We start from the raw sequence: 57,671 nt of genomic DNA on the forward strand, positions 1-57,671 counted from the left end.
ATTGAATATTCGCTTTTAATAATGGAATAACAGACAATAAAAAAACGAACTATGAGAAAATATATATTAATACTGCTTGTAGTCATAGGCGTGTCGTGTACCGACGATTTCTTGAACAAGACTCCTATGACAGAACTTTCTCCTGAATTCTTTTGGCAGACTGAAACTGATTTACAGTTAGGCTTGAACTATTTGTACCGTGGTATTAACCCGGGTCTGACGGGTGATGTGCGAACCATTGATACCTATGCCGAAAGTCAAAATGCGGTGAGTGCAGGTAACAATTCGGCTCCCAACTCTGATGGCACTTATGATAATTCGTACACCTACATTCGAATTGCCAACGACTTTCTCGAGAATTATGAAAATGCAACTGTATCTGAGTCGGTTAAAAAGAGATACAAGGGAGAGGCACTGTTTTTTCGTGCATTTTATCACTTTACACTTTGCAAACGCTTTGGTGATATCATCATTGCGCGAAACACATTGGACTTTGATTCCGACGAGCTTTATGGTTCCAGAGATTCCAGAGACGCTGTAATCGACTTCATTATGGGAGACCTTGAAGAAGCTTCTGACTACCTTCCGAAGAAAAGTGATATTGCGGGCGAGGCTTACGGTAGGATTACCAAAGGCGCCAACGATGCTTTTGCCAGCCGCGTTGCGTTGTATTTCGGTACACTGAAAAAGTACTCAGGCGAAACAGGGGCTGACGCACTGCTTCAAAAGGCAAAAAGCTTTGCCGATAAAGTGATTACAAGCCAGGAATATTCCTTGTTTGAATTGCCTTCGTACGAAAATTTTTCTGACTTATTCTATGAAGAGAATGAGGCGAACGACGAAACCATACTTGCTTATCAATACAGCCGGGATCATGGTTCTTACAACATTTGGGTAAGAGCCTTGATCACAGATAACTATTCGAGCCCGCTTAAAAATCTGGCTGATGCATTTTTAATGAACAATGGTCTTCCCATTACGCATAATGCCTCGGGATTCTCAGGTTATGTTACTAAGAATTCTGAATTCGAAAACCGGGATCCGCGTATGTTTGGCACATTCTACCGACCTGGCATTGACAAAGATAATTCGGGAGCAATCTTTGAAATAAATTCGCTCGGAACTTTTTCGACAACAGGTTATTGTCCGCGAAAATATACTTATTTGGATGCAGTGGGCGATTTAAGCGGAGAAAGACGTTACGGAGATGTAATGGTGATCAGATACGCTGAGGTGCTGCTTAATTATGCTGAAGCAAGCTTTGAGCTGGGCGCAACCGGTGGCGAACTGGACCAGGTACTTAATAAGTCGATCAATGTGTTGAGAGACCGCGTTGGAATGCCGCATTTAACAACAGCTTTTGTGACAAATAACTCGTTGGATATGTTGACCGAGATCAGAAGGGAACGACAAGTTGAACTGGCCAATGAAAGTTTCAGATACGACGATCTGATTCGCTGGAGAACTGCAGTTGCTGAATTGAATCAGGATGTACTGGGGGCTACAACCAAAGTTTACAGTGCGTTCACCGGAAAGAAGAAAACAATCGACGGAGTTGATTTTGTTTGGCTGGAAGAAGCATCGACAAGAAACTTTACCGATAAGAATTACTTGTTTCCATTGCCTATTGTACAATGGCAGTTGAACGAAAATCTTTTACCAAATAATCCGGGTTGGTAAAAAAAGAGATAAAGTCAGGCCATTGCTTTAATGGCCTGATTCTTTTACCCGACTGATATAACTGAATAAAATATTTTCGTATAAAGACCGGGCAGAAAATAGCAGACCACCGGATTTTTGTAACGCAAACAGCAACAAAGTGCTGTTGAATGCAGAATCCGGGATGTAAGTCGAATTTTGCCTGCTCTTGTCTCTACATAGATTTTAGTTGATTAGAAAAATGGAGGGGCATTTGGCCCCTCTCTTATTACATGGTACTTTCGCTGCTTGTGGAATGTTTAAAAGCTCAGGATATGGCAGGGATAGAAGGGAAGATGGAAGAGTGTATCAGGAGTCATTGAATACGATTTACAAACTAAAAAAACTAAAGTAAAAACAGGATGGACAAAAGACTAAAGAAAATATATATCCTTATTGGACTAACCTTGTTTTGCGGGCATTTTGCCCATGCTCAGTGGTCGGTAAAAGGAGAAACAACCGATAAAAAAGCCCGCTGGAACCATATTCAAATGTTTTCAGAAGAGGAATGGGATGCCAGTAATTTTGCTACCGACGAGGAAATGCAGTGGTTTAACGATGCCCGTTACGGCATGTTTATCCATTTCGGATTATCTACCTACATAGGCAAAGACCTGAGCTGGGGGATGTGTTACACGCGGAAAGCACCCGATAAAGGCCATGGCCCGATTCCCGATTCGGTGTGGGTGAAATACCCGGAGCATTTTGTTTTCGAAGACTTTGACGCCAAAGAGTGGGTGGACATTGCCAAATGTGCCGGCATGAAATACATAGTAACCATTGCCAAACACCACGATGGTTTTCACATGTGGGATACTCAATATTCTGATTTTAAAGTAACGAACACCCCGTTCGGTCGCGATTATTTAAAAGAAATTGCCGATGCCTGTCATGAAGCGGGAATGAAGTTTGGAATTTACTATTCGCAACGCGACTGGTACCACCCCGACTATGCACCTGTTGACACTGCCCTGATCGATCAGGTTGACGAAGCCCCTTATTTCAGACCAAAACCCGGTGTGAAAGAGGTGAAGCCGGGAGCAAGCCATCAAAAATACATCGATTACCAGTTTAACGTAGTGCGTGAGCTTTGTACCAACTACGGTAAAGTAGATATTTTCTGGTTTGATGCGAGCTGGTGGGGAGGCATGTTCACTGCCGATATGTGGGAGTCGGAAAAACTTACACGAATGATTCGAGAACTTCAGCCGGGAATCATCATCAACAACCGAGCTTCCCTTCCCGGGGATTTTGACACTCCGGAACAGAAAATCGGGATGTATCAGTCGCGCCCCTGGGAAAGTTGTGTAACACTTTGCAGCACATGGTCGTGGTCAGATACGCCTGTAAAATCGAAAAAGGAAATCGTAAATATGCTGACTGCTACGGCGTGTGGAAATGGAAACATGCTGCTTAGCTGGGGGCCGAAATGGGAAGGCCAATACGATCCGCTTCAGGTCAGTCGTCTGGAAGAAATGGGCCAATGGCTGAAACGTTACGGACAAACGATTTACAATACCAAAGGCGGCCCCTGGTACCCTGAAAAATGGGGCGGTAGCACTTATCGTGGTAAAACAGCGTTTGTGCATATTACCGGCAAAGTGGGAGATACGCTTACGTTACCGGCTGTTCAGAACGAAATTGTGGCTGCAAAGACCCTCACTGGAGGAGAGGTCACCTTTAGCCAAAACAAAAAGCAGGTTCTTATTGATCTGGAAAAGGTAAACAGGAATGAAGAATCGGTTATCATTGAATTGACATTCAAAAATGAGATTGAGGGAATGGTGGCTGAAAAGCGGTCGAAATCACTATTTGACGACCCGATGTATGGCAAACAACTCACTGAAAATGTAAAACTGAAATTGAGTTCTGAATCACCTTTCGACAATCCAAAACATCACAATTTACTTTTGGGAAATACATTGTTTAACAGTCCTTTCGCTTTTCATACCCAAGCAGAAAAAGAACCGTATGCAATTATCGATTTGGGCAAATTGTATGCAGTAACCGGTGTTGATCTGTACAACGAAAAACGTTACAACGGAAATCCGGTCACTTTTGAAGTACTGGTTTCTGAAGATGGGAACAATTGGCAATCGGTTGAAAAACAAGAAAAAGCATTTGACCAGTGGGAAGTTACCGTGGCACAGTTCAATGCCGGAATTCAGCTTCCCGGAGTGAAGGCCCGATATGTGAAAGTGCTGCTAAAAGCTGACGCCGAAGCTGCACTTCATTTAAAAAGATTGCACATTTACGCACAATAAAAACTGACATCAATGCATAAAACATTCATTGTCCTTTTCCTTGTCACGCTGTTAAAACTGGCAAATGCACAGGAAACTTTGCCTCTACCTACTCTTGCGCAGTTGCAATGGCAAAATGCTGAACTGGCGGCGCTGGTTTGTTGGGACCTGCATGTTTTCGACGGTGAGTTTTATGTACAAAAAGAAGCACGTATCACTCCTGTAAAAGATTACAACAGCTTTCATCCGCAACAGTACGACCTGGATCAATGGATCATGTCACTGAAGAATGCCGGATTTAAAATCGCCATTTTTACGGTTAGTCACGAAACCGGTTTCTTTTTCCATCAGAGCGATGCCACACCGTATTGTATGAAAGCCCTGAAATGGCAAGATGGTAAGGGCGATATTCTCCGCGATTTTAAGGAAGCCTGCGAACGTCATGGGATTTTGCCGGGCGTATACATTGGCACACGATGGAATGCTTTTTACGGTATCCATGATTTTAAAGTGCAGGGTGAAGATGAATTTGCTGAAAATCGTCAAAAGCATTACAACCGGATGATTGAACGCATTGTGAAAGAGATTTTCACCAATTACGGTGATTGGGCAATGGTTTGGTTTGATGGTGGTGCTCATGGACCGGAACAAGGCGGTCCTGATGTGCTTTCCGTTTTTGAAAAGTATCAACCGAATTGTTTGTTTTACCACAACCTGCAACGCGCCGATATGCGTTGGGGGGGAAGCGAGACCGGAACAGTTCCGTATCCTAGCTGGGGCACTTTCCCATATCCCTCTACAGGAGCCGGCGAATCGGCTAAAAAAGAAATTGGCGCCAACAACTTCCAATTGCTAAAAACCGGTGATCCTGACGGGAAATATTATATTCCTGCGATGAGCGATGCCCCGCTACGTGGAAACGGTGGACACGATTGGTTTTGGGAACCCAATCGCGAACAGATTATTTATCCGCTCGACAAGCTGGTTAATATGTATTACAATTCGGTGGGGCACAATACCACGCTGATTCTTGGGGTGACACCAAATTCTGACGGATTAATGCCTGCATCTGATGTAAAACGCCTCAAAGAATTTGGCGATGAAATAAAAAGCAGATTTTCAAATCCAATAGCCACTGTTTCAGGTGTCGGGAGAAAATTGACCTTGAAGCTTCCTGAATACACGAAGGTAAACCAGGTGGTGTTAATGGAAGATATTTCCAGGGGTGAACGAATCCGTAAATTTGTATTGGAAGGAAGAACACGACAAGGTTGGCAAACTGTTTTTGAAGGGTCATGCATCGGACATAAATTCATACATCGTTTTGAGGATGTGGAAGTTTCGGCACTCAGGCTAAAAATCACCGAATCGAAGGGAGAAGCAACGATTCTTGAATTTTCATCATTTTATGTTGAAGATATAAATTGATTCAGATTAAAAATAAAGCTTATGACAATGCATAGTTATTTCACAAAAGTTGCGATGTTTTTATTGACTTTTTTTCTCACTTCGTTTAGTAATGAAGAAGTCAAAAAAAACCTTGTAAAAGTAGCGTGTGTTGGCGATAGTATCACTTTTGGGGCCCGTTTAAATAACCCGGATCAACATTCGTATCCGGCACAACTGCAATTGCTTTTAGGAAAAAAGTATCAGGTTGAAAACTTCGGAGTAGGAGGTAGTACGCTACTTCGAAAAGGTAAACCAACGGTCTGGACTCAACTCCCTAAAATAATGGCTGCTCATCCCGATATTGTGATTATCAGCCTCGGCACCAATGACACCTGTGGGATGGGAACCTGTGGAGACCGTAAGTGTTGGGAATACAAAGATGAATTTTCCGGCGATTACAGCGACCTGATTGACTCCTTACGTACACTTTCCCCAAAACCGGAAATATGGGTGTGTGCACCCTCACCTATGGTGCTTGAAACACCAGGTCTCGACGAAAATCGGATAAATGGTCTTACAGCACGAAAACCAAGGCTACAGGAAATAATAAGTGAGGTAAAGAAGTTGGCCGAAGAAAAAGAACTTGGTTTTATCGACTTGAATACACCGCTCGATCATAAACCGGAACTCTTCACTGAAAAGGACGGTGTGCATCCAAATCAGGCTGGTTATAAGGCTATCGCTGAATTGGTTTACCAGAGAATAAAATAACAACTCAATACAATGAACTTATTCCAATGAAACGTATTAAAAATATGGGATTTCTGTTACTGCTGACCTTGTTTACTATCAATTCGGGGGCGCAGAAAAAAATCGACCTTTTTATCTGGGCTGGCCAATCCAATGCACAGGGGTGGCAGGGAGACGCAGCCCGATATCCTGTGGATGACGAAAACCTGGATGCGTCGATAAAACTGAACTGGACATTTTTTGATAATGAAAGTTCGGAAGGAGAGTGGGTAAAGATGCAGCCACAAAAGGGCCGGTTTCCTGACGGACATTTTGGCCCTGAAGTAAGTTTTGCCCGTGAACTGAAGAAAGCTGGATATTCCCCGGCCATTTTCAAATATTGTTTGGGAGGAACAGGGCTTGCAAGAGATTGGAAAGCACCGGGAGAAGGTGGCATTTACGATAGCATGGTTGCTGAACTGTTAAAAGGAATAAGTACTTTAAAGGCGCAAGGTTATAAGGTAGATGTTAGAGGATTTATCTGGATTCAGGGAGAATCAGATGGCGACAGTGACCTTCATGCTGAAGCATATCGGGAGAATCTGAACCAACTGATAAATAACCTGCGCGATGACGTTTTAAAGAAGCCGGACCTTAAAATAATATTAGGGGTGGATGAGCAGCATCGGTTTATGCAAGAGCGTCCGGTGGTGGTTGAAGCACAAAAAAGATTAGCCGACGAAGACCAGAATATCATTTATACAAGTATGTATGGTTTGCCCAAGGCCGATGGAACTCATCTAACACCGGAAGGCCTCGTTGAACATGGTTGTCGCATATTCAACGCCTTTCAGCTGCTGGTTGCAAAGCCGGATTCGGAATTTAATCATGCAGGTAAATTAAAAGTGATGACCTACAACATCTGGAACGGTTTCGATTGGGGAAAAGACGAAACGCGGCGGGCAAAACTTCAGCATTGGGTGAATACCCAACAGCCAGATGTGTTTGCACTTGAGGAATTGTGTAAGTATACTCCGGAAAAGCTGCAGGAAGATGCCAAAAGTTGGGGACACAATTACTCTGTACTATTGAAGGAGAGTGGTTATTCGGTCGGTTTAACTTCCAGGTATCCAATCGAGGTAAAAGAAAAAATTATTGAAGGAATGCATCACGGCGCCTTGCACTGTACAACCAATGGCATTGATTTTCTGGTGGTTCATCTTCACCCGGGAAGCATAAATAGGCGGCGCGAAGAAATGAAAATTCTACTTGGGACATTGGAACAAATCAATGCGGAAAATACGAAATACATTGTTTTGGGCGATTTTAATGCACATTCGCCGTTCGATGCCGATTTGTATGAGCCGGATGGCGACCTCCTGGTTCGACTTCGAAAGAGTGAAGACGGAAAAGGGATGGATGGCAATTTGGATAATGGTGACCTGGATTATTCAGTCATTTCAGGTTTCCTTTCGTTGCCTCTGTATGATGTTACACGCAAATTTACAAACGGAATAGCAGAACGTGGAAGTTTTCCGGCCATGGCTTTGGCACCGATCAATAATGAACGCCACGAACAACTGTGGGCTCGGTTGGAACGAATCGACTATATCCTCGTATCTTCTGAACTTGAAACAAAGTGTATAAATGCAAAAGTCTGTAACGGCGAAGATAATTGGTATTTATCCGATCATTATCCGGTAATTGCTGATTTCGACCTACACGATTCCAATCATAAAAAGTAATATTTAAACTTTTAAAAAATGACACGTAATTTAATACTTGTTATTCTGGTTGTTTATTGCTGCACAATGAAAGCCCAATCCCAAAGTACATTTGCCGACCAATGGGAATTTAAGGGAATCGCTGTGCAGGATTCGGGCTATACCATTTGGGGAACTTCACCCATTTACGACGACGACGGTAAAGTTCACCTGTTTGTGGCTCGCTGGCCCGGCGAATTAAAAGTTGATCCGGGATGGCGTACCCACAGCGAAATCGCGCATTATGTAGGCGATTCTCCCGAAGGTCCTTTCGAATTTTCCGATGTGGCTGTGAAAGGAGATATTGAGGGAAAAGCTCCTTGTAATCCTGCTATTCACAAGGTAAGATCAGAAAATAGCTATGCGGCTCATAACCCGGCTATTCACAAGGTCGACAGTTTGTATGCCCTGTTTTTTATTATGAATACGGGCTTTGAAGAACATCCTTCCAACCAGTTTATCTGCCTGGCTACGTCAAAAAGTTTGTACGGGCCATGGGAAATGGTTGGCGAAAACGGAAAAATCCTTACACCTCCCAATAATCCTGATTACTGGAACTACAAAGCAAGTAACGGTGTCAATAATCCGGCATTTTTACAACACCCGGATGGAGGATATTTTCTGTATTTTAAATCAGAAAAAGCAAAAATGGGACTGGCAGTTGCTGAAAACCTGGAAGGGCCCTATGTGCAAATGCCTTTCCCGGTAACGGTTAACGACCGTAACATTGAAGATGGATACGCTTTTATGTACAACGGAAAATTTGCGCTACTAACTACCGACAACCATGGAATTATGGAGGAAGGAGGAGGGATACTCTGGACTTCGGAGGATGGGATTCATTTCGATAAGTACGAAAAGGGCTTTCACCGCATCAATCAGTACACGTCGGTTGATATGAATACTGTAGCCGTTCATTACGGACCTAAGAATCGCGGCTATGCCAAATTTGAACGACCACAGTTGCTGCTGAAAAACGGAAAGCCCGAATACCTCTATGTAGCGTCGGGAACAAACATTTATGGCGGCGATTGTACAGTTAGTTATGTATTAAAATTTAAAACGAATAAATGATGGTATCAAAATTTCTGAAAATTGTTTGTATTACCTTATTAAGTACCGGCTTTTTGAAAGCCCAGGAAAACAGGGAAATCCCTGTGCCCACCCAGGCGCAGCTAAACTGGCAAAATGCCGAGCTGGTGGCCGTATTTCATTACGACCTGCATGTTTTTGACGGAAAGAAATACAACCAACGCGAAAACCGCATAACACCTGTGCCGGATTACAATATTTTCAATCCCAAAAAACTGGATACCGACCAGTGGATCAAAGCAGCCAAAGATGCCGGATGTAAAATTGCCATTCTTACTGCGACCCACGAAACCGGTTTTGCCTTGTACCAAAGCGATGTAAATCCTTATTGCCTGAAAGCTGTAAAATGGAGAGATGGCAAGGGGGATATTGTAAAGGACTTTGTCGAATCGTGCCGGAAATACGATGTATTACCGGGGATTTATATTGGTATTCGCTGGAATTCGTTTTTCGGTATTCACGATTTTAAGGTGGACGGCGAGGGACCATTTGCCGAAAACAGGCAAAAATATTACAACAGCATTTGCGAAGGGATGACAGAAGAACTGATGTCGCGTTACGGAGATTTAGCCATTGTTTGGTTCGATGGTGGTGCACATGGCCCGGAAAAAGGTGGACCCGATGTGTTGGGGATTTTCGAAAAGCACCAGCCGAACGGCATTTTTTATCACAACACCCAGCGGGCCGATATTCGTTGGGGAGGAAGCGAAAGTGGCACCGTTCCGTATCCGTGTTGGGGCACTTATCCTTTTGTGTATTCTCATTCAACCAACCAGGAAGTTGTTTTTAAAAACAATTTTCAGTTGTTGAAAGAAGGTGATCCGGACGGGGCGTATTACATGCCTGCCATGAGCGATGCACCGCTGCGGGGGTACAACGGACGCCACGAATGGTTCTGGGAACCCGGCGACGAAGAACATATTTTCCCGCTCGAAAACCTGGTGAACATGTATTACAATTCGGTGGGGCACAACAGCACACTGATTTTGGGACTTACACCCGATCCGGAAGGACTAATGCCTGAGCCGGATGTAAAAAGGCTCAAAGAGCTGGGCGACGAAATTAAAAGCAGGTTTGATACTCCTGTTGCTCAAACCAGGGGAACGGGCGAAACAATAACCCTTGAAATTCCTGCCGGGAAAAAACTGAATCACATCGTCATTCAGGAAGATATTGAACACGGGGAACGGATTCGTACTTATACCGTGGATGCCCGGATAAACGGAGTCTGGAAAAAACTGTGTGAGGGAGAATCGGTGGGGCACAAACGAATTCAGTCTTTTGATACGGTGAGTTGCTCGGCACTGCGTCTTACGGTTGAAAAAAGCGTGGACAAACCATTGATCCGCAATTTTTCAGCCTTTTTAATTGATTAGTCTTTTTAGTGAAATAAGTGAATCAAGGATTTTATCCCAACAGAGGTTTAATCCCTGATTCGAATAAAATAACCAGCTATGTATAAACAAATCAGACTTGGTCTTGCGGCCATAATTGTATTTTTTTCTTTGATGACGCGGGCTTCGGAAAGACCCAACATCATTGTGTTTCTTGTCGACGACATGGGGTGGCAGGATACTTCGGAACCTTTCTGGAAAGAGCTTACTCCGTTGAATAAAAGGTATCGCACACCGTCGATGTCTCGCCTGGCATCCGAAGGGATGAAATTTACGAACGCCTATGCATGTCCGGTTTGCACGCCTACCCGGACAAGTTTAATGAGTGGAATGAATGCGGCGCACGAGGGTATTACGAACTGGACCTCGCCCCTAAAAGACCGCAATACGGATAACTCCGATGAACAAATGGCAGGCGCGTCGTGGAATTTCAATGGATTGAGCCCTGTTCCGGGCATCGAAAAAACCATCCATGCAACCCCATTCCCTGAACTGTTAAAGGAGGCGGGGTATTTTACCATTCATGTAGGGAAAGCACATTGGGCCTCGCAGGGAACACCCGGTGCCAGTCCGCACCACATGGGCTTTATGGTGAACATTTCCGGTCATGCCGGCGGTCATCCTCAGAGTTACCTCGGAGAAGATAACTACGGAAATATTCCGGGAAAAGCCCAACCACAGGCCGTTCCCGATTTGGAAGAATATTTTGGCACCGATACTTTTTTAACCGAAGCATTGACGCTGGAAGCCATCCGAGCCATGGAAGCACCCATCCGGAACAAACAGCCTTTTTTCCTGAACATGTGCCAGTATGCGGTGCACACGCCTATTATGGCCGACAAAAGGTTTGTGCAGAAATATTACGATGCCGGTCTCGACCCGATAGAAGCCCGGTATGCTTCGCTGATCGAGGGAATGGATAAGAGTTTGGGCGATATTATGGACTACCTGGAGAAAATGGACGTTGACCGGAATACCATTATCATTTTTATGAGCGATAACGGTGGACTGAGCCTGACTCCTCCACGTGGCGGCGAGCCGTTTACCCATAACCTGCCACTGAAAGCCGGAAAGGGATCGGTGTATGAAGGAGGAATTCGCGAACCCATGATTGTAAAATGGCCGGGAGTGGTGCAGCCAAAAACCGTTGCCAGTCAGTATGTAATTGTCGAAGATTTTTTCCCGACCATCCTGCAAATGGCCGAAGTGAAAGACTATAAAATAGTACAGCCGGTGGATGGAAAAAGCTTTGTGCCGATCCTCGAAAACCCGGAATACTCGGATACAACACGAGTATTGGTGTGGCATTCTCCGAATAAATGGACCCGGAATGATGGACCCGGAATCAATTATTTCAGTGCAGTGCGGCAAGGAAAATGGAAGCTTGTGTACAACATGCGAAACGGGAAAAGAGAGCTCTACAACCTTGATGCCGATATTGGCGAGTTGAACGACCTTTCGTTGCAGCATCCGGCAAAAGTAAAAGAATTGTCCGCGTTAATTTCGGATCGTTTGCGCGAATGGAACGCGCCCATGCCTGCGTTTAAAAGCACAGGGATGAGGGTACCCTATCCCGACGAGGTAAGCGAATAATCGATTTCAGGTTTAAGGCCGGGCATCTTCTGATAAAGAGCGGAAGATGCCCGTTCTATTTGGCGGCAGGAGTGATGGGATTGCGAGGTCAGGAAAGACCCGTTGTACCCTTTGTGCAAAATATGTCGTACATGAATGTGTTGTTTTGAGTACGGTGGTACGCCATTTTTGTTTGTCAACTTAAACCTTTTGCCATGAAGACAAGTATTAAAATTCTGCACTGGACACCCCGAATTCTTTGTATCCTGGCCATCCTCTTTATCAGTTTGTTTGCGCTCGATTCCTTTGGACCCGGCCGAACGATCTGGCAACAGATCAGCGCTTTTCTGATGCACATGATTCCCTCCTTTGTTTTGCTGGCCCTGCTCATTGTTGCCTGGAAATGGGAACTGGTGGGCGGCATTCTCTTTACCCTGATCGGACTGGGATTCAGCCCTTTTATTTTTACGCACAATTACCACATGAATCACTCGGTAGGGATGAGTCTTTTTACGGTGCTGATGACCAACTTCCCTTTTATGCTGGTGGGAGTGTTGTTTATCATTGGCTTTTTTAAAAAGAAAAGACAGGTGCCGGTCTAGTGTTGTATGCTTTTCGATTATTGAGAGGAGGATGCCTGAAACCTGTTTTGCGGAGGAGCCAACGCAGTATGCCTTGGGTTTTCGTAGAACCGAACATCCCTGGATTCCCACAACCCGGAACGGGTTGGATTTTTTGTTTCTTCATTTAAAGGCGTTAGCTGCTATCGACCCCCTGTCTGCCGACAGGCAGGCGTACCGGGTTCTGTTTTCCGTTGTCGTTGGAATGCTATGATAATCCAATCCCGATGGGATTGATTTGCTGTCGCAATGTGGAAGCAGGGAACCGTTCTCTCGCAAAAGAACGGTTCCTTAGTATCGATATTCAGAGTTTATTACTACACTGAAAGTGTCGGCGTTTAATAGCCCGGTACGAAGTGCCGGGGCAGGTATTGCGTGAGATGATGTGCTTAGCGGTTTGGAACCGCTTAGCACTTTGTTCAGATCAACACCGGAGGTGTAGCTTGGATGCTTCCAGTTGAAAAATACGGCGTCCTGCGAGGTATTTGGCTGCCCTGTATGCCTGACAGGCATCCTGTAGGTTGTTGACCCTCCCTGCGTCATTTTGGGGCCTTCCTGCTAAGCAGGGCCTGAAAAAAGGGCGCAGGATTCAAAAAAAAGCGTTGCAGGGCGACAAAAAAGCCCGCAGGACGCCCAAAAATCGTACAGGAAATCGAAAAAATGGCGCAGGACGCTGAAAAATGTTGCAGGGCGGCTCTGAGGATAGCAGGAAGGATTTACTCGTCGCAGCCCACAGGAGATTAAAGCGTTTCTTTTTACTTTTTCGAAAGAACGAGGTTAAGTCGATCCTGTGAAATGTATTGTTAAACAGCTTTCTAAAAACATTTTTCTTGTTATCTTCGGAAAAACGAAAAAACGAAACCGCCCGCTCATGAAACAACTCCCTCCCGAAAAATCAGAAAAAGTTGGTTTATCCACGCCAATGGGTGTTATAACCCAACCTGATAATAACGATATAACCCGACTGGTTGGGTTCCACGTACGTTATATGTAAGCTTAAAAAACATGCTAAACAGATTATTAATATATACGATTATTGTTTTCCTATTTCAATCATGTTCGATTGAAAAAAATAGAGAAATTAGAAATCATTCCATATTAGATATTATTATTCAGGACAAGAAAGGACTTGAAAACAAAAATATTTTACTAACCGACACCGATACAATAGTAACTCGGAAGCCTAACTTAATTGGAGAATCGGCAAAACAAATTAATTTGAATTTGGAGAATAATAGTATCAGTTTCTTTGGTTCTTATACCTCATTCAACTTTGATGAACATCCATTCTTTAAAAATTCAGTAGACACTATCTTAAATAATATTTCTAAGGCTAAAAAAACAGTTTGGAAAAGCGAATTGATAAACAATGAAATAAATATTATAAAAGTAGATGTAGAAAAAGATTCGTTAGAACAGGACAGAATCATTAATTGGATTACTTCAAATATTAGTAATTCAGACTTTATATACGTTTCGGAGCCAATAGAAAACAACAGAAAAGACCTCTTGGTTTGTACCAAAACATTCACGACAGATTATTGCTTTGAGACAATTTACATATTTAAAAAAACTGGAGATTTCTGGGAAATTTCTCAAAAATCAACAACTGTAACAAAATTGGTGGTTGAGAAAATTGGTGACAACGTAGAAAAAATGATTGAAATATATAAAGGACAAATTGAATAAAAGCCAACACATAACACAGTACATATTGCAGGGCGGGGTTCGGTGGTACGCCAACTGCGGATTCTCGCATCGCTGTTCCGTGTCCTTCGGACAGGAACACTCTCCGAAATCCGCCCCGACAACATGTCCCAACCGTTGCAATGCTGAAATACACGTCACTGAACATGAAAACTATATTTAACGTCATATTTTAATATTAATATGCCTACACCATCAACAAGTCAATGGCCTCGTCCCAAATCAGAAGATGAATGGGAAGACATGGTTCTCGATGCAATGCGCATATTCTGGAATGATTCCAATGCTTACAGATACGGAAGAAAAGGACAACGTCAGAATGGAATTGATATTATAGGAAAAAAAGATTCACGTATTGTCGCTGCTCAAGCTAAAAATTGCATTTCTCTTTCAAAACGAATTATTGATAGTGAGATAAAAAAAACAAAAAAATTATTTACTCCAATAGATGAATTATATTTTGTAATTAGTGGTTCTCGAGATAATAAGCTTCAAGAATTAATTCATAAAATATCAATTGAAAATAAAACGAAAGAAGGTTTTGAGATATTCATTTTATTTTTTGAAGACGTCATTCAATATCTTACAAATAATCAGGAATTAGTTAAAAAATACTGGCAAAGTTTTTTTGATTCAGTTTCGCAGATTTTTAAAACATCAATTTTGACAGATGATGATGCTGTATTTGCTATAATTAATCTCAAAGAATATCAACAAATAGAGAAACAAATTAACGAAGCCTCTAATGGCAAAGTTTTTTTGAGTTTAAGAATTGAGCATGTACCAAATCTAGAAGCTGAACCAGGTTCAACTGAAAGGTTTTGGGAGATTGCAATAGCTGAAAATCACGAGACACATAGAGTTACATTATGGCGTTTTGCAATAAATGTTGATAATGGAGAAATATATTTTATATCGATTGCAGAATGCAAGTGGATTTCAAGAGAAGAATGGAATGAAAAAGGACTAATCTAAAACAAATAATAATAAAAGCACAGCAACTAACACGGTACATATTGCAGGGCGGGGTTCGGTGGTACGCCAGCTGCGCCTGCCTGCCGCAGGCAGGGATTCCCGTTTTGCAACATGTACCAACCGTTTCGCACATATTTAAACAAAACAATAAAATGGCACGACCTACCACAAAGAAAGATTTACTGGAAGCAGCCACCATAAATTTCGAAAAGCTTTGGCAGGCGATCGACTCATTGCCGGAAAAAGCGCTAAGCCTGGAATTTGATTTTTCGGAAGACACAAAGAAGAAGGAAGCCCATTGGAAACGGGATAAAAATCTCAGGGACGTTTTGATTCACCTGTACGAATGGCACCAACTGCTTTTAAATTGGGTGGAAAGCAACAAGAAAGGGATTAAAGCGAGTTTTCTTCCGGAACCCTACAACTGGAAAACATACGGAGAGATGAATGTGAAATTTTGGGAAAAACACCAGGGCACCCAGCTCGAAAATGCGAAAGAAATGCTTCAAAAGAGTCATAAGTCAGTATTGGAGATGATTCAGCTTTTTTCTGACGATGAACTGTTCAGTAAGAACGTGTTTGACTGGACCGGAACAACTACCCTCGGAAGTTATTGCGTGTCTGCCACATCCAGTCACTATGACTGGGCAATAAAGAAATTAAAAGCACATGTAAAAAAAATCTCCAAAGAATAAAAAACGTGTGTTAGTTGTAGATTTTACTAAAACAAAGAGAACTTTGACAAACAGACCCAATATACTTGTCGTTTGCGGACGAAATAAAAAACGTAGCCGAACAGCTGAATCAATTTTTAAGAACGACAATCGTTTTGCTATTCGTTCTGCCGGATTAAGCCCTCAAAGCGATCGAAAAATATCAGAGAAAGATTTGAATTGGGCAGACTTGATTTTTGTTATGGAAACAAAACAAAGAGCCAGAATATGGGGGCTTTACAAGTACCTGGAAATTCCGCCAATAGAAATATTGGAAATTCCGGATGACTATGAATTTATGGACAATGAGTTAATTGAGTTACTTACAGATAGAATAAACGATGCGTTGAAAATTGTTTATAAAATCTAACCGTCTGGCGATGCCAAACAATAAAGTATTAAAAGTATGGTACGACCGGTGTAGAACGACGATCAGTGCCAATGCAGTATTAGGATCACGGAAATAAGCCCGCCAGGTGATAAGAACGGTGGTTGTGGTGCGTTATCAAAAAAAGACCATGAAGCTTAAAGTACAAGGACTTGACAATGTATTTATCGGGCAGAGATAAGAACAATCACTCAAAAAAAGAGCTAAGTGCTCGGACGATCGACAACCAATACGATGACTTGGTTGTTTATGGATAAATGAAAATCCCAAAAAATGGCAACAATTCTAAAATCAAACGAAAGAGAATTCCTGGAAACACCTAATAAAATTGATAATTACAAGGTATTTACAGATGTTTCGAGAATAAGTAAAGGAGTTAATCCGGAAAACCTGAACTTTGACTTAAGGCAGTTAAACCCCGGACAGTATTCGGCTCCCTATCATTTTCACCGGTATGCAGAGGAGCTTTTTATGATTATTTCCGGTTCTGCAACCTTAAGAACCCCCAATGGATTGGAGGTGGTAAGTGCCGGAGATTTGATTTTCTTCGAGAAAGGAGAAAAGGGTGCTCATCAGCTGTACAATCACACGGGCGAGGTTTGCACGTATTTAGACATTCGGACATTTATCGGATACGACGTGGCAGGATACCCCGATTCGGATAAGATTTTAATTGCTCCGTCGATGGAGGTATTTAAAACCGATTCGCAGGTAAATTATTTTGATGGAGAAAGGAACGTGAAGGACAAATGGGACCAGCTAGAGAACAAATAATAAGTAGTTGTATTTAGTGGCTTGTGGACGCTTGTCTGTCAGGTTAACGTTTGTCTCATTAGCTACGAATGCACTTCGAAAACTCAACCATTTTGCAGGCTCAAACGTTCATCAAAGCACTGATACATACCACCGACTTTGAAGATATCTGCTAACATACGACACCATTACAAACCCATTCAACCGACTGTAAAGCAATCGGCGGACAATGTAACTTATCTGGAAATTTTGCCAGAGACGGGACTTCAGAGTGTTATTTATTGTTACTGGCAACTTAAATCGGACAAAGTACTTACTGAACCGTTTCTTTATCGTGTAGTCGCTGACGGCTGTATTGATATCTTTTTTGAGCTCAGTAACCCGCAAAACAATTTTGTAATGGGTTTTTGCAAAAAGTTCACGGAGTTTCCTTTGGCCAATTCTTTCCATTACATCGGAGTTCGGTTTCTGCCAACTATGTTTCCGCAACTTTTTAAAATCAATGCCTCCGAGTTGTGCAATCGGTTTGAACAGTTAAGCAATGTAGTTCCCAATGCTTCTGCCTTCATAACAGACACTTTTCATTCGGAGTTAACCATTAAAGAGATAAAGACAACTTTTGACGATTACTTTCGCACACTCGTTGCAAACGCTGCTTTTAATAACGATCGCAGGTTGTACAAGGCACTCGAAATCATTTTTAAAGAATCGGGCGGCGTAAATGTCGAACAGGATTTGAGCACGGGAATAAGCCAAAGACAGCTGCGCAGGCTTTTTGAATTTTACATTGGAGATACGGTTAAAACCTTTTCAAAGGTGGTTCGCTTTCAAAGCATTCTTCGTTCCAAACCTTCGTCGCAAAGTTTACGGCAAAACAAACTCTTTTTTGATGTGGGGTACTACGATCAAGCTCATTTTATCAAGGAATTCAAGAACTTTTATGGAGTAACACCAGGCAAGGCTTTCAATCGATAGTTTGTCCGATTTTTACAATGTCAGGCTTTCAGTTTGTTCGAATTTTGTGATGAAAATAAGTCAGAAAGAAGATGAAACAGTTACTTACAGTTCTAGCCCTGGTTTGCCTGGCAGCTGCCGTTGCTTCTAAAACAAGTTCAACTATTAACAATAAATACAAGATGAAATTAAATGCCGGAATTATCACCGAAAAGCTAAACGAAACCAAAGACTTTTACACCAGAATATTGGGCTTTGGTGTCACCTTTGAGAATGAATTTTATCTATTAATGCATACCCCGGGTAAAGAAGCCGAAATTAGCTTTTTGCTTCCTAATCATCCAAGTCAGCAGCCCCTTTTCCACCAACCATTTTCCGGGCAGGGAATGTATTTGACCCTTGAAGTGGACGACGTGTACAAGATATACAACGAACTGAAAAAGAAAGGTGTTGAAATAAGAATTGACATTCGCGACGAACCTTGGGGCGACAGACATTTTGCGATTGAAGACCCAAACGGTATTGGTATTGACATTGTAAAGTATACGCCGCAAACAAATGATTAGGGAGGAATAGCAAAAACTGAAAATAACCCTTGACTGTTTTTAGACCATGAATTACAGCAGAACAGAACTGGAAGAAGCCAAAAGAGCCATCGCCTCCACCATCGGTAAATGTGAAAAATCTCTTTCGAAATTGAAAGAGAACTCAGCACAAAAAACATTGCTTGAGCGCAGGATTAAGGCGTTTCTTATTGCTGTTGCTTTGATTGAAAGGGAGTTAGTTCTTGCGGATTAAATTATGAAAACATAAATCAATTATAAATGAAACAACGTATCAATATTAAACAACTTGAGCCCGGGGCCTACTCAGTTATGTTTGCGATGGAAAAGTATTTATCTTCCACCAACTTAACACTACAGCTACGCGAGCTTATAAAAATACGAGTGTCGCAGATAAACAAATGTGCTTATTGTATTGAAATGCATTGTAAAGATGCGAGGAAAGCAGGTGAAACAGAACAACGGATATTTGCGCTGCCGGCCTGGGAGGAAAGCCCTTTGTTTACAGACGAGGAGCGGGCGGTTTTTGCTTTGGTGGAAGAAATAACCAAAATTTCGGAACAAGGCGTGAAGGATTCAAGCTTTCAAAACGCTCAGAAATATTTTAATGACAATCAAATAGCTCAGATTATCATTGCCATCACTCAAATCAATTCCTGGAACCGGATTGCAATATCAACCAGAATGTTTCACTCGTAGAAAACAAAAAAACACTTGTACGGTTCTGTTTAAGCAAAAAAGTTAAAAATGACGCGAATGAAAAAAGTAGAAAAGATAGCGGGGAACCAAAATTACACCGCCGTAAATGTTGGAAGTTGGGACGATATAAAGGACCACTCGCTTATTCACGCTAGGCTGGGTACCGAGATAAAAGGAAAAGTATTTGTAAAAGACCCAACCGGGGCCAGCGGAACAGAAATATCTTTTACAAGCCTGCCTCCCAAATCGGAATTGGGGTACTTCCATTTTCATTACAAAGACGAAGAGACGTACATTATTCTCCAAGGGGCCGGTTTTTACCAGGTTGATGATGATTGTTTCCCGATACAGGCCGGAAGTGTTGTAAGGGTTGCACCCGCGGGCGTGCGAAGTTTGTGTAATACCTCGGAGGAAGAAATGGTGTATATCTGTATACAGGCCAAAGAAAACTCGTTGGAAGAATATACTACCAAGGACGGAGAAAGAGTGCCCTTTACTCCCAAATGGAAATGATAAGCACATTGGCCGCTCCTGAAAATGCACCGGTTTGATGATCGCGGAGCAAGAGGAGATTCTCAGAATTAATTTTTACATTTGTCGTTGCAACTGATAAACAGATTTTTAAAATGAAGTTATAATTTCTTTTCGGCGAATTAATGTCAGCAAGCTCATCCCCGGGTTTGCTGAAGTGTTTCATTTTTAACGAAAGAAATTATGTTGCATCTTCAAAACATTTCATACATACATCCGAACAAAGATTTACTTTTTGAGCATGTTTCGTTTACGGTAAATCATCTGGAAAAAATTGCGCTGATCGGTAACAACGGGGTTGGCAAGTCGATTTTGCTGCGCATTATTGCCAACGAGTTACCCGCTTCTGCCGGGCGTTTGGAAACAGAAGCTCAGGCTTACTATGTTCCGCAGGTATTTGGGCAATACAATCATTTAAGCATTGCGCAGGCGCTGAACATCGAAAAAAAGCTGCATGCTTTAAATGCAATACTGAAAGGCGATGTTACCGCGGAAAACTATGCTTTGCTAAACGACGACTGGAGCATTGAGGAGCGCTGCACCCAGGCTTTGGAATACTGGCAATTGAGCGATCTGGACTTGGAGCAAAAAATGGAAACGCTGAGCGGTGGGCAAAAGACCAAGGTGTTTTTGGCGGGTGTTTCCATTCATCAGCCTGCCTTGGTTTTGCTTGACGAGCCCAGCAACCATCTCGACACTGCTGGCAGGCAACTGCTCTACGACTTTATTCAATCGGCGAAATGTACGCTGCTGGTGGTTAGTCACGACCGTAAACTGCTGAATCTGCTGGAGGCTATTTATGAGCTGACAAAGAAAGGAGTAGCTGTTTACGGCAGCAATTACGACTTTTATGTTCAGCAAAAGCAGATCGAAGCCAATGCCCTGACGCAGGACATACAAAGCAAGGAGAAAGCCTTGCGGAAAGCCAGGGAGAAGGAACGCGACACTGCCGAACGGCAACAGAAACTGAATGCCCGCGGGAAAAAGAAGCAGGTGCAGGCAGGAATGCCCAAAACAATGATGAACAAGATGAAAAACGATTCGGAGAACAATTCTTCGAGGTTAAAGGGTGTTCACGATGAGAAGATCAGCGGTATTTCCCGGGAACTGCACGAATTGCGTTCTTCGTTACCCGATATCGACAAAATGAGGTTTGGCTTTGATAACTCGTCCCTGCACAAAGGGAAAATACTGGTGGCAGCCTCCAGCATCAACTATGGATACGGCGCAACCTTTCTGTGGCCTGAAAACCTTACTTTTCTGATCAGAAGCGGCGAGCGGCTTGTTTTACGCGGCTTGAACGGCTCGGGGAAAACGACCCTGATCCGGCTGATCCTGGGAGATGCAGAGCCTCAAACCGGGACGATTAAGCGGGCTGCCGACAAAACGGTTTACATCGACCAGGATTATTCCCTAATCGATAATAAGCTGAGTGTTTATGAACAGGCGCAACAGTTTAATGTGTCGGCGCTGCAGGAGCACGACATAAAAATCAGGCTTAGCCGTTTCCTGTTCTGGAGGGAGGATTGGAATAAACCGTGTAGTGCATTAAGTGGCGGCGAAAGGATGCGCTTGATGATCTGTTGCCTGACAATCAATAAGCAGGCGCCCGATATTATTGTGCTGGACGAACCCACCAACAACCTGGATATTCAGAACATTGAAATACTGACGGCTTCCATTAACGAATACCGGGGAACGCTGATCGTAGTGTCGCACGACGAGAGTTTTCTGGAACAGGTAAATGTGGAACGAACGATCGAACTTTAAAAAGTGGTAGGAGAGCAGGTGGTATTATTCCACCTCGCTCATCTGCAATTTTTCCAAAAGCACCTGTGTTTTTAATGGTTTGGTGAAAAAGTCGTTGCAGCCGGCTTCGCGGGCGGTGCGTTCGTCTTCGGCCATGGCATAAGCGGTTTGAACGATGATTTTCACCTGCTTATCGGTTTCCCGTATTTTTCGGATCACTTCCAGTCCGCTCATATCCGGCAGGCCGATGTCGATCAAAATAATATCGGGAGCGTTGGATTGGTATAGCTCCAGCGCTTTGGCTCCTGTTTCTGCAAAGAGCAGGTTGGAATAGCTTTTTCCCAGTACCTGGCGAAAAAAGTAAATGCTGGCCATGTCGTCTTCCACGATCAGGATTTTTGTGTTTCGGTCTTTCTCCACTGGATTCTGGCTCTCGCGGGACGTGTTGTTAACGGGTTGCTGGTGTACTTGTTCGTCGTACGACAAATAGTTCAAACTGAACCAGAAACGGGTGCCTTTCCCAGGTGCCGAATGCAGATGGATTTCGCTGTTCATCATTTCCAACAGTTTTTTTACGATCGCAAGACCCAAACCGGTACCTCCGTAGCTGCGCGAAGTGCCGGCATCGGCCTGGGTGAAACGTTCAAAAATGTGCTTTTGCTTTTCTTTGGGAATGCCGATACCGGTGTCGGAAACAAAAAACTCGGCACCTTTTTCGCCTACCGAAGCTACACCAAAAGTGATGTTTCCGCTGTGGGTAAAACGAATGGCATTGTCAATCAGGTTGGAGAAGATTTGGGTGATCCGGTCTTCATCTCCATCAATGATCAAGGTTTTCTCCGGTTTTTTCAAAAGGAGTTTAAAACCGTTGGTATTGGTGCTTGCCAGTCGTTTCCGGAAAATGGAGTGAATATTTTCCAGCATGTTGCCCACATCAAAGGGTTTTTCGTCAAAGCTTGCTTTGGCAGTTTCCAAACGCGAAATATCGAGTATGTCGTTAATGATCTTGAGCAAGCCTTCCGAGCTTTTATTAATGATTTGGGAGAACTCGGTCTTTTCAGCCTTTGACAAGTTTTCATCCTGCGAAAGAATATTGCTGAACCCAACAATCCCGTTGAGTGGCGTCCTTATTTCGTGGCTCACATTTGCCAGAAAAGCCGATTTAAGTCGTTCGCTTTCCACTGCTTTTTCCTTGGCCGAGATAAGCTCGTGCAAAAGTTGTTTTTTATCCGTCACATCATGGATGATGCTATGCAATACCTGTTTCCCTTTGTAATCAACCCGACTGCTGAAAACTTCCACATCCCTGATTTCCCCGTTTGCCAGGCGGTGTTTAAAATCGATGTTAAGCCGTTTGTTTGCCAGTGTGGTATTCATGTGTTCCTTTACTTCCTGGCCGGGCAAGCAGTTTATGTCGCTGATTTTCATATTCCGGAGCTGTTCAATGCTCCATCCGTAGAAGTCTGCTGCGGCGTGGTTGGCTGTAATGATGGTGCCATTTTGGGGATCGATTAGCAGCTTTACTGCAATGTGGTCTTCGAACAACATGCGGTAGGCCAGCTCGCTTTCCTCCAGCTCTTTTTTGGTGCGTATCCGCTGTGTAATGTCAGGGGCGATGTTCAGCATAATATTTTTACCGCCGCTTTTCCCTATCGGGGTATGGTAAAAAAACCAGGTTCGTTTGGTGCCGTTTTTAGCGGTGATCTCAAACTCGCCGCTAAAAATGGTTTCGTTCCTGTCGTACAGACTGTTGACGTACTCTTCCACTTCTTCAGCTTTGGGACCAAAGGCTTTTTGGGTCCAGGTTCTCAGGTCGGGCACCTCGTCGATGGTATAGCCGGAAAAGTGTGACCATCCTTCGCTCAGGTTTAGAATTTTTCCGGTGTCGTCGTGAACCATAATGGGGATGGGGGCCATCAGAATAGAGTTCCGAAAACGCTCTTCGCTTTCCAGAAGTTGTTGTTCAAAAAGTTTTTGGTCGGTAATGTCATGAATGGTGCCCACCATTTGGATTGGTTCCCCGGCCTCGTTAAACCGAAGTTCTCCGCGTCCGGATACCCAGCGTTCGGCACCATCATTTGCCCGTATGATCTTGTATTCTTTCTCAAAAGCCTGCTTTTTCCCCACTACATGCTGAAGAAAATAATCCATCATTTCTTCCTGCTGGTCCGGGTGTACAAGCTTGTTCCAGCTGGCAAGCGAATGATCATCTTCCTGTGTGATGCCAAATATCTTGTCCAGAACGGTGGAGGATTTCCACTGATTATTGACAATATCCATGTTGTAGGAGCCAATTTTCCCCACGCGTTGCGATTCTCTCAGCCAGAATTCACGTTCACGGTATTTTGCCTCGCTTTTTTCCAGGACCAGCTGTTGTTCTCTTTCTGCAGTCTGGTCTCTAAAAACCATTACCACCCCGATGATCTGGTTGTCTTTGTTTTTGATTGGAGCGCCGCTGTCAGCAATCGGAATCTCGTTGCCATCTTTGGAGATCAGCAGGGTGTGATTGGCGAGGCCAACAATGGTGCCTTCTTCCAGAACTTTTTTTACCGGATTCTCGGCTTTTTCGCGACTGAGTTCATTGATGATATTGAAAACTTCCTCCAAGTTTTTATTTCTTGCTTCCGAAAATTTCCACCCGGTCAGGTTCTCGGCAACCGGGTTCATTTGGGTTATTTCTCCGGAAGAATTGGTACATATTACTGCATCGCCAATACTTAGGAGGGTAGTTCGGTACAACTCTTCGGCGGCCCTGATTCTTTGCTCTCCAAAAATATAGTGGTCGATTACCTGAAACAGTTGGGCGATAAACGCAAAAACCGGTGGAAATATCAGCAGGATGGGGCCTCCTATTCTTTTTAATATTTGAATGGGATCTCCCGGCAGCATGAGCTGGGAGGCCAGCATTACAAGCTGTGTGACAAAGCCAATTCCCAGGAAAACAAAGAAATTCACCTTGTACAATTTGTCCCGTAAATAATGGCGAAAGATCATGCCGGTTAAGCCGCAAAAAACGATGGTAGCTATTCCAACATAAATTCCTGTCCCTCCCAGGAATGCGCGGTACGATCCGGCGATGATGATTGAAATAAGGGTGGGGATACCTCCTCCCCAAAGACCGGCAAGTGTTAGTACTACCGAACGCCCATCGTATATGGTTCCTGCTTCGTATTGATAGGGCATCATCATCGCAGCAACTGCTACCAGTCCAAACCAGGTTCCGCTCAGCAATTGAAAATGGATTTCCTTTTTGGGACGATAAAACTTGATCGTTCCATTCAGAAATGACAATGCAATCAACAACGCAGCATTCTGGATGAGAATTTTGAACATTTTCCGGCTATTAATTTGGTTTTTTGCATCCTATGAAAACAGGGCCTGTTAGTTAACAGGTCATTATTTCCCCTAATGGTTGAATCCCATTTCCCATTTAGTGTTGCAATTTAAAAAAATCTGAATTGTTTCTTACCGAAGTATTGAAAATAACGGGAATAAGGATTTGCCCTTTTTGACTTGGGCTATTCTTGTTTGAAGTTTTGTAAATGCTGCTCCACGATTTTGGCAAAAACCGAGGTTTTATTTTCTTCGTCCAGCTTGTTGTAGCGTTCGCGAATGGTGGCAGTATCGAGTATTTCTATTTCGCGGCTTAAAGCGTAAGCCTCAAAAAAATCAGAAATGCGGTGAACTTTGATGCCGTCGTTGGTCAAGGCGCCTTCGGGAGACAGTGCGCTTCTGTATTTGTCAACCACCTCTTTTTCGACCACTCCTGAATTCAGCAATTCTTTTAAAACCAGGTACCCGTTTAAGTCGGGGTGAACAATCGATTTCAAAAACTGGATTTTCTCGTTTTCAAGATCCTGCACTTTTTCACGGTACGAAATCATCGTCAGATCACGGTCCTGGTCCGAAAGCCGGTTTTGGGTCAGCTCTTGAGAAAGATCGAAATTCTGTTTTTGCTCCTGTTGCTTGATTGCGTAGTATTTGTTGAGATCGTCCGCAACCCTGGTTCCCGAGAAATTGGGTAAGGTTTGGCTACGAAGCTGAAGTTTCAACTGGTCGCCATTGCCCAGCATGCATTCTACTCCCGGCTTTTCAGTATCTCCTACAACCAGGTAAAAAGGCTCCAGCCTTTCATCGGCATTTTCACCGGAAAAGGAGAATTTTCGGTGATCAATATAAGCCGAGTCAATCAAGGTCGTTTCGGGTATCAGCCGGTAGAGGTAAACCACAGAGCCCGTTTCGCTTGTTCCCTTTATTTCCCAGGTTTGTTTGTTTTTTTCGCAGGACTGAAACAGTCCGGCAACTACGATCAGGCACAGAACCTGTATATATCCGAAGTGGTTCATTTTTTCAGCTTTAAAGATTTCTGCCCTTTTGGGCCAATAAAGTGATGTATGAATTTTACCAAAGCAAGTTATAACTAATTTTTTGTTTCTGCTTTTTGACGGTTTCTTTTCGCTTGGCTTGTTGTTTTTTATTAACGTAAGGGTGTATTTAGCTGTCTAACGACTCTTGTTGGGGCGATTCTTTTAGTGCTATGTTTTCGGTGCTTAGTTTCCATCCCACCGATTCGATCAACTCCCGGATTACCGAAACGGTGTCGTGGGCTTGCTGCCGGGCAATTAAAATTAAATGGCTGTTTTCAACCTTTTCACGGATAAACTCCTTTGATTTTTTGTGCATGTTATTAAGGTCGCTCTCCGAGAATTTGTTGATCAGGCCTTTCTGTATGTCGTAGTATTCCAGGTCGCTGTCGATGCTTAATATCTCCGGATCTGGGAAATTGGATAAGATCACCTGTTTGTTATGCGAATTGATTTCGATGTTGATACGGGTAAGGTCAAACCCGATCATTACCTTGGCTTTAACAATCAGCAAGGCTTTTTTCTCGGCCTGAAAGAGTTTGAAGAACAGAATCTTCTCGTCGCGGTGCGTAAATATTTCGGAAAATTCACCTTCTACGGTGATCAGTTTACAAACCTGTTTGATTTTTTCGAGTAAGAGAACCGACTGGCTGTGAAGCTGCTTTTCGGTGCGTTTGCGGTAAAAAAGGTTGGTGACAGCAATGCCTCCTGCCAGCCCGATGATCAATCCTAATAAAATAAGGGTCTCCATAAAAAGTTTTGTTTCCTCATTAAAAGTAAAACTTTTTACAGAAACCCTGCAAAATCAGCCCTGCGAAATCAGTGCCGGGTCGATACTTGTTAATTCTATTGCTTTTGTTCGGTTTCTTTTGTTTCCGGCGCGGACTTTGGTAAAAATGGAGCAGCCATCGTAAATACAGGCGTATCGTTAACCGATGCCGTTACATTGCAGGTAAAGGCAATCACCAGGTCGTATTCCGGGTACATAATCAATGAACCTCCGCCTCCGGGAACTGTGCCTTGCCGACCGTAAACCAGGCGGCCATCGCGGTCGTTAAAAATCACCCAGCCATTTGCCATCGCAGCTTCCACATTGTCGGCGATGGTTATTTTTTGAAAGGTTTTTTCGCGCACTTTACTGAAATATTCCGAATGCAGCATTGCATTTCCAAACTTGGCAAGGTCTTCAGCATTTGAAAGGATCCCTTCGGAAGAGGCATTCTGACGCAGATCGTAGAACACGCTGTTTACCACCTGCGAGATGAGGTTGAGCTCAAAAAAGTCGCTTCTGTTTTTGATCGTAGCCAAGGGATTATCCACCACCGTATTTTCAAGTTTCAGCGTATCGGTTAAATATTCGCTTAAAAGCTTCGGAAAGTTTTTGCCTGAAGCCTTTTCCATTACAAGCCCCAACAGGTTGTAATTATAAATGCTGGGTAGCTGGTATGCGCCGGGTTTTATCACCAGCGGATCGTCCTTGAAGCGTTCAATGGCTTTTTCAAGCCCGATGTTTGAGCCATGCCTGTGGTGGTCGTCGGCTTCGGGCGTTTTGATTCCGGCTACTTCATAGGCCAGTAATTTGGGGGTAATAACACCCTCTTTTTCCGGAAACTGCGGGTAATATTTTTGAATGGCCGAATCTTCGTTCAAAACTCCTTCTTCCAAGAGTTTTTGATAAACAGCATTGGTGTACAATTCCGAAAGATCGCCGATTCTGAATTTGGTTTTGCGGTTGGCCGGTACTTCCAGGTCGGTTGAGGCATAACCCATTCCTTCGGAATAAATTAACTCCCCGTTGAGGCAAATGGCCACGCTTCCCCCGGGTATAAAATTCCTGCCCATAAAAAAAGCAGCCTCTTTTCGCGCTTCTTTTATCTCTCCTACATATTTCTTTTGGTAGTAAATGTCGGTTTTGGCCTTTTGGCAGTTGGTAAGGCCTAACATGATCAAAATTAGCAGTGCTACTTGCAGACTTTGTTTCATACCTTAAATTTTAGATTTGACAAACAGGCGCAAAAATAAAGAATTATGGAAAAAGCGGAAGCGCTTAGCGTAAAAGAATAGAGGGGGGCAGATAAATTTCTGAAGGAATCAAATCCCTGTCGTTTCAGGTTTTATTGGAGGGCTCCCAAAAAGCAAATTTCCCGAAAGTATGACAGAGAAGATTGATGTAGATTGGTTGAATATTGTCAATCCAATTAAGCTAAAACCAATTGAAAATATTTTGGTCCAAAAATATTAGCCTTGTCGATAGGGTTTAGTTTCAGTTCTTTAAATGAAATTATTTTTATTGAGCAGGTTAAAGAAAGCCACTTTGTAAGTGCTGCTTACCGGTATGAGTTTGTTACGGATTTTAATCGCATTGTTTTCAATGTAGTCGATTTTATCAAGCGCAATGATGTAGGATTTATGAACCCGCACAAATTTTTGCGGATCGAGAAGTTCCTGCATTTTTTTGAAATTCAGCAAGGTCATAATTTTGCTGTCTTCGGTGTGGATTTGCAAATAATCGCGTTGTCCTTCAATGTACAGGATCTTATTAAAATACACCTTTACGGTTTTGTTGCCCGATTTGATAAAAGTATACTCCGACTGGTCGTTGGGACTAAGGTTTTGAGCAGGGACTGTCTGCGTAACCTGCCGTAGGTTCTGGTCTTTCAGAAAACGCGCATATACTTTTTCCACTGCCTTTACAAAACGATCAAAAGGGATGGGTTTTAAGAGGTAATCCACCACATCAAGTTCATATGCTTTTAGTGCATATTCGTTGTAGGCGGTTGTCAGGATAACGTAAGGCGGATCTTTGATGGTTTCGAGCAGCTGGATACCAGTAAATTCGTCCATCTGAATGTCCAGAAAAATCAGGTCGATTTTGTTTTCCCGTAAAAAAGAAAAGGTGGAAAGTGCATTGTCGAACGTTCCCAGAAGATTCAGGTAATCGATCTTCTCTGCAAATCGTTGTATCTTTTTTAGCGCCAGCAACTCATCGTCAACGGCAATGCAATTCATTTTCATTTCAGCATACGTTTAAAAGGAACCTTGATATATACGTCAAATTTATCCATATTCCGGTTGATATCAAAAGTGTAATTGTTGCCGTGCAGGAGTTTCAAGCGTTTTTCAACGTTTTTCAACCCGGTGCCCGAGCCACTGTCCGGAAGTTTAAAATCGTTTCTTTTTACATAATTACTGGTAAATAGCTCAATGCACTCGTCGTCAATTTTGAACTCAATTTCGATACCCGGAGCAGGAGACTGTTTGTTGCAATGCTTTACTGCATTTTCGATAATCGGGATAAAAAGCAGGGGAGGGACTTCCTTCCCAACGGTGGTTCCTTGAAGCTCGAAACGCACAAAATCGGTGGAGCTAAAACTCAGTTGTGCCAGTTCGAGGTAGTCATGAATGTATTCCATCTCCTTTTCCAGGTTTACCTCTTCGCGGGTCGATTCCTGCAGCATGTACCGCATGATTTTGGAAAGCAGTACAATGGCGTTGGAGGCTTTTTCCCGGTCTTCAAAAATAAGCGAATCGATGTTGTTCAAAACATTAAACAGAAAATGAGGATTTACCTGCGAACGTAAAATTCCCAGTTCCGATTGAACTGTTTTTCGTTCCAGTTCTGACTTTGTTAACTGAATATTGTATGAATAGCTAAAAAGCTTTAAGGCAGTGGCTGTTCCGATAATCATGAAATTATTGAGCAGCGCGTAAAACAATTCGGTTTGTAAAGGGCGTCGCATCACCCAAAAACCCAGCGCCGGTTGTATGTTGTATTTTATGTATTGCGAAATCAGTATGTTGAGAACAATAACAGCTACGGTTCCCAGGAAATAAATAAAGAGTTTTCTTTTTTTGAATACGTATCTTGGAATCAGGAATTCAATCACAAAATAAACCCCGATAATGTCTACCGGAATGTAAATGAGATTGATAAAAGCCTCCATTACAAACCCGTACGAAAGCAGGTAGGGTATGGTGTAAAACGTAAATATCGCTATCCAAAACAGGATATGATTCAGTACTCTGTACTTAAAGATCTTCATTGCAGTTTTTCGTTTGGTGGAAATGCAGCCAATTCTGACCAGCTGTGTCGTAAACCCTTGGCTTTGTTTCCACTCTTTTATGCAATTGTACGTTAATTATTTGAATAAAATGCTGAGTATCTGCCAACAAGGAGTAAATTTCGTCCAAAAACCGTTGGTAGATCAAAGTTGCATTTGACCGATAGAAATAAGCCGTTGACAGATGAAATTACATGTTTTGTAGAAAAAACACTGTTTTTAACTGGTCAACGCCACATTGGTTTCTTCGTTTTCCGACCGGGCCACGGTAACTGCACCGCAACTGTCGCTCCAAACGTTAATGGTAGTGCGCATCATATCGAGCGGGAGGTCTACGGCCAGTATCAGTCCTATTCCTTCGAGTGGCAAGCCGGCAGCGGTAAGAATGACGGTAAGCATTACAAGCCCCGCCATCGGGATTCCGGCTGCTCCGATCGATGCCAACAATGCTGTTACTACAATCAGAAGTTGTTCTACGAACGAAAGGTCAATCCCGTAAACCTGGGCGATAAACATGGCCGCCACGCACTCGTACAACGCGGTTCCGTCCATATTTACGGTGGCGCCAAGAGGTAAGGTAAAACTGGTAATCTTATTGGATACGCCGCTTTTGTGCTCAACGGCTTCCATGCTCAGTGGCAGTGTGGCACTTGATGAGGCAGTTGAAAAGGCTGTCAGAAGGGGAGTAGCCATGTTTTTCAGGTGCAGAAAAGGCTTTGCCTTGGCAATAAAACGCACAATTAGCGGAAGCGTAACAAAGGCGTGAATAGCCAGAGCCAAAACCACGGTTAGCATATAAACGGCCATACCGCCGGCAATGTCGGCCAGGTTTTCAGCATTGCGGGCCACTTCGCGCGAAACAATTCCAAAAATTCCCAGCGGAGTAAACTGGATGATGAACATGGTCATTTTCATCATCACTTCAAACACGGCTTCAAAAAATGTGGTCAGGTTTTCTTTGTATTTGTCGTTTACCTTTGTGATGAAAACACCGAAAATAATGGCAAAGAAAATAATGGGAAGAATGTCTCCCTTGGCCATCGATTCAAAAATATTGGCCGGGACAATGCGCATTAAAATATCGTTTACCGAACCGGCTTTTTCACTCAAATCCTCTACAGTCTGGCTAAACCCCATTTCGATGCCCACTCCCGGCCTGATTACATTCACCAGTATCAAACCGGTAAAAATGGCCAGTGTACTTGTGGAAACATAGTACAGTATGGTTTTTCCGCCAAGCCTCCCCAGGTTTTTCCCATTTCCCATGCTTGTTACCCCGGAGATAATGGAGCTAAGGATTAATGGAACGATCACCATTTTTAGTGCCGTCAGAAATATGTCTCCCATCCAGGCGGTATATTTGATGCCTTCGGGCACATAGTAGCCAAAAAGTACGGATAATACCAGTGCGATAAGGATTTGCCAATGGAGTTTGATCTTCGGTAACTTCATAGTAGTGGTTTCAGTTTTGCTTTTTTCAGAGCCACTAAAGTATCTTTTTTAGCCGATTTGACAAAGTTCTTTTATTTGGGATTAATAAAATAAAAATGGTGAACATCTTATTGAAAGACATCCACCATTGCTATCCATTTTACTTGTTTGAAGCAAATTTGTTCAAACCTTATACCTGTTACAACGGAATATTACCGTGCTTTTTGGGCGGGTTCGATTTCCGTTTGTTCTGTGTCATATCCAGTGCATCGATGATTTTTCTCCGGGTATCTTTCGGGTGAATGATTTCATCGATATAACCGAGTGATGCGGCTTTGTAAGGATTGGCGAATTTATCGCGGTATTCCTGAACTGCCTGTGCTTTTTCTTCCTCGTTCATTACATTCCGGTGAATGATGTTGATGGCACCTTCGGGGCCCATTACCGCAATTTCGGCGGTGGGGTATGCCAGGTTTACATCGGCGCCAATGTGTTTGCTCGACATTACATCGTACGCACCGCCATAGGCTTTCCGGGTGATGATGGTGATTTTCGGAACGGTAGCTTCAGAAAAAGCATACAATAATTTTGCTCCGTGCTTGATAATACCGCCAAATTCCTGGCTGGTTCCGGGCAAGAAACCGGGAACATCAACAAAGGTTACCAGCGGAAGATTGAATGCATCGCAAAAACGAACAAAGCGCGCTGCTTTTACCGACGAGTTGATGTCGAGAACGCCTGCCAAATGCCCTGGCTGGTTGGCAACCACTCCAACGGGTTTCCCGCCAAAGCGTGCAAATCCGACAATAATATTTTGTGCGTATTGCGGTTGTACTTCCAGAAAGTGTTTGTTGTCAATCACCGTCTGGATAATTTCGTGCATATCGTAAGGCTTGTTCGGGTCGGCCGGAACTATTTCCTGAAGATGTTCATCTACCCGGTCCGTTGGATCCATGGTCGGTTTTACCGGCGGGTCTTCGAGGTTATTGGACGGCAGGAAGCTCAGCAGTTCACGAATCATCATTAAGGTCTGATCTTCGTCGTTTCCGTTAAAATGTGCCACGCCGCTTTTGGTGTTGTGCGTATGTGCTCCGCCAAGTTCTTCTTTTGTTACGTCTTCGTGTGTAACGGTTTTTATAACCTCGGGACCGGTCACAAACATGTGGCTTTTTTCATTTACCATAAAAATGAAATCGGTAAGCGCAGGTGAGTAAACGGCACCTCCGGCACAAGGACCTAAAATGGCTGAAATTTGTGGAATGACGCCCGAAGCGATCACATTGTTGTAAAAAATATCGGCATAGCCAGCCAGACTTTCAACACCTTCCTGGATGCGGGCACCGCCTGAGTCGTTCAGGCCAATGATCGGTGCTCCCATTTTGAGGGCCAGTTCCTGGATCTTTACAATTTTGTCGGCGTTGGCACGACTAAGTGAACCTCCGAAAACGGTAAAATCCTGTGCAAATACATACACCAGGCGGCCGTTAACTTTTCCATAACCCGAGATCAGACCGTCACCCAGTATCTTTTTGGTTTCCATCCCGAAATCGTAGTTTCGGTGGGTCATTAATTTGTCGATTTCATTAAAAGTCCCGGGGTCGAGCAATTGCTGAATTCTTTCGCGGGCGGTTTTCTTGCCGGATGCATGTTGTTTTTCAATGCGGTCCTGGCCACCACCTAATTCGGCCTGCTGGTTAAACGTTTCGAGCTGTTCGTATTTTTCCTTTAAATTCATCTCTTGTAATTTGTCTTTTGGTTAGGCAGCGTAACTTTTTCGCACTCGTTGTTGTGGTTTGTTACGGCTACTTTCAATGTTTGATTTTACTCCAATTCAATTAAAACCTGGTTGCTGTCAACTGTGTCGTCAGCTTTTACAAAAACTTTTTTTACGATGCCGTCTTTGGGAGCCTTGTATTCGCTTTCCATTTTCATGGCCGAAATAATCAATACGGTTTCTCCCTTTTGTACCGGGTCGCCTTCTGATACCAGCACTTTAACCACCTTGCCCGGCATGGGCGAGGTAATTTTACTTTCAGCAGCCGCCGTTCCGTTTGCATTTCGGTTTTGCAGGTAACGGGCTTCGGCATCAATCACTTCCACGTCGTATGTTTCATACAGCGTGTAGGCCGTGTATTTTTTAGGAGCTCCTGACGGAACCAGTTCAATGTCGTAAGAGTGGCCGCTTTCGAGAATGGAAAAAGTCCCGTCAGCAGTGTGCATCAGGTCAACTTCGTATTTTTTGCCATCCACTTCCACTTCCAGGATGTTGCCATCTTGTTTGAGCAAATTAACCCAGGCAACTCTGTCGCCTATTTTTATTTCTACTGCCATATTCAGAACTTAAAAATGATTTACATAAGGAATTTTTTTCCAGCGACTCTGGGCCGGAGTAAATTCTTTTTGATTGGTAGAGACTGACGATAATTTATCCAGGTAGTCGATAAAAGCGGCGATAATAACCATGTCAACCGGATCTTCGGTGTGGTCTTTGCCCATTAACTGCTCCTGGTTTTTTTCGATGAAATGGGTATCGTAATTCCCCTGGATGAAATTTTCATTTTTCATCACCCGTTCCAGCATTTTTATCGAAGTTTTTACCCCGGTGATTTTGTATTCGTACAAGGCCCGGCGCATTCTGCCAATGGCTTCGTCACGGGTTTTGCCCCAAACGATCAGTTTCGAGATCATCGGGTCGTAATAGATCGGAATTTCGTAACCTTCGTAAACATAGCCATCGGTACGTACTCCCAGCCCCAGCGGATCGGAGATTTTGTACACTTTCCCGGCACTTGGCATAAAATTATTGTCAGGATCTTCAGCATAAACACGGCATTCGATGGCATGTCCAAGCTGTCTCAGGTCTTCTTGTGCAAAATCAAGTTGTTGACCTTCAGCAACGTAAATCTGTTGTTTTACCAGGTCGATTCCCGTAACGCGTTCGGTAATGGGGTGTTCTACCTGCAGGCGTGTGTTCATTTCAAGGAAATAGTAGTTCAGGTTGTTGTCCACCAAAAACTCGATGGTTCCTGCACCTACATAATTTACGGCCTGCGCTGCCTCAACGGCGGCTTTCCCCATTTCTTCCCTTAATTCGGGAGTCATTAACGGAGAAGGTGTTTCCTCGATCATTTTCTGATGGCGCCGTTGCACCGAACACTCTCTTTCAAATAAATGAACAGTGTTTCCGTGCTGATCGGCAAGGATCTGGAATTCGATGTGATGCGGCGAGGTAATATATTTTTCGATGTAAACGGCATCGTCGCCAAAAGCTGCTTTGGCTTCGGAGCGGGCAGCACGAACCGACGAGACTACGTCGGCTTCGCTTTTTACGAGTCGCATCCCTTTTCCTCCACCTCCGGCTGATGCTTTAATCATTACCGGAAGTCCTATTTCCTTGATGATCTCCAAGGCTTCCTGCTCCGATTTGATCTCACCTTCGGTTCCCGGAACAACGGGTATTCCGGCTTTTATCATGGCATCGCGTGCCTGTATTTTATCGCCCATCTGTACAATTACTTCAGGCGAAGGCCCAATAAAAATAATACCTTCCACCGCACATCTGCGGGCAAAAGCTGCGTTTTCCGACAGGAACCCGTAACCCGGATGTATGGCATCGGCTTTACTTTTCTTGGCGACCTCAATAATCTTTTCAATGTTGAGATAACTTTCTGATGAAGGGGCTTTCCCTACATAATAGGCTTCGTGTGCGTAACGAACGTGAAGAGATGTTCTGTCTGCTTCCGAGTAAATGGCCACAGTTTCAATATCCAACTCACGGCAGGTGCGCATAACACGAATCGCAATTTCCCCCCTGTTTGCGATCAGAATCTTTTTGATTTTATTCATAAGAAGTTTCAAATAAAATTAAGCTGTCTAAAATTCTGCTATAAATAACTCAGCGAACTTAAAATTGTTTAATGCCCTGAATTTTGCCGACGTAAAATATTTGAAGACATTTTAACCTCAAATGGATTTGTGTTAATAATTGTCAATTTACAGCCATCCCAATATTTTTTAAGTTCCTGAATTTGAAAAAAATGCAGATTGAGTCAAAAAGTGAAATTTTCAGGGTTGGATGTTTTGTTAATTAGAAAACAAATTTAAATTTGTGATAGAAAACTAACCGACCATTATTCGGAAATTACTTCGGGCCCTTAAATAAACAGCAGTCAATAAAGCCTGTGTAATCTCAAATGGTAGTAGAAATACACCCGGATACGATTAACCGGAAGCATTGTAGTTCGTTCGTCATCAAAGCCTAACTGATTGAATGAGAAAAGCGGTTTTGTATATTGTGAAAATAACGTTGTTCTTACTTGTTGCGTTGTATGGTTCGATGTCTTTTGCTCAAACTTCAAAGTTGTGGGGAAAGGTGATCGACAAACATACAGGCAATCCGATTTCGTATGCGAATATCACGTTGAAACTTGATCACGATTCGCTCCGCATTGTGGGAGGCATTACCGATGCCGAAGGAGTTTTTACGATCAGGGATATTGATTACGGAAATTACAAATTGAAAATTAGCTTTATTGGTTACGACGCAGAGGTGGTGAATCCGTTTGTGATCGACCAATCGCAGTACGATTTGGGAACCACTGCTTTATCTATTTCTTCAAAAAATCTGGACGAAGTAACCGTTAATTCCGAAAAACGGGGTATTTCGTACCAGGTCGATCGCAAAATAATCAACGCGAAAAGTTTTCCGGGAGCCGATAAGGCCATCGATCTGCTTGAAAACATGCCATCGTTACAACTTGATCTGGATGGTCGGCTTACGTATCGCGGGGATGGGACTTTCCTGGTTTATATTAACGGACGGCCGGAGTTGAACGGAGAAGAAAAACTACGCCAGATACCTGCCGACCAGATTCAGTACATCGAGATTATTACCAATCCAACTGCGAAATACGATGCTGAAGGCACCGCGGGAATTATCCAGGTTATTTTAAAACGGAGCCGTTTGGAAGGTTATGCCATCAATACCAGTGCCCGGGTTTCTACTTTGGGATCGTACGAATGGCTTTTCTCAATCGATCAGAAAGGGAAGAAAGGAGGCTGGTACATCCAGGGGCAGTTGGATGATTTTGTGCAGCGAAAATTTACTACCACTTCTGATCAAATCATTACCAATGGAGAGCAGGAATACCGGACCTTTTCTGACTTGGTAAAAAAAGAGCGGGTAAACAACAGTTATGTGGAGTTTGGGTTGAACTACGATCTTTCGGATAAAGACTATATTGATTTTATGCTGAGTGCCGATCCCGTTCAACGCTCCAGCAAATACACCGATCTGGGGTTTTATAAAGAATCGGAATATCTTTCGGGCGAACTGCTGGGGGCTGAATCGTACGACTACGAAAGCCGTTTTAAAATGTATTACCGTTATTTGCGGGCGGTTACCACTTACGAACATGCATTTACAAAAGACCGTTCGCACTTGTTAACGGTTTACGCCGATTATTCAACTTACCTGCATCCGTTGAAAGAGAGTAAAATCGATACCAAAACATTCGTCGATGGTTTTGAGAAACTGGGATACCGCTCAAAAGAGTACAACGAAATGATTGTGGAAACCAATGTGGCTTATAAAAACAAGTTTTCGGATAAGTCGACACTGGAGATCGGTGCAGAGGTCAACCTCGATCATATTCCAAAAGTTACCACGCAGAGCGGAACATTTGATGAACGAAACAGACTTTGGCTTTTTGAGGATGAGAAACAAGAGCAAAAAGTAAGGTTCGAGCAGAATATATTTTCGGGCTATGCCACATTCGAGAGCAGCTTTGGCAAACTGGATTACAAGTTGGGGATGAGAATGGAGTATACCCGACGAAAATCGAATTACAGCTATCAGGCAGAGGATGAATCAGAAGTAGAAATACCGGCGGAGAAAGACTTTGCCGATTTCTTTCCTTCGGCGCACGTGGTTTATAATTTTTCTGACGACAACCAATTGTCGCTGAACTACAGTCGGCGAATTAGCAGAGCTGATTATTACGAGTTAATTCCCTTGAAGCGTTATGAAACTCCTTATATCTATTATACCGGAAACGGAAACCTGATGCCCTCTTATTCCAACGCATACGAATTGGGTTATATCCGTTCGTGGGGCGATAACTTTGTGTCGGCAGAGATTTTTGCGCGGACTACCGACGATTTGATTCAGAGCTATTACCGGACGGGGGAAAATAATACGGTCATCTGGACAAAAGAGAACGTTGGAAAATCCTTGAGCGCAGGAACTGAGCTGATGACCGGATATGATCTTTTTAAATGGTGGAATGCCAATCTTTCAACCAGTTTGTACCTCTATCGTCTGACGGTTGATCTGGATAATCATCAGAATGAACAGGAACAAATACGGGGAGACGTTCGCTTTAACAATACATTTAAAATAGGAAAGACCTTTTCTGTCCGGTACCTGTTTGCTTATTTAAGCCCATTTTTGAATGCCCAGGTTAAGCGCGATGCTTATGCTTATTCCGATCTTGCCCTCCGGAAATCTTTTATGAAACGAAAATGGGACGTTGAGTTTTCGTGGGCAAACGTGTTTAACTCAATTCGGTACAATACGGTCACCAGGGGCGATAATCTAAATGTAGAATCACATTTTGTCCGTAAACCTTACGTTACGTTTAAGCTCTCTTACCGCTTCAATAATCAGAATTAGAGGGTAAAATTTTTTCTATAGGGCAGGATGTTGTTTATTTGCGCCGTGAAAATTCAACATTACATACCTTTTTATAAGCGAAATTTGCACCTGGCTCTTCCGATTGTCTTGTCGCAAATAGGGCAGGTGATGGTCGCCCTTGTGGATAACATGATGGTGGGACACGTGGGAACTACCGAGTTGGCAGCGGCCGCTTTTGCCAACAGCGTTTTTATGATCGGGATGGTGTTTGGCATGGGAGTTACCTATGGCCTTACTCCTTTGGTGGGAGCTGCATTCGGGAAAAACGACCGGGATACTATTGTGGTTTGGCTTAAAAACGGAAGTTTTTCTCATATACTGGCATCTGTGGCACTTACCTTCGTGATGTTTAGCGTGTATTTTTTCCTTCCGATGATGGGGCAGCCGAGGGATGTGTTGGAACTGGCCAAACCATATTACCTGTTATTGTGTGCGTCTTATTTTCCATTTATGTTGTTTTTCTCTCAAAAACAGTTTTTTGAGGGGATCGGGAACACAAAAATGGCCATGCATATCACCCTTACTTCCAATGTGGTGAACATTGTTGTTAACTACCTTTTTATATTTGGAAAATTTGGGATGCCTGAAATGGGCTTACTGGGGGCAGGAATTGGAACGCTGGTTTCGCGGATGATTATGCCTGCTTTGTATGCGTTCTATGTGGCGCGCAACACCCAGCTAAGTTCTTATTTTGCCGAGGCCAGGCTTCAACAAATTTCTAGGCAGAAAGTGTTTGGCGTGTTGAAAATTGGTATTCCAATCGGTTTTCAGTTGATTGTGGAAGTCACATCTTTTGCGATTGGTGCCGTAATGATGGGATGGCTGGGCGAAACAGCTTTGGCTGCACACCAGGTTGCCATCGGCTTAGCCTCCACCGCTTATATGATTGCCTTAGGAGTTTCACAGGCTAACACCATACGGGTAAGCCATCAAATGGGCGTAAAGGATTATGCAGCTATGAAAACAGCCGCATTTGCCTCTACTCACCTGGTTTTGGCTTTTATGTCGCTTACCGCCCTGTTATTTATTGTGGGCCGGAAGATTCTGCCGTATTTGTTTACAACCGATGTAGAGGTAATTCAAATCGCAGCCGAATTGCTGATTATTGCAGCGGTGTTTCAATTATTTGATGGATTACAGGTGATAATGCAAAGTACGTTGCGCGGAATGGCTGACGTAACAAAACCCATGCTCATTGCCTTTATTGCCTATTTACTGGTAGGAATCCCGACCAGTTACGGCTTTGCTTTTCTGCTTGATTTTGGTCCGCAGGGAATTTGGTTCGGTTATTTGGTAGGCTTGACAACGGCCGGCATATTGTTCTATCTGCGGTTCAAAAACAATCTCCGGAAACTTAATCTCGGGTAAGTACAAAAAAAAACGGGTTACCCTTTTGGCCGATAACCCGATTGTTCATAGTCTAGTTTAGTTAGATCAGAAAACTTATTGGTCTAATAGAGAAAAGGTAGTGTTATAAGTTTCTAATTCATATTTTATTAAGGCTTCGCTAAGATAATATAAAATTGATTTAAACCTTTATCATTTTTAAAAATTAATTAATATTTGTTAAAAGTTAAATAGCGGATCTCCTTAATTTGTTGATTATTAAGTGCTATTAAAAAGACAACATGTTATAAAATACCCTTGCTTTTTTTTGAATATTTACCGGATTTGTTTTAAAAGCGATGGGTATTTATTTTATGATAAAAATCATGTTATTCGTGTACTAAAAGACAGATTGAAAAATACCGTTTTTTGAGAATACCATCTAAAATCAATGCTTTCACTGACCTTTCACTAGGAATTACCGAACAGAATCAAGAATGCCAAACTTATTTAAATGGTCCATTTTCAAATAATGAGACCGAATCATGCTTTAGGTGAATGATTTTCGGAAATATCAGTCAGTACAAACGGAAGACTAGTGAGAAGAAAATTGGGCAAAGCCCTCCGGTCAAGAGTGAAGTTTTAACGATTATTATAGAAAAAAGTGAGTGGTGAGAAGGATGTAATTCCTGTTTCTCACTACTCACTTTGTCAATTAAATTATCAGATATCCCCGGATACCTGACGTTTCCAGATCTTTATATATACCAATTGATCAGTTGCTCAATCAGTTCCTGTTTTCCGCTGATTTGTTTTGGTTCTCCCACTTCTCCTGCAATCGCATAAAGATCTTCCAGGCTAAGTTTCCCAGCTTCATATTCGGCACCTTTTCCACTATCGAACGAGGCGTAGCGGGCCTTCCGGCGAGCGAGGTAATCCGAATTGCTCAGGATGTTGTCGGCAATAACCAGTGAGCGGGCAAATACATCCATACCACCAATGTGTGCGATAAAGATGTCTTCCAGGTCGGTAGAGTTACGACGGGTTTTGGCATCGAAGTTAATACCGCCGTGTGTAAAACCGCCGGCCTGCAGAATTTCGAGCATGGCTTCGGTAACCTCGTAAATGTTGGTCGGAAATTCGTCAGTATCCCAGCCATTCTGGTAGTCTCCCTTGTTGGCATCAATGGAGCCCAGCAATCCTGCATCGGCTGACATTCTCAGGTCGTGTGCAAAAGTGTGGCCTGCCAGCGTGGCGTGGTTTACTTCAATATTTAGTTTAAAATCTTTTTCCAGACCGTGTTCTTTCAAAAAGCCAATGACGGTTTGTGCATCGTAATCATATTGGTGTTTGGTCGGTTCCATCGGCTTTGGTTCGATGAAAAATGTCCCGTTAAATCCAGCTTTGCGTCCATAATCGCGGGCAATGGTGAGGAATTTGCCAAGATGTGCGAGTTCACGTTTGGTATCGGTGTTGTGCAGGCTCATGTAACCTTCGCGCCCGCCCCAGAAAACATAACCGGTTCCACCAAGTTCGATCGTGGCGTCGATCGCATTTTTTACCTGAACAGCTGCATTGGCCAGCACATTGAAATCAGGATTGGTTGATGCGCCGTTCATGTAGCGTGGGTCAGAGAAAACATTGGCTGTTCCCCAAAGCAATTTAACACCGGAAGCAGCCTGTTTTTGTTTGGCAATTTCCACCATCTTCTCGAGCCGTTTTTCAATTTCAAAAACAGTTCCACCACCCACTACATCCACATCGTGAAAGCAGTAATGCGGAATATTCATTTTTGTGATGAACTCAAAAGCAGCATCCATCTTTTCTTTGGCGGCGTCCATGGGGTCGCTGGCTCCTTTCCAGGGGAAAACTTGTGTGCCCGGCCCAAACGGATCCTCGCCGGTGGCGCAGAAAGTGTGCCAGTAAGCCACCGCAAAACGCAGATGGTCTTTCATGGTCTTTCCGGCTATAATTCTGTTTTCGTCGTACCATTTAAATGCCAGCGGATTTTTTGAATCAGGGCCTTCGTATTTAACCTGGCCAATGCCTTTGAAATACTCTTTGTTTCCTTTTAAAACTTCCATTTTGTATTTTTTTATTGTGAATGATTAATTGATTTCCCTGGTCAGAACAGCTTTCCAGTTTTCATAAGCTTCATTGTACTGAGCCGTTTTTGAAGCATCCGGTTCGATTACTTCCAGCCGTTTCAGGTTGGAGAAGGCTTCTTCGAACGACCGATAATAGCCAGACCCAACTCCTGCGCCTCGCGCAGCTCCAACCGATCCGTCAGTGTTGTACAATTCAATGGTAGCTCCCGAAACTCCGGCCAGTGTGTCCCGGAAAAGCGGGCTCAAAAACATATTGGCTTTTCCCGCACGGATAACAGATGCGCGGATTCCGATGTTCTCCATAATTTCCATTCCGTATTTAAACGAGAAAACGATCCCTTCCTGGGCGGCTCTTAAAAGATGTCCTTTGTGGTGAATATTGAAATTCAGGCCCGAAAATACCGAGCCAATGTCTTTATTGCTCAACACACGTTCAGCACCGTTTCCAAAGGGTAAAATGCTTAGGCCTTCGGCTCCGGCCGGAATTGCAGCAGCCATCTCGTTCATTTGTTCATAAGATAGGTTTTCGCCTGTCATTCTTTTTAGCCAGGCATTCAGGATACCGGTGCCGTTGATGCAGAGTAAAACCCCCAGGCGGGGATGGCTGGCTTGGTGGTTAACGTGCGCAAAGGTATTTACTCTCGACAAGGGGTCGTATTTTATTTCGCTGCTTACTCCGTAAACTACCCCCGAAGTTCCTGCCGTTGCGGCAATTTCTCCGGGATTGAGCACATTGAGCGAAAGCGCATTGTTGGGCTGGTCGCCGGCCCGGTAACTTATTTTTGTAGTGGGGGAGAGTCCCAGTTCTTTTGCTGCTTTTTCAGAAAGCTGACCGGAAACAGCAAATGTGGGAACAATTTCGGGGATGATATCGGACGAAAAGCCATAATTGTTCAACAGTAATTCAGCGAGTGAATTTTCTGAAAAATCCCACATAATTCCCTCGGAAAGACCGCTTACGGTGGTTTGAACCTGCCCGCTTAATTTCATGGCAATGTAATCGCCCGGCAACATTATTTTATGAACTCTCTCAAACAGGCGTGGCTCGTTTTCTTTCACCCATTTAAGTTTCGAAGCAGTAAAATTTCCGGGTGAATTCAGCAAGTGGGTGAGGCAGCGTTGTTCGCCAATTTCAAAAAAAGCTTTGTCGCCGTATGCCGCAGCTCGGCTGTCGCACCAAATGATGGACGGACGGATCACCTCTCGGTTTTTATCCACCATCACCAGTCCGTGCATTTGGTAAGAAATACCAATGGATTCAATGTCGGCAGGAGATACCCTCGAAACAGATAATACTTCAGCCAAAGCCAGCTTCAGATTTTCCCACCAAAGCTCGGGATCCTGTTCAGCCCAGCCTGCCTTCAGGGCGGTAATCTTCATTTCTTCTTTTGGGTAAAAAGCGCTGGTCACCAGGTTGCCTTTTTCTCCTTCGATGAGTGAAACTTTTACGGAAGAACTCCCGATGTCGAATCCTAATAAGTACATGGTCTTGGTTGTTTTGTCGTTATAATTAGCTCAATCTGTTCTGTTCTGTTATGTGTGCAAAAATAGGTTCTATTATCTGGCTTTCAAAACAGGGAAGAAGTGTTTTAAAACACCTTAAAGTGAAGAGCGGATTTTCAGTGTGGTGGGAACCGTGAAATTCATCGGCTTATTGGAACTTACAAATTCGGCTGCTTTTTGTCCCATCAACTCAAAACCGGTGGAAATAACGGTAATGCCGTTCTTAACATACTTTTTCATAGGGGTTTCGTTGTACGAAATTACACCCACCTGCTTGCCGGGTTCAAAACCTTTTTCGGAGCACTGATCGAGTAAGTTGGCCAGCGTTCGGTCACTGACCAAAAAGTACAGACAGTCCTTTTTAATTACGAAATCTTCAGGCTGATAAATAACTTCGTGTTTGATTTTGAAATCGGTGCAGAACTTATTGAAATATTCAACCGAGTCTTTGGGGTGATAGGTAAACGGGGGATAATAAAAAATAAATTTCTTGTAGTTTGTGATGGGCTCCAGGTTTTCAGCAAAGCAATCGTAAACGGCCTGTCCAAAATCCTGTCGCACGGTGTTGCTGTTTTCAGCGGATTGTATATTCCAGTCGATAATCAAGAGCTGTTCTGCCGGAATTTTTCGAATGATCTCGTTTACTTTGGGGTGGTCAAAATTCATGATGATGTACTTGCTGTATTTGCCCAGACTTTCATCAATAATTTTTTCGAACAAACCAATGTTGTAATGATGAAACTGCAGGTCGACACTTACATTTTTGTTCAGGTGTTTCAGAAAAGAGTGATACAACACCTCTTTGTACGCTTTGAAAGTGTCGAGAAAAAGAAAGACTTTGGTGATTTTCCGGGTTACAAAATACCCGCGGTTGGGCACCGACTCTACAACGCCCCGTCTTTTTAGCTCGGCATAAGCCTTAAACACTGTATCGCGCGACAGTTGCGACTCCTTTATTAGCTGGTTGACCGAAGGAAGCATTTCTCCTTCTTTTAACTGGTTTTGGCTAATGGCATCGATGATGGAATCCACCAATTGCTGGAATTTTAGTACGTTGGAGTTTTCCTCGATTGAGATCTTAAATTTGTTCATAATAGTGCAAACTCAGGCTTGTCTAGTCAGTGTTGTTTTGTTGCGTAAAAGAGGAATAAATGTACAGTAATTGTTGCGGAGTAGATTTAAAATCGGCCCAAGTTTTAACATTTATTAATGATGTGCCGATAATAAGCAAATGCGTGGGGCGTTTATTCAGAAAAGGATAGGGTGTAGTGTTTTTTTCTTAGTGGTTAAGTTTGGTCAGCAATTCTTTTTACGCTTCACTTTTATCCTTTTTTCTTCTAAATTTGATTCTCAAAAATAAAACCATGCTTCGCGACCTCATTGAAAAGAACCGCAGCTACCGCAGGTTCAAATCCGAAATAAGATTACGCCCTGAACAAATTGAAAGCTGGATCGATCTGGCCCGTTTAACCGCCAGCGGGCGAAATATGCAGCCTTTGAAATATGCCATTGTTACCGATGAAAAGCTATGCGGAAAGATTTTCCCGTTTTTGGGATGGGCCGGCTACCTGAGCGACTGGAAAGGGCCAGCTGAACACGAACGCCCCGTGGCTTATGTACTGGTTTTAAAAGATCGGGTGATCTCCGAAAATCATTATTGTGACGACGGCATTGCCATGCAAAGCATTCTTCTGGCCGCGGTGGAAGATGGCTTTGGTGGCTGTATTGTGGGCTCGGTTAATAAAAGCAAGGTATCGCGCTTGCTGGAATTACCGGCACATCTTGAATTGCTGTGGGTGCTGGCACTTGGGGAGCCTGCCGAAGAGGTGGTGATTGATACCGCCCGGGATGATATCAAATACTGGCGCGATGAAAAAGACGTTCATCATGTTCCGAAAAGGTCACTAAACGAAGTACTCATTCTAAAGAAATAGCAACAAAAAAGGATGGCTTAGAACCATCCTTTTAAGAGTTTAACTTTTAAAAATATTATCCCCTTACAAAAAGGGCTTTGATGATGTGTTGTGCCATTTTCGGATTTTCTTTTAGCCGGCGGGTGGAATAATTAAACCATTTTTGCCCGTACGGAACATAAACCCGCATAAGGTGTCCTTCGTCAACAATGCTTTGACGCAGTTCCGGTGTTACCCCATACAGCATCTGGAATTCATACATATTCTTCGGAATATTCATTTCCCTGATCATTTTCTGGGCTTCTTCCACTAGGTATTTGTCGTGGGTGGCAATTCCTGCGTACATTTTGTTTTCAAACATGTACCTGAGGTCGTCGAGGTAGTGGTCGCGAATCTCCTGATATCCCTTGTATGCAACACTTTCCGGCTCAATGTAAATTCCCTTGCAAAGACGGAAACTGATCGGATGTGCCGCTGTGTTCAGATCATTCAATGCTTCCAGGTCGCTTTTGGTACGTCTCAGGTATGCCTGAACAACCAGCCCCACATTGGCAGGGAATTCGGTGCGCAGCCTCCTGAAAATGTCGATTTCCATGTCAACGCACTGCGAGTCTTCCATGTCGATCCTGACAAAGGAATTTTTCGAAGCCGCCATTTTTACAATGTCACGCATGTAATTATAGCACGCCTCCTTATCGATCAGCAAACCAAACATGGTAGGTTTTACCGAAAAGTTGCCCTGTATTTTATCGGCAGTAAACCGCTCAATTACTTCCAAATATTCGTTACGGTTTTGTTCGGCCTCGTCAAGCGTACTTATGAACTCGCCCAAAATATCAATGGTGACTTCTATGTTCTTCGCATTGAGTAATTTGGATGCCAATACTCCATCTTCCAGCGTTTCGCCGGCAATGTACCGTTTCGAAAATACCCACACCAGTTTTTTAGGCATGTACGGTAAAATATTTGAGATTATCTTGTTCAACATTTCGGTTTTTAGAATGATAACTTTTTTTGCCATGCTAAAAATACGATTGGGACCAACTTTAATTCAATGATGTTTATCATTCGGGAATTATGATTTAATGCAGGTTTTGAGGGAAGGATAATTGGAATGGCATTAAAAAAATTGGATAGGGACATTGCATTTCAACTAAAAAATTATCTTTGTCCGGTCTATATAAAATGATAAAACCTACTTGTTTGAATTTAAAGTAATATTGTAATGAAAGGATCATCAATTGTTGTCAGTGTAGTATTATTTGTGGCAGTTGCCGTTTTGTATGTTCTGCATTTTACCGGTGGTAATGCTGATGGAAAAACCAGTCCTGTCAGAAGTCAGGGAGGAGATTCTGTTGGCGGATTAAAAATTGCCTATGTTAAAGCCGATTCAATTATTTTGAATTATGAAATGGCGCAGGATATGCACGATGAGTTTACTAAAAAACAAGAAGCTTATACCAGCGAATACGGTATCAAACGTCAGACTTTTGAAAAAGAAGCCGCAGCATTCCAGGAAAAGCTGCAGCGTGGTGGCTTTCTTACCGAACAGCGTGCGGTGCAGGAACGCGACCGTTTAGTGGGAAAAGAGCAGGAGATTGTAAAACTTGATCAGGAATTATCTGCCAAGTTGATGGAGGTTCAGCAAGGCAATAACCAGAAAATTCTGGATAACCTGATGGATTTTCTGAAACGCTACAACGAAACTGCGAAGTATGATTTCATTTTCAACTCGGCAGAAGTGTTGATCGGGCCTGAGGCTCACAACCTGACATCGGAAGTGCTGGCAGCGATGAACGAAGAATACAAGGCTACAAAAGAGCAATAAAAAGCAACAAACAGATAAATTAAATCCGGGTAATGCCCGGATTTTTTTTGCCTTTTATTTTAGTTTTGTAACACTGTGTTTGCAGATCAATACATAATCAAAAATCAAGTGAAAGCGCTGATTCCGCAAGCGCCGGATGAAAGCGCCGGAATTATCGTTGTAATTCCCTGTTTGCGCGAACGGGCCATCCGGGAAACGCTTGAGTCGCTGGTTAAATGCACCTTGCCCAAGTGTGCGGTTGAGGTCATTGTTTTGATCAATCACTCAGAAACAGCTCCGGAGGAAACAAAATTATTTAACCTGAAAACCAAAGAGGAATTGGATGACTGGATCAGTAGAAATGAACAGAAAGGCATAAGCTTTTTTGCTGTTGGACCTGCAGAGCTTCGAAAAAAATGGGCCGGTGCGGGGCTGGCGCGAAAAAAAGGAATGGATGAAGCCATTCTTCGGTTTAATTCCATTAAGCGGAAAGATGGAATCATTGTTTCGCTGGATGCCGATACTTTGGTGGAGGCAAATTACCTGCTGGAAATTGAATCGCATTTCAAAACCAACAAGAGCCATGTTGGCGCTACCATTGCATTTAGCCATCAAACCGGGAAGCTTGAACAAGAACACCGGCGCGGGATTGAGCTTTACGAACAGTACCTGGCTTATTACAAGCGGGCCCTTGATTTTGCGGGGTATCCGCATTCGATGTTTACGGTCGGGTCGGCGTTTGCCGTTACGGCACAAGCTTATGTAAAAAGGGGAGGAATGAACCGGCGGCGGGCCGGCGAGGATTTTTACTTTTTACAAAACTTGGTTCAGATCGGAAAAGTAGGGGAGATACGCACAACTACGGTGCATCCTTCGGCGCGTTTGTCTGATCGGGTTCCTTTTGGTACCGGGCCTGTTTTGCAAAAGTGGATGGCGGGAGAAGAAGACCTTACCCAAACGTATAATTTCGATGCTTTTATTGATTTAAAAGCTTTCTTTGATCGTGCAACCAATTTCTATCTTGTGAATAAAGCGGGCTTTGAAAAGATTGCCGACGAACTGCCGGAGCCGGTGGCTGCATTTCTTGTCCAGGATGACTTTTTTAAAGACATAGCCGAGTTGAACGCCAATTGTGCTTCTGCCGGTGTGTTTGAAAAACGTTTCTTTCAGAAGTTTAATGCGTTCAGAATCCTGAAATACCTGAATTTTGTTCATGCCGGGTTTTATCCCAAGGCCGGTTTGGAAGAACAATGCTCAAAGCTGGACTCCCAGTTCGGCTATTGAACCACTTTGTAGTCGGTGTTTTCCAGTTTAATTGTTAGCTCGTTAATGGGAGTTTCTGATTTAAAAGCAACAAATCCTTCAATTTTTTCTTGGGGATAAATAATCTCGGCGGCAATGTTAAAAATGTACAGTTTCTTTTGGACAAAGTTCATCTTTTCAGTTGGATCCTTTTCTTTTTCTTTCTGCTGAAATTCGGGATAGTCACTGAATCCGTCACCGTCAAGATCATCGTCTACATCAAGGGCTGAAAGAAGGCCTTCGTAAGCCACATAAAAAACAATAAATACCGGAATTATATAAGCAGCTTTGGGGAATCGCCGGGTTTTTAATTTCTCGGCCGCAAGTTTATTGTTTACCAAATCCAGTTTGTTCTCTCCGGAGTAAAAACCCAGCTGGCTTCCGTGTACAGGTTCTTCCGAGTTGTTCATTACGGTGACATAGAGAAGTTGTACATCGTTTTTATTGGCCCATCCTCTTCTGAAATTGTTTTTGCCGTACCTGATTTGATCAGCAGAATAGCTGTATGTAATGGCCGGGCTTACAACAGGTGGTTTTGTTGGGGCAACCTCGATGACTGTTTTTGGGCTTTTACAGCCAAGTGTAAACAATGTGAAGGCCAGTAATATGGCGGTGATCTTTTTCATGCGTTTGTTTCTGTTTCTCACATAAGTTTGTTTGAATACGGATGCCGGATGTAACAATAATCATTCCTTTTAAAGAACCTTTTTACGCAAATTTTAAAAAATAGTGCCAATAAAATCTGTTATAAATTAAAATAAAGCAAGCTATCGTTTCTGTATTAAAGAGGGGATACTTCTTGTGTTTGACCAATCATTTTATTCATTGAAAGGTTTGTACTGGTTTCGGTCGTTACAGCTATTCCATAATAAATTATATCGTTATAAAAATTAATTGAATCTTAATAGGTATTTGCAGTGCTACTTATTGATGTACAGTGTTTTGTGTGGTAGGTTGATAAATCAGGGGAATAAAATGAGGGATGTGGTTTGTTTTTTTGGCAAACTTTGTACATTTGCTGCAACGTTAATGTTTAATTAAAAACTTCATTGTTATGGCATACAAAATTTCAGATGAATGTATTGCATGCGGAACTTGTATTGATGAGTGCCCGGTTGACGCTATCTCAGAAGGTGATATCTACACCATTGATGCGGAACTTTGCACTGATTGTGGTTCATGCGCAGAAGTTTGCCCGGTAGAAGCAATTTCAATCGACGAATAAGCCGGACAACATAAAGAAATTCAAAAAGCTCGCTTAGGCGGGCTTTTTTTGTGGACTTCTTTCACCCCAAACCAGGCAAAGATTTCATCAGAAGCCGTTTAGGGGCAGAAGAACCGTAGGTAATAAAAGCAGAAAACCCAGCACCGAGAGAATTACTATAAGTGGGACTACCCATTTTACCCATTTTTCGTAGGGGATCCGGGCAATTCCGAGCACCCCGATTAACACGCCTGAAGTAGGAGTAATCATGTTGGTAAAACCGTCGCCAAGTTGAAATGCAACCACTGTTGCCTGGCGCGAAATTCCTATTAAATCTGAAAATTGCGACATCATCGGCATGGTGAGGGCCGCTTTTCCCGAGCCACTGGGAATGAAAATATTCAGAAAGGTTTGAATGAGGTACATGGCTGTAACCGAGCCAACTTTACCCATATCCTGCATGGTTTTGGAAACTCCGTAAAGGATGGTGTCAATAATTTTCCCGTCTTCCAGAACCACAATGATTCCTCCGGCCAGCCCTACCACCATTGCTGCCGATAAAATGTCTTTTGCCCCTGCAATAAACGATTGGGTAATTTGGTTGGCAGTGTTGCCTGCTGCAATTCCCGAAAAAACTCCCAAGGCAAGAAACAAGGTAGCTATTTCCATCACGTACCATTGATAGCCCATCACCCCGATAATCAGGAAAACAACTGTAAAAAGAAGCAGGTTGAGTATATAGAAATGAACTGATTTTCGAAGTGAAAGTATTCCGAAGAGAATAAACAGTGCAGCGCCAAGGGGCACGGCAGGGAAGCGGAAAACGTGGTTCCCGATGTTCAGATCGGTGATGGGCTGCGAATAGGAAAAGGCCAGAAAAACCACTGTCAGAAAGAGAAAAGAATACCAGGCAATTCGCGGAACATTGTAATCTATCTGGATATTGTTTTCGCTGTTCCGGTGGCGCCAGTGTTGGTCGTCGTCATGCACCAGCGATTTTTCAGGGTGTTTTTTGATACGCGCCGCATACCATAAAATATAGGCAAAACCGGCCGCATTGATCAGTACCCACATCACAATCCTGTATTCAATTCCGGAGAAAAGCGGAAGGTCAGACAATCCCTGTGCAATTCCTACTGTGAAGGGATTTAGAAAAGCACCCGCGAAACCCAGTGCCGCCGCTACAAAACAGAGCGAAACACCCACAATGGAATCGTAGCCCATGGAAATAGCCAGCGGAACAAAAATAATCGTAAAGGCGATGGTTTCTTCGCTCATGCCAAACACAGCGCCAAACAGGCTGAACATGAGCATAATTCCGGTCAGGATAATGTTGTTAACCCCCAGTTTGCGCAATACGCGCGATCTTTCCCATTTTTTTGAAAATTGCAGAAAGCTGTAAATCCCGATATCAATCGATTTACTTTCGTTCAGGATCCAAAAAGCTCCTCCAATCATCAGGATAAAAGCGATAATGGGGGCTGTATTCACAAAACCATCAAAAAAGGCTGAAAAAATCTGCCAGCTTTGCCTGCTGCTTTCAATATAATGAAACGAATCGGGATTAATAACACTTCTTTCAACGCCGTTTACAGTCACGGTTTCCCGAACAAATTCACCCCCCGGAATCATCCAGGTTAACAGGGCACTGAAAACAATCAAAACAAAAATGATAACATAAGTATGAGGTACTTTTCTGAGCATAGCCGCAAATTTTGGTTCCGAAAATAGCAATTCTTGGCGGAATCATTTAGAAGCATTCTTTTCAATAAGTAACATTCTCAGAAAGTTTGTCGTTTCCATCCGCCGACTGACTGATCGGAACCGCCCCGGAGTTTCGCCAATAGTATTAATTATTACGTTAAGTAGAATGACAATCGTCATTTGAATTTATCCGGCTTAAAGCTTGATTTATCGGAGCATTTTTGTACCTTATTATTAAAATAAGTCACAAATTTAAACCGAATTAAAGTGGAAATGTGATCTTGATCTTGCAAAAGCCAAAAGTCAGGCACCAATAAACTGATGAATAGCTTGTGTTGTTCGGGACTAATTATTGAAAAGGTGGACGGAGAGTTGTGGTAGAAAAAGAAATGAGGAACTTTCCGGGCCAAAAGAATGAATTGAAAAATAAACATTTGAGTGTATGAAGTTATTATTGGAAAATATAAAAGAACTTGTTCAGGTGGAAGAGGATCCGGTGTCGTACCGGGCCGGTAAAGAAATGAGCAAGGTTAAGACCATCAAAAATGCTTTTGTAATTATCCGCGATGAGATTATCGAAGAGTTTGGGCGAATGGATCAGCTAAAAGATGTATATCGTGACGATGACCTGCTGATTGAGATCGATTGTTCCAACCGCCTGGTGTATCCCGCTTATTGCGATTCGCACACGCATCTGGTTTATCCGTCGGCACGCGAAAAAGAATTCGTGGACCGGATTAAAGGGCTTTCTTACGAGGAGATTGCACGTCGTGGGGGCGGAATTCTTAATTCGGCCAAACGCTTGCACGAAGCATCGGAAGAAGAGTTGTTCAACGACGCTATGTACCGGATCATCGAAATCATGAAAATGGGAACCGGGGCTGTGGAGATCAAGAGCGGATACGGTTTGAATACGGAAGATGAACTGAAAATGCTGCGGGTTATTCGCTGGATAAAAGAAACCGCGCCCATTTGTGTGCGGGCTACTTTTTTGGGAGCTCACGCTATTCCTGCCGAGTATAAAAGCAATCCGTCGAAATACGTTGATGTGATCATTAATGAAATGATTCCACAGGTGGCCGCCGAAGAATTGGCTGATTTTATTGATGTGTTTTGCGATCAGGGTTTTTTCACGGTAGAAGATACCGAACGGATACTGATGGCCGGATTAAAATACGGATTGAAGCCAAAAATTCATGCCAATGAACTGGGTTTAACCGGTGGTGTTCAGGTAGGGGTTAAATACGGCGCATTGTCGGTCGATCATCTTGAATTTATTGAGGAGAACGAGATTGCAGCCCTGCAAAGCAGCGAAACCATGCCAACCGTATTACCCGGAGCAGCTTTTTTCCTGGGGATGAAACTTTCGCCGGTACGCGAAATGATCGAAGCGGGTTTGCCCATCGCGCTGGCTTCTGATTTTAACCCGGGATCTTCGCCCAGTGGCAACATGAACCTGGTTGCCGCCATGGGATGTATCAAATACAAAATGCTTCCGGAAGAGGTGATCAACGCTACCACGCTAAATTCGGCCTATGCAATGGGTATCAGCGATTCGTACGGCAGTATTGCCCGCGGAAAGGTAGCCAACCTGTTTATTACTTCCGAGATTCCGGGTATTGAGTATATCCCGTATTATTATGGTTCAAGTTTGGTCGAAACAGTTATTCTGAATGGTGAAGTTCAGACTTTCGAACGCTGTTAAAAATCATTCCCTTTGCCATCCCCTTGTTCTAAATTCGCCTTTCAATAGGATGATACTGAAAATCTGTGTGACATAATTTCACGATTGAAAAAACTGTAGTATGAAGAAAATTATTGAGTGCGTGCCTAACTTTTCGGAAGGCCGCGATATGAGCATAATCAAAGAAATTACCAATGCTATTGAAAGTGTTGCAGGCATTAGTTTGCTGGATGTTGACCCGGGAAAAGCTACGAATCGCACGGTGGTTACTTTTGTGGGTGAGCCGGAAGACGTGATTGAAGCAGCTTTCAGAGGAATTAAAAAGGCCGCTGAAGTGATTGATATGAGCAAGCATAAAGGAGAGCATCCGCGCTTTGGAGCTACCGATGTTTGCCCGCTGGTTCCGGTGGCAAATGTTACCATGGAAGAAGCTGTGGTTTATGCCCGCCAACTGGCTGAAAAAGTGGGAACTGAGCTGGGCATTCCTGTTTTTTGTTATGAGTTTGCTTCTTATAAAGAGAAACGCAGAAGTTTGGCCAATTGTCGCTCGGGTGAGTACGAAGGCTTGAAAGACCGAATCTCAACTGCCGAGTGGAAACCCGATTTTGGTCCCGATTCGTGGAATGAACGTGTAAAAGGGAGTGGTGCAACAGCCATTGGAGCACGTAATTTCCTGGTGGCCTACAATGTTAATTTGAATACGACTTCTACCCGAAGAGCCAATGCCATTGCTTTTGATATCCGCGAGGCGGGGCGTGTATTGCGCGAAGGCGACCCGGTGACGGGGAAAATTGTGACTGATGAAAACGGTGAACCTGTCAGAATTCCCGGAAGCTTGAAGAAGACGCGTGCAATAGGTTGGTACATTGACGAATACGGCATTGCTCAAATTTCTATAAATCTTACCGATATTTCGGTGACGCCGGTGCATGTTGCTTTTGATGAGGTGTCGGAGAGGGCGCGTGAACGTGGACTCCGGGCAACCGGTTCCGAATTGGTGGGGCTGATTCCGTTGCAGGCAATGCTGGATGCCGGGAAATATTTTCTACACAAACAACAGCGCTCCACAGGTATCTCGGATGAGGAGATCATAAAAATTGCCGTGAAGTCGCTGGGTCTGGACGAGCTTGGTCCTTTTGATCCTAAAAAGAAGATAATTGAATACGTCATCGAAGATAAAGCAGCCCGAAAACTGATCGATTTGACACTGACTCAGTTTAAAGACGAAACGGCTTCAGACTCTCCTGCACCCGGAGGAGGTTCTATTTCTGCTTATGTGGGGGCATTGGGAGCTGCACTTGGAGCAATGGTGGCCAACCTTTCGGCGCACAAGCGCGGTTGGGACGACCGTTGGGAAGAATTCTCGGAGTGGGCAGAAAAAGGAAAACTGTATCATTCGGCCTTGCTGCGGTGTGTGGACGAGGATACCGATGCTTTCAACCAGATAATGGCGGCTTTTGGCTTGCCCAAATCTACCGAACAGGAGAAGGCAGAAAGAAAACAGGCCATTCATAATGCGACAAAAAATGCCATTGAGGTTCCGCTAAAAGTTATGCAACTGGCGCACGATTCACTGGAAGTGATGAAAGCCATGGCTGATTTTGGCAATCCGAACTCGGTATCGGACGCAGGAGTGGGGGCGTTGTGTGCGCGAACCGCTGTTGAAGGCGCTTATCTGAATGTAAAGATCAATGCGGCCGGGTTTGGAGATAAGGAGTTTCTGAGCGAAAAACTTGCCCTTGCTGATGGATTGTTGCATTCGGCCAAGCAAAAAGAGGCAGAAATTCTGGCGGTGGTTTACCAAAAAATTGAAGCTTAGTAGAGATATAGTTGAAATAAGAAAAACGCGGTGGCCCGGAATGTCGGGTTACCGCGTTAGTTTTTCTGTTTTCTCAGCCACTGTTCCTTTTTCGGTCAGTCGAATGATCCAGATTATAAACTGAATCCATTTTCCGGGCCTGGTCACGATTTGTTCGATCCTGGCAACTTTCTGATCACGAATCGATAGCTGCTCCGGCCGGTCAGAATGTTTGTATAGTACAAATTCGGTTGCAAATTTCCAGGCGCCGTCGCGAGCTATTTTCATACTAAAATCCACTACGTAATTGTCTATCTTGCCTGAAAGCGAAAGTATTTTCCGCAGAAAAGGCCAGATGGAAGAAAGGTTTTCCTGAACCTCATTGACCAGCGACGATAGTATTTCATTGATCTGCTTAAAATCATTTTCCAGCGAACCGATCGTATCGGTGTCCGAAACTTCTGCAGCCGCAATTCCCAGATCGAGGTTGATGTGTGCATTCATTCCAAGCAAGAGGTGCTGAATAACCAGTAACTGTTTGTTTTCTGCCTGCTGGAAAGCTTTTTCCCACGATAACGATACGGGCCGGCCTGCGTGCCAGTCGTAGTAAGCATCAATGTAACGTTTGGCAAAAATCACATCAAGCTTTTCCATTCTGGGGTCATCGTCAAAACGATTCGTTTGAATGCCTTCCTTTACTTCGATTGTAACTCTTTGGTAAAGGGCAGCGAAATACCCAAGTGTGTCTTCGTTTTTAATGGATTCCTGAATGATCGAATCAAGGATTGCAATTACGTCGTCGATCGAGTTAACGGGCTTTCTGTTCATGTTTGAAAAGTTATTTTACAGATAAACAGTTTAGGCCCCAAAGTGTTGACCGACGATCATCGCCGGAGAGAAGATGCATTTTAGTTCTTTCGCATCGCCACTAATGCAATAATGGCCAGCCGGGCAACTATAAAAACGAATATTCCCATCAGCGGATCGACCAGTGCCATTTTCAGACCGTGGGCAAGCAGGCTTGGAGTCAGTTCACCATGTGCTTCAACGGCGTCAAAGGCATGGATCAGTCCAAAAGTTCTTCCCATAAATCCCCAGGCTACGGCAAACCAGCCAATGTGTTTCATTAGATCCATGAGCTTTGGGCGGCTTTCTTTTTTGAGGAGGGCTAGGGTGAACAAGGCAAGAATAATGATTAAACATGCGAAAATGGTCACGGTAAAAACAGGGCCTCCATCGATAAATTTTCCAATAATACTTTTCATTGTTTTTAGTTTTTGATTGATACTGATTCAAATCTAAGGAAAGCCTGCATGTCTTGATTTTTATTGCGACAGATGCCCGGAACCATACGCTTTCTAACAAATTTAGAGGTATAAACGGAATTTTGTACTGAGATTATGTCAAAAATAGGGGTAAATCCGCATTCCATCGATAATTGAAAGGGAATCAGCAGATTTTCAGTAATATTGTTTTATGATCGCGTTCAAAAAACCGAAGATAAAAACCATTTTTCTGCACCTGCTTTTCTGGATTGGAGTGTGGTTCTTCTTTTATTACTTTTTTAGTTACAATTCGAACGATCAGCGCTACATCATCTGGTTTTCCAGTTGCTTGCTCCCCGTAACAATGGCGGTTACCTATTTTGTGGTGAATTACCTGATTCCTAAATATCTGCTGGTAAAGAAATATGTATTGTTTGCTCTTTACAGCTTTTATACCATTGTGGTTTCCTCGTATATTATTGTGTTAGTCTTGTACGGCTGTCTTATTTTTCTTCTGAGTTTTAACACGGCTGTGATGCCACCCATGAGTAAGAATTTCCTGTTTATTCTTATGCTGGTTTACATGGTTTCGGGAGCGGTAAGCTTTTTTACTTTGCTGAATCACAATTTTAAAACAGCCTCTCAAAACCGCGAACTTCAGAATAAAATTCTGGAAACGCAGTTGCAAATGAAAGACCAGGAATTGCAATACCTGAAAATGCAGATACATCCTCACTTTTTATTCAATACTTTAAATACTATTTACGGTTTTGCCTTAAAGCAGTCGGTGCAAACGCCCGAAATTATCCTAAAACTTTCCAATCTTCTCGACTATATTCTGTACCAGGTTAACAAGCCGCTGGTGGAGCTTAACCAGGAGGTTCAGCATATTAAGGAATACATTGAGCTGGAAAAGATACGGTTTAAGGATACATTGAAGGTGGAATTCAGCAGTGGCGAAATCAGCGATAAAATTCAGGTTGCGCCCATGTTACTAATGCCTTTTGTTGAAAATGCATTCAAGCACGGTAACCTGGTAGATGGATTTTTGAACATTGACGTGGATATCCGGTTGGATCAAAACACTTTGCATTTTAGGATAGGAAATACCTGGCTCGGTGAAAAAAACGGAAAGGAACAGTCTGGAATCGGATTGGAAAATATCCGAAAAAGGCTGGAACTCAATTATCCGAATCGGTATAAACTGAATAGCGAGGTGGAAAATAACTGGTATTGGACCGAGTTATCCATTGAGAACCTGGAAATGACATAAAATGGAAAAGCGAATTAAATGTTTGGTGGTGGACGATGAACCGGTGGCCCGCGAAATTTTGGAAAGCCACCTGGAAAAACTCGAAAGTTTTGAGTTGGTGGGCTCCTGTAAAAGTGCCATCCAGGCTTTTCAGGTAATAAGCAGTCAGCCTGTCGATTTAATTTTCCTGGATATTAATATGCCCGAAATGTCCGGACTGTCGCTTGCGCGCTCGATTAATAGCAATGTGAAGGTGATTTTCACCACGGCTTATCGCGAGTACGCAGTTGACGGTTTTGATTTGCAGGCAGTAGATTATTTGCTAAAGCCCATTTCGTTTGAGCGTTTTTTAAAGGGAGTTCAAAAATATATGCAGGAAAATGTGCCGGTAAAAAGCAATGAAGCAATTGTTTCGGAAACAGAAGATTCCGAATTCTTCTTTGTGCGGTCAGAACGGAAGATGGTTCGGATTAAATTTTCAGACATTCGTTTTATTGAAAGCATTGCCGATTACATAAAGATTCACTTGCAGGATAGAAATGTGGTTACGCGCGAAACCATTTCCAATATCGAATCAAAACTGCCACAAAATGATTTTCTGCGGATTCACCGGTCGTACATCGTAGGAATTAAAAGTATTGAATCGTTTACCTCTGAATACATTGAAATGGGGAAAAGGCAGTTACCCATAAGCAGGAGCTATCGGGAGCAGGTACTGAGGAA

General features: G+C 43.3%; 50 protein-coding genes (2 of these 50 cut by a window edge). 31 read left to right on the top strand and 19 right to left on the bottom strand.

The window, feature by feature from the left end:
- The 20 genes from INQ51_RS11515 to INQ51_RS11610 all read left to right on the top strand — a co-directional run.
- On the top strand, positions 1-19 hold the end of the coding sequence (locus tag INQ51_RS11515; protein WP_233378118.1) for a TonB-dependent receptor. The gene continues 3,320 nt to the left of window position 1, outside the view; 19 of the gene's 3,339 nt are visible here — the last part of the coding sequence; its start codon lies beyond the left edge, outside the window; it ends in the stop codon at positions 17-19.
- Between the two features lie 32 nt (positions 20-51).
- Positions 52-1,680, top strand: a complete 1,629-nt coding sequence (locus INQ51_RS11520; protein WP_233378119.1) for a RagB/SusD family nutrient uptake outer membrane protein — start codon at positions 52-54, stop codon at positions 1,678-1,680.
- A 380-nt stretch (positions 1,681-2,060) separates the two neighbouring features.
- On the top strand, positions 2,061-3,962 hold the full coding sequence (locus INQ51_RS11525; RefSeq protein ID WP_233378120.1) for an alpha-L-fucosidase: 1,902 nt from the start codon (positions 2,061-2,063) through the stop codon (positions 3,960-3,962).
- A 12-nt stretch (positions 3,963-3,974) separates the two neighbouring features.
- Positions 3,975-5,369 (top strand): alpha-L-fucosidase, encoded by a 1,395-nt coding sequence (locus tag INQ51_RS11530; RefSeq protein WP_233378121.1) that lies wholly within the window; start codon positions 3,975-3,977, stop codon positions 5,367-5,369.
- Between the two features lie 21 nt (positions 5,370-5,390).
- Positions 5,391-6,101: a GDSL-type esterase/lipase family protein gene (locus tag INQ51_RS11535; protein WP_233378122.1), complete on the top strand. Its 711-nt coding sequence runs from the start codon at positions 5,391-5,393 to the stop codon at positions 6,099-6,101.
- Between the two features lie 26 nt (positions 6,102-6,127).
- Complete coding sequence (locus tag INQ51_RS11540) at positions 6,128-7,804, top strand: sialate O-acetylesterase (RefSeq protein WP_233378123.1); 1,677 nt, start codon at positions 6,128-6,130, stop codon at positions 7,802-7,804.
- 18 nt (positions 7,805-7,822) lie between these two features.
- Positions 7,823-8,896: a glycoside hydrolase family protein gene (locus tag INQ51_RS11545; protein WP_233378124.1), complete on the top strand. Its 1,074-nt coding sequence runs from the start codon at positions 7,823-7,825 to the stop codon at positions 8,894-8,896.
- Complete coding sequence (locus INQ51_RS11550; RefSeq protein WP_233378125.1) at positions 8,893-10,290, top strand: alpha-L-fucosidase; 1,398 nt, start codon at positions 8,893-8,895, stop codon at positions 10,288-10,290. Before INQ51_RS11545 ends, INQ51_RS11550 begins: the two co-directional genes overlap by 4 nt.
- A 78-nt stretch (positions 10,291-10,368) precedes the next feature.
- Positions 10,369-11,901, top strand: coding sequence for a sulfatase (locus INQ51_RS11555; protein ID WP_233378126.1), 1,533 nt, complete (start codon positions 10,369-10,371; stop codon positions 11,899-11,901).
- A 194-nt stretch (positions 11,902-12,095) separates the two neighbouring features.
- Positions 12,096-12,482, top strand: coding sequence for a hypothetical protein (locus INQ51_RS11560; RefSeq protein ID WP_233378127.1), 387 nt, complete (start codon positions 12,096-12,098; stop codon positions 12,480-12,482).
- A gap of 1,023 nt (positions 12,483-13,505) precedes the next feature.
- Entirely contained in the window at positions 13,506-14,189 is a 684-nt protein-coding gene (locus INQ51_RS11565; RefSeq protein WP_233378128.1) for a hypothetical protein, read from the top strand.
- Between the two features lie 201 nt (positions 14,190-14,390).
- Entirely contained in the window at positions 14,391-15,182 is a 792-nt protein-coding gene (locus tag INQ51_RS11570; RefSeq protein ID WP_233378129.1) for a hypothetical protein, read from the top strand.
- Positions 15,183-15,334: 152 nt separating this feature from the next.
- Positions 15,335-15,877, top strand: a complete 543-nt coding sequence (locus INQ51_RS11575) for a ClbS/DfsB family four-helix bundle protein (RefSeq protein WP_233378130.1) — start codon at positions 15,335-15,337, stop codon at positions 15,875-15,877.
- A gap of 7 nt (positions 15,878-15,884) precedes the next feature.
- A complete protein-coding gene (locus tag INQ51_RS11580) occupies positions 15,885-16,265 on the top strand; it encodes a low molecular weight protein tyrosine phosphatase family protein (protein WP_233378131.1) in 381 nt (126 codons plus the stop codon).
- 291 nt (positions 16,266-16,556) lie between these two features.
- On the top strand, positions 16,557-17,057 hold the full coding sequence (locus tag INQ51_RS11585) for a cupin domain-containing protein (protein ID WP_233378132.1): 501 nt from the start codon (positions 16,557-16,559) through the stop codon (positions 17,055-17,057).
- Positions 17,058-17,285: 228 nt separating this feature from the next.
- Positions 17,286-18,011 (top strand): helix-turn-helix domain-containing protein, encoded by a 726-nt coding sequence (locus INQ51_RS11590; protein ID WP_317207962.1) that lies wholly within the window; start codon positions 17,286-17,288, stop codon positions 18,009-18,011.
- 71 nt (positions 18,012-18,082) lie between these two features.
- Positions 18,083-18,556, top strand: coding sequence for a VOC family protein (locus INQ51_RS11595; RefSeq protein ID WP_233378134.1), 474 nt, complete (start codon positions 18,083-18,085; stop codon positions 18,554-18,556).
- A 46-nt stretch (positions 18,557-18,602) separates the two neighbouring features.
- A complete protein-coding gene (locus INQ51_RS11600) occupies positions 18,603-18,788 on the top strand; it encodes a hypothetical protein (protein ID WP_233378135.1) in 186 nt (61 codons plus the stop codon).
- 26 nt (positions 18,789-18,814) lie between these two features.
- Positions 18,815-19,252 carry a carboxymuconolactone decarboxylase family protein gene (locus tag INQ51_RS11605; RefSeq protein ID WP_233378136.1) on the top strand — a complete coding sequence of 146 codons (438 nt, stop codon included), beginning with the start codon at positions 18,815-18,817 and terminating at the stop codon, positions 19,250-19,252.
- Positions 19,253-19,309: 57 nt separating this feature from the next.
- Positions 19,310-19,765 (top strand): cupin domain-containing protein, encoded by a 456-nt coding sequence (locus INQ51_RS11610; RefSeq protein WP_233378137.1) that lies wholly within the window; start codon positions 19,310-19,312, stop codon positions 19,763-19,765.
- On the opposite strand, the gene INQ51_RS11615 is transcribed toward INQ51_RS11610, so the two are convergent.
- On the bottom strand, positions 19,746-19,949 hold the full coding sequence (locus INQ51_RS11615; RefSeq protein ID WP_233378138.1) for a hypothetical protein: 204 nt from the start codon (positions 19,947-19,949) through the stop codon (positions 19,746-19,748). The two genes, INQ51_RS11610 and INQ51_RS11615, sit on opposite strands and share 20 nt — an antisense overlap.
- A 17-nt stretch (positions 19,950-19,966) precedes the next feature.
- Here INQ51_RS11615 and INQ51_RS11620 point away from each other — a divergent pair, with 17 nt between their 5' ends.
- On the top strand, positions 19,967-21,553 hold the full coding sequence (locus INQ51_RS11620) for an ABC-F family ATP-binding cassette domain-containing protein (protein ID WP_233378139.1): 1,587 nt from the start codon (positions 19,967-19,969) through the stop codon (positions 21,551-21,553).
- 24 nt (positions 21,554-21,577) lie between these two features.
- Here INQ51_RS11620 and INQ51_RS11625 read toward each other — a convergent pair whose 3' ends face one another.
- The 10 genes from INQ51_RS11625 to accC form a co-directional block, all read right to left on the bottom strand.
- Positions 21,578-24,865, bottom strand: coding sequence for a PAS domain S-box protein (locus INQ51_RS11625; RefSeq protein ID WP_233378140.1), 3,288 nt, complete (start codon positions 24,863-24,865; stop codon positions 21,578-21,580).
- Between the two features lie 185 nt (positions 24,866-25,050).
- Positions 25,051-25,878 carry a DUF4369 domain-containing protein gene (locus tag INQ51_RS11630; RefSeq protein WP_233378141.1) on the bottom strand — a complete coding sequence of 276 codons (828 nt, stop codon included), beginning with the start codon at positions 25,876-25,878 and terminating at the stop codon, positions 25,051-25,053.
- Positions 25,879-26,026: 148 nt separating this feature from the next.
- Positions 26,027-26,647 (bottom strand): DUF4230 domain-containing protein, encoded by a 621-nt coding sequence (locus tag INQ51_RS11635; protein WP_233378142.1) that lies wholly within the window; start codon positions 26,645-26,647, stop codon positions 26,027-26,029.
- Positions 26,648-26,742: 95 nt separating this feature from the next.
- Complete coding sequence (locus INQ51_RS11640) at positions 26,743-27,879, bottom strand: serine hydrolase domain-containing protein (RefSeq protein WP_233378143.1); 1,137 nt, start codon at positions 27,877-27,879, stop codon at positions 26,743-26,745.
- A 288-nt stretch (positions 27,880-28,167) separates the two neighbouring features.
- Entirely contained in the window at positions 28,168-28,911 is a 744-nt protein-coding gene (locus tag INQ51_RS11645; RefSeq protein WP_233378144.1) for a LytR/AlgR family response regulator transcription factor, read from the bottom strand.
- Complete coding sequence (locus tag INQ51_RS11650; protein WP_233378145.1) at positions 28,908-29,939, bottom strand: sensor histidine kinase; 1,032 nt, start codon at positions 29,937-29,939, stop codon at positions 28,908-28,910. Before INQ51_RS11650 ends, INQ51_RS11645 begins: the two co-directional genes overlap by 4 nt.
- Before the next feature lie 237 nt (positions 29,940-30,176).
- A complete protein-coding gene (locus INQ51_RS11655) occupies positions 30,177-31,409 on the bottom strand; it encodes a dicarboxylate/amino acid:cation symporter (RefSeq protein ID WP_233378146.1) in 1,233 nt (410 codons plus the stop codon).
- Between the two features lie 178 nt (positions 31,410-31,587).
- Positions 31,588-33,123: an acyl-CoA carboxylase subunit beta gene (locus tag INQ51_RS11660; RefSeq protein WP_233378147.1), complete on the bottom strand. Its 1,536-nt coding sequence runs from the start codon at positions 33,121-33,123 to the stop codon at positions 31,588-31,590.
- An 86-nt stretch (positions 33,124-33,209) separates the two neighbouring features.
- Positions 33,210-33,719, bottom strand: a complete 510-nt coding sequence (locus INQ51_RS22630; protein WP_317207958.1) for a biotin/lipoyl-containing protein — start codon at positions 33,717-33,719, stop codon at positions 33,210-33,212.
- 9 nt (positions 33,720-33,728) lie between these two features.
- Positions 33,729-35,234 carry an acetyl-CoA carboxylase biotin carboxylase subunit gene (gene accC / locus INQ51_RS11670; RefSeq protein WP_233378148.1) on the bottom strand — a complete coding sequence of 502 codons (1,506 nt, stop codon included), beginning with the start codon at positions 35,232-35,234 and terminating at the stop codon, positions 33,729-33,731.
- A gap of 424 nt (positions 35,235-35,658) precedes the next feature.
- On the opposite strand from accC, the gene INQ51_RS11675 reads away from it, so the two are divergent.
- Positions 35,659-38,061 carry an outer membrane beta-barrel family protein gene (locus tag INQ51_RS11675; RefSeq protein ID WP_233378149.1) on the top strand — a complete coding sequence of 801 codons (2,403 nt, stop codon included), beginning with the start codon at positions 35,659-35,661 and terminating at the stop codon, positions 38,059-38,061.
- An 84-nt stretch (positions 38,062-38,145) separates the two neighbouring features.
- Positions 38,146-39,450, top strand: coding sequence for an MATE family efflux transporter (locus tag INQ51_RS11680; RefSeq protein ID WP_233378150.1), 1,305 nt, complete (start codon positions 38,146-38,148; stop codon positions 39,448-39,450).
- A gap of 716 nt (positions 39,451-40,166) precedes the next feature.
- On the opposite strand, the gene xylA is transcribed toward INQ51_RS11680, so the two are convergent.
- The 3 genes from xylA to INQ51_RS11695 all read right to left on the bottom strand — a co-directional run bounded on the left by xylA (position 40,167) and on the right by INQ51_RS11695 (position 44,111).
- Entirely contained in the window at positions 40,167-41,492 is a 1,326-nt protein-coding gene (xylA, locus tag INQ51_RS11685; RefSeq protein WP_233378151.1) for a xylose isomerase, read from the bottom strand.
- Positions 41,493-41,516: 24 nt separating this feature from the next.
- Positions 41,517-43,001, bottom strand: coding sequence for a xylulokinase (locus INQ51_RS11690; protein WP_233378152.1), 1,485 nt, complete (start codon positions 42,999-43,001; stop codon positions 41,517-41,519).
- Between the two features lie 114 nt (positions 43,002-43,115).
- On the bottom strand, positions 43,116-44,111 hold the full coding sequence (locus INQ51_RS11695; RefSeq protein WP_233378153.1) for a winged helix-turn-helix domain-containing protein: 996 nt from the start codon (positions 44,109-44,111) through the stop codon (positions 43,116-43,118).
- 272 nt (positions 44,112-44,383) lie between these two features.
- Between INQ51_RS11695 and INQ51_RS11700 the strand changes: the two genes are divergently transcribed.
- A complete protein-coding gene (locus tag INQ51_RS11700; protein ID WP_233378154.1) occupies positions 44,384-44,953 on the top strand; it encodes a nitroreductase family protein in 570 nt (189 codons plus the stop codon).
- Between the two features lie 55 nt (positions 44,954-45,008).
- Here the strand turns inward: INQ51_RS11700 and INQ51_RS11705 are convergent, their stop codons facing one another.
- Entirely contained in the window at positions 45,009-45,953 is a 945-nt protein-coding gene (locus INQ51_RS11705) for a proline dehydrogenase family protein (protein ID WP_233378155.1), read from the bottom strand.
- Positions 45,954-46,157: 204 nt separating this feature from the next.
- Between INQ51_RS11705 and INQ51_RS11710 the strand changes: the two genes are divergently transcribed.
- Together INQ51_RS11710 and INQ51_RS11715 are read left to right on the top strand one after the other, a co-directional pair.
- Positions 46,158-46,760, top strand: a complete 603-nt coding sequence (locus INQ51_RS11710) for an OmpH family outer membrane protein (RefSeq protein WP_233378156.1) — start codon at positions 46,158-46,160, stop codon at positions 46,758-46,760.
- Between the two features lie 108 nt (positions 46,761-46,868).
- Positions 46,869-48,023 carry a glycosyltransferase family 2 protein gene (locus INQ51_RS11715; protein ID WP_233378157.1) on the top strand — a complete coding sequence of 385 codons (1,155 nt, stop codon included), beginning with the start codon at positions 46,869-46,871 and terminating at the stop codon, positions 48,021-48,023.
- Here the strand turns inward: INQ51_RS11715 and INQ51_RS11720 are convergent.
- Positions 48,017-48,688, bottom strand: coding sequence for a hypothetical protein (locus INQ51_RS11720; protein WP_233378158.1), 672 nt, complete (start codon positions 48,686-48,688; stop codon positions 48,017-48,019). The two genes, INQ51_RS11715 and INQ51_RS11720, sit on opposite strands and share 7 nt — an antisense overlap.
- 407 nt (positions 48,689-49,095) lie before the next feature.
- On the opposite strand from INQ51_RS11720, the gene INQ51_RS11725 reads away from it, so the two are divergent.
- Entirely contained in the window at positions 49,096-49,266 is a 171-nt protein-coding gene (locus INQ51_RS11725; protein WP_119439493.1) for a DUF362 domain-containing protein, read from the top strand.
- A gap of 87 nt (positions 49,267-49,353) precedes the next feature.
- On the opposite strand, the gene INQ51_RS11730 is transcribed toward INQ51_RS11725, so the two are convergent.
- The gene (locus INQ51_RS11730; RefSeq protein ID WP_233378159.1) at positions 49,354-50,949 is read right to left on the bottom strand and encodes a YfcC family protein; all 1,596 of its coding nucleotides are present in this window, start codon (positions 50,947-50,949) and stop codon (positions 49,354-49,356) included.
- Positions 50,950-51,391: 442 nt separating this feature from the next.
- On the opposite strand from INQ51_RS11730, the gene hutI reads away from it, so the two are divergent.
- Positions 51,392-52,654 (top strand): imidazolonepropionase, encoded by a 1,263-nt coding sequence (hutI, locus tag INQ51_RS11735; RefSeq protein ID WP_233378160.1) that lies wholly within the window; start codon positions 51,392-51,394, stop codon positions 52,652-52,654.
- A gap of 100 nt (positions 52,655-52,754) precedes the next feature.
- Entirely contained in the window at positions 52,755-54,452 is a 1,698-nt protein-coding gene (gene ftcD / locus INQ51_RS11740; RefSeq protein ID WP_233378161.1) for a glutamate formimidoyltransferase, read from the top strand.
- A gap of 48 nt (positions 54,453-54,500) precedes the next feature.
- Here ftcD and INQ51_RS11745 read toward each other — a convergent pair whose 3' ends face one another.
- Together INQ51_RS11745 and INQ51_RS11750 are read right to left on the bottom strand one after the other, a co-directional pair.
- Positions 54,501-55,259 carry a DUF5995 family protein gene (locus INQ51_RS11745; RefSeq protein ID WP_233378162.1) on the bottom strand — a complete coding sequence of 253 codons (759 nt, stop codon included), beginning with the start codon at positions 55,257-55,259 and terminating at the stop codon, positions 54,501-54,503.
- Between the two features lie 80 nt (positions 55,260-55,339).
- Entirely contained in the window at positions 55,340-55,696 is a 357-nt protein-coding gene (locus INQ51_RS11750) for a MotA/TolQ/ExbB proton channel family protein (RefSeq protein WP_233378163.1), read from the bottom strand.
- Between the two features lie 211 nt (positions 55,697-55,907).
- Here INQ51_RS11750 and INQ51_RS11755 point away from each other — a divergent pair, with 211 nt between their 5' ends.
- The gene (locus INQ51_RS11755; RefSeq protein WP_233378164.1) at positions 55,908-56,969 is read left to right on the top strand and encodes a sensor histidine kinase; all 1,062 of its coding nucleotides are present in this window, start codon (positions 55,908-55,910) and stop codon (positions 56,967-56,969) included.
- 1 nt (position 56,970) lies between these two features.
- Positions 56,971-57,671: the 5' portion of a LytR/AlgR family response regulator transcription factor gene (locus INQ51_RS11760; protein WP_233378165.1), read on the top strand. The gene runs 13 nt beyond the window's last position; the window shows 701 of its 714 coding nt (coding positions 1-701); the start codon lies at positions 56,971-56,973; its stop codon lies off the right edge, out of view.

This window comes from Maribellus sp. CM-23, from assembly GCF_021354595.1.
GTDB lineage: Bacteria > Bacteroidota > Bacteroidia > Bacteroidales > Prolixibacteraceae > Draconibacterium.

What these genes read in the sequence shown, in the direction of transcription:
- INQ51_RS11520 (WP_233378119.1), top strand. Translation starts at nt 52, where the DNA reads ATGAGAAAATATATATTAATACTGCTTGTAGTCATAGGCGTGTCGTGT.
- INQ51_RS11525 (WP_233378120.1), top strand. Translation starts at nt 2,061, where the DNA reads ATGGACAAAAGACTAAAGAAAATATATATCCTTATTGGACTAACCTTG.
- INQ51_RS11530 (WP_233378121.1), top strand. Translation starts at nt 3,975, where the DNA reads ATGCATAAAACATTCATTGTCCTTTTCCTTGTCACGCTGTTAAAACTG.
- INQ51_RS11535 (WP_233378122.1), top strand. Translation starts at nt 5,391, where the DNA reads ATGACAATGCATAGTTATTTCACAAAAGTTGCGATGTTTTTATTGACT.
- INQ51_RS11540 (WP_233378123.1), top strand. Translation starts at nt 6,128, where the DNA reads ATGAAACGTATTAAAAATATGGGATTTCTGTTACTGCTGACCTTGTTT.
- INQ51_RS11545 (WP_233378124.1), top strand. Translation starts at nt 7,823, where the DNA reads ATGACACGTAATTTAATACTTGTTATTCTGGTTGTTTATTGCTGCACA.
- INQ51_RS11550 (WP_233378125.1), top strand. Translation starts at nt 8,893, where the DNA reads ATGATGGTATCAAAATTTCTGAAAATTGTTTGTATTACCTTATTAAGT.
- INQ51_RS11555 (WP_233378126.1), top strand. Translation starts at nt 10,369, where the DNA reads ATGTATAAACAAATCAGACTTGGTCTTGCGGCCATAATTGTATTTTTT.
- INQ51_RS11560 (WP_233378127.1), top strand. Translation starts at nt 12,096, where the DNA reads ATGAAGACAAGTATTAAAATTCTGCACTGGACACCCCGAATTCTTTGT.
- INQ51_RS11565 (WP_233378128.1), top strand. Translation starts at nt 13,506, where the DNA reads ATGCTAAACAGATTATTAATATATACGATTATTGTTTTCCTATTTCAA.
- INQ51_RS11570 (WP_233378129.1), top strand. Translation starts at nt 14,391, where the DNA reads ATGCCTACACCATCAACAAGTCAATGGCCTCGTCCCAAATCAGAAGAT.
- INQ51_RS11575 (WP_233378130.1), top strand. Translation starts at nt 15,335, where the DNA reads ATGGCACGACCTACCACAAAGAAAGATTTACTGGAAGCAGCCACCATA.
- INQ51_RS11585 (WP_233378132.1), top strand. Translation starts at nt 16,557, where the DNA reads ATGGCAACAATTCTAAAATCAAACGAAAGAGAATTCCTGGAAACACCT.
- INQ51_RS11595 (WP_233378134.1), top strand. Translation starts at nt 18,083, where the DNA reads ATGAAACAGTTACTTACAGTTCTAGCCCTGGTTTGCCTGGCAGCTGCC.
- INQ51_RS11600 (WP_233378135.1), top strand. Translation starts at nt 18,603, where the DNA reads ATGAATTACAGCAGAACAGAACTGGAAGAAGCCAAAAGAGCCATCGCC.
- INQ51_RS11605 (WP_233378136.1), top strand. Translation starts at nt 18,815, where the DNA reads ATGAAACAACGTATCAATATTAAACAACTTGAGCCCGGGGCCTACTCA.
- INQ51_RS11610 (WP_233378137.1), top strand. Translation starts at nt 19,310, where the DNA reads ATGAAAAAAGTAGAAAAGATAGCGGGGAACCAAAATTACACCGCCGTA.
- INQ51_RS11615 (WP_233378138.1), bottom strand. Translation starts at nt 19,949, where the DNA reads ATGAAACACTTCAGCAAACCCGGGGATGAGCTTGCTGACATTAATTCG.
- INQ51_RS11620 (WP_233378139.1), top strand. Translation starts at nt 19,967, where the DNA reads ATGTTGCATCTTCAAAACATTTCATACATACATCCGAACAAAGATTTA.
- INQ51_RS11625 (WP_233378140.1), bottom strand. Translation starts at nt 24,865, where the DNA reads ATGTTCAAAATTCTCATCCAGAATGCTGCGTTGTTGATTGCATTGTCA.
- INQ51_RS11630 (WP_233378141.1), bottom strand. Translation starts at nt 25,878, where the DNA reads ATGAACCACTTCGGATATATACAGGTTCTGTGCCTGATCGTAGTTGCC.
- INQ51_RS11635 (WP_233378142.1), bottom strand. Translation starts at nt 26,647, where the DNA reads ATGGAGACCCTTATTTTATTAGGATTGATCATCGGGCTGGCAGGAGGC.
- INQ51_RS11640 (WP_233378143.1), bottom strand. Translation starts at nt 27,879, where the DNA reads ATGAAACAAAGTCTGCAAGTAGCACTGCTAATTTTGATCATGTTAGGC.
- INQ51_RS11645 (WP_233378144.1), bottom strand. Translation starts at nt 28,911, where the DNA reads ATGAAAATGAATTGCATTGCCGTTGACGATGAGTTGCTGGCGCTAAAA.
- INQ51_RS11650 (WP_233378145.1), bottom strand. Translation starts at nt 29,939, where the DNA reads ATGAAGATCTTTAAGTACAGAGTACTGAATCATATCCTGTTTTGGATA.
- INQ51_RS11655 (WP_233378146.1), bottom strand. Translation starts at nt 31,409, where the DNA reads ATGAAGTTACCGAAGATCAAACTCCATTGGCAAATCCTTATCGCACTG.
- INQ51_RS11660 (WP_233378147.1), bottom strand. Translation starts at nt 33,123, where the DNA reads ATGAATTTAAAGGAAAAATACGAACAGCTCGAAACGTTTAACCAGCAG.
- INQ51_RS22630 (WP_317207958.1), bottom strand. Translation starts at nt 33,719, where the DNA reads ATGGCAGTAGAAATAAAAATAGGCGACAGAGTTGCCTGGGTTAATTTG.
- accC (WP_233378148.1), bottom strand. Translation starts at nt 35,234, where the DNA reads ATGAATAAAATCAAAAAGATTCTGATCGCAAACAGGGGGGAAATTGCG.
- INQ51_RS11675 (WP_233378149.1), top strand. Translation starts at nt 35,659, where the DNA reads ATGAGAAAAGCGGTTTTGTATATTGTGAAAATAACGTTGTTCTTACTT.
- xylA (WP_233378151.1), bottom strand. Translation starts at nt 41,492, where the DNA reads ATGGAAGTTTTAAAAGGAAACAAAGAGTATTTCAAAGGCATTGGCCAG.
- INQ51_RS11690 (WP_233378152.1), bottom strand. Translation starts at nt 43,001, where the DNA reads ATGTACTTATTAGGATTCGACATCGGGAGTTCTTCCGTAAAAGTTTCA.
- INQ51_RS11695 (WP_233378153.1), bottom strand. Translation starts at nt 44,111, where the DNA reads ATGAACAAATTTAAGATCTCAATCGAGGAAAACTCCAACGTACTAAAA.
- INQ51_RS11700 (WP_233378154.1), top strand. Translation starts at nt 44,384, where the DNA reads ATGCTTCGCGACCTCATTGAAAAGAACCGCAGCTACCGCAGGTTCAAA.
- INQ51_RS11705 (WP_233378155.1), bottom strand. Translation starts at nt 45,953, where the DNA reads ATGGCAAAAAAAGTTATCATTCTAAAAACCGAAATGTTGAACAAGATA.
- INQ51_RS11710 (WP_233378156.1), top strand. Translation starts at nt 46,158, where the DNA reads ATGAAAGGATCATCAATTGTTGTCAGTGTAGTATTATTTGTGGCAGTT.
- INQ51_RS11725 (WP_119439493.1), top strand. Translation starts at nt 49,096, where the DNA reads ATGGCATACAAAATTTCAGATGAATGTATTGCATGCGGAACTTGTATT.
- INQ51_RS11730 (WP_233378159.1), bottom strand. Translation starts at nt 50,949, where the DNA reads ATGCTCAGAAAAGTACCTCATACTTATGTTATCATTTTTGTTTTGATT.
- hutI (WP_233378160.1), top strand. Translation starts at nt 51,392, where the DNA reads ATGAAGTTATTATTGGAAAATATAAAAGAACTTGTTCAGGTGGAAGAG.
- ftcD (WP_233378161.1), top strand. Translation starts at nt 52,755, where the DNA reads ATGAAGAAAATTATTGAGTGCGTGCCTAACTTTTCGGAAGGCCGCGAT.
- INQ51_RS11745 (WP_233378162.1), bottom strand. Translation starts at nt 55,259, where the DNA reads ATGAACAGAAAGCCCGTTAACTCGATCGACGACGTAATTGCAATCCTT.
- INQ51_RS11750 (WP_233378163.1), bottom strand. Translation starts at nt 55,696, where the DNA reads ATGAAAAGTATTATTGGAAAATTTATCGATGGAGGCCCTGTTTTTACC.
- INQ51_RS11755 (WP_233378164.1), top strand. Translation starts at nt 55,908, where the DNA reads ATGATCGCGTTCAAAAAACCGAAGATAAAAACCATTTTTCTGCACCTG.